The sequence below is a fragment of the Comamonas kerstersii genome (genome assembly GCF_002056725.1).
Taxonomy (GTDB): Bacteria; Pseudomonadota; Gammaproteobacteria; order Burkholderiales; family Burkholderiaceae_C; genus Comamonas; species Comamonas kerstersii.
In genome coordinates this window covers 2,810,673-2,865,470 of the sequence record NZ_CP020121.1, presented here as the reverse complement: position 1 = coordinate 2,865,470, position 54,798 = coordinate 2,810,673, and the positions used below count along the sequence as shown (strand labels likewise).

Here is a 54,798-nt window from a genome sequence, read left to right as displayed (position 1 = left end):
CCGGTGATCAGGCCCATTTCGTGGGCCTTGCGGGCCAGCTGCTCAAAGGCAATTGGCTTCATACCAGCGCCCCCCAAGCCATCTGGGCCAATGCGCAGATCAGCCAACTGCACATTGAAGCTGGACATGGCGCCACCGCCTGCCCCCTCGCTCCAGATCGCACGCGCTGCAGGCCACAAGGTGAACTCCAGCAAAAAGCGTGCTGCCTGGCGCGTGGCAAAGCCGATGTAATACACGCTCGACGACGAACTCATATCCGGCACGATGGATGGCACCCAGTAAGGATTGTTCTTGGAATACTCATCCTGCAGCTTCTGGTCAGCCCAGGCACTGGTCAGTGGCAGTTCCGGAAACTCCGTCACGCCAAACTCCACTTCGTCCGGCGCTTTGCCCAGCGCTTGCCACACCATGACCTGCTGTGCCGTCGTCGCGCCCGTGCCAATTTCCTGCACGCAATGGCGCATGCTCAGCTTGCCGTTGCTGTCAAACTCCAGCACCAGAATGCTGGGGTCACCGCTGGAACCATAGACTTGCTGCACCTGCGCAAAACCAACGCCATAGCGCTTGCCGGGGTTGGCCGCCTCAAAATCCGCCTTGGCTTTCTGGCGATTGACCCACAAAGGGTGCTTCGCTGCCAGATCCAGCATCTCCAGCAAGCGCGGATCACCCGCCTGCACGCCCCCTTGTGTGTTCTGCCAACCTTCACGCAAGGCATTGCGCCGGCGCAGCTCGATAGGGTCCAGCCCCAGTTCCCCAGCGATCTCGTCGACCATCACCTCGGTAACGCTCAACGACTGCAAGGAGCCAAAGCCCCGCATGGAGCCTGCCTCCACCGCGCGGGTGGCCAGCGCCACGGCGGTCAGATCAGATTTGGGAAAGTAGTAGATGGACTGCGCCCCACGCGCCGCCACGTGTGACACCGCCACCGACAGGTTTTCGCGGCCTCCGCCATTGCAAACGTAGGCACCTTTGAGCACCTCGAACTTACCGGTCTTGCGATCTGCGGTAATGGTCACGTCCATCTCGATGGAATGGCGCTTCATGCCCAGCTGGAACTGCTCGTAACGATTGTTGGCCATACGCACTGGCATACCGTCGCTATACAGGCAGGCCGCAATCGCGTAGTACGGAAACACCGAATAGTCTTTGGAGCCATAGCCAACGGTGGAACCCGTCAGCAAAATGATGCGCTCCACAGGCGCCTGGCTATTGTCTTTGACCATGGCTGCCGCAGCACTGGCCACACCTGCGGGTGACTGGGTCGCCGTCATGATGTACAGGCTGCGGTTTTTGGCGTCATACCAGGCCGTGCAGTTATCGGGCTCCATGGCACATGGGTCGATGGACTGTGAAAAACCACGGCGCGCCAGCACCAGCTTGTCTGGGTTGTTGCGTGCTTGCTCGATCTCATCCGCAATCAGCATGGCGGCATCCATGGCCTGCTCTGCCACGGTTGGATCCAGGCTGGATGCATGCAGGGAGTCCTCGAAGCCGCTGCCACGCTTGCGCTTGATGACCTCGGGCATGAAGAGTTCGCGGTCAGGCGTAAAAGGCGGCCATACCACCTCGTTGCCATCAAAAGCACCTTTGATGGAGCCGTTCTGGAAAGGCGCGAACAATGGTGCTTCGTAAGGCTGCGCCCCACCTATACGCACAAAGCGGCCTGCACCGTAATTTGCTGGAGGCTTGGGGCCTGTGAACTCTCCGTACTTGACCGCACTTTTCTCAAAAAGCAGTGCGCGCTTTGCGGCCTGGAAACGGTCAAAATCCTTGTAAAACAGAATGGCAACAGGGTGCCCCAAGAGCGGCGCTGTTTCACCAACCGGCAGCAGAATATGTTCGCCATAAAAGCCCTTGCCCATGCTGTCTGGTGCTTGCAGGCCTTTGTCTGCCAGGTCTTTTTGCAGCAGCAGCCGGTCTGGCTGCAAATCAGCGCCCAGCACGGATAGATCAATGCCTTCAAAGCGATGCTCCGCATCCGTGGCCTTGAGCATGAAGGCATAGCCCTGCTGTTCTGGCCAGCCCGGTAAGTCCTTGGCCCGGAAGTCAAAAGAGAAATTCTTCTCACCCGTCACTTTGCGGATGGCATCCCAGCGGAATTTGGGCTTGCCATTGCTGCCCATCCAGTCTGTGGGACTTGGGCCTGAGTTGACTTCCACCGCCTGCGCTGTTGGCAGGCGCCCCAGCAGCAAGGTGATACCGCCCACAGTACCTAGCTTGATAAAGTCCCGACGAGAAAATCCATTGGGGTGGGTACTTGCCACGTGCCTGCTCCTGAAATCGACTGAAATGATGTTGCGCTGCAGTGCTTAGAAACTATGGTCCAGGCCTGCAAACATTTGCTGTGCGGTGACGTTCTGGAAAGCAAAACCCGTTGCATAGGCTGCTATGACGTAGAACGAGGTGCGCTTGGAAAGGTTGTAGGTATATCCAGCGCTATAGATGTTCTGCTGGCGTTTGTCCAGGTTATAGGCGTTGTGAAAGCCGCTGCTTGCACGAGAGCCGCTCCAGCCCACCATCACGCTGGCAGCCGTACCGACAGGCACGGTGGCATTGAAAGTCAAACCCGTGGTTTTAAAGTCTGGCACATAGCCAGAGCCCCAGGTCGCAAAAGCTGGGTTGGACAGATAGGAACTCAGCGCCGACTGGCGGCCATTGATGTCCTGCCCCACCGCAGCCCCCAGCGACACCGATTTAAGCTCATAACCGGCCACCGCCACCCAGGAGTGGACATTTTTGGCCCATGCGCTGGAGTGCAGGCGGTCATAACCCAGGCTCAGTGTCAGCGGGCCTTTGCTATATCCAATAGCACTGGTAATCAGCTTGATTTTTTCATCATTGCTTGTGCCGGATGAGCCCTTGGTATCAAAGGAGTAGCCCACCGAGAAATCCACACCGCTGAATGTTGGAGATTTATAGACAATGGTGTTGTTGGCTTTATTGGAGCCGGCAGCGCTGAAGATATTTTCAATATCCGCAAAGTTTTCTTCGTCAGAGATACCGGCAATAAAACTGGCGTACTCTTGGATTGCGTTGCCCACGCGCCCCATGCGCACACGCCCCCACTCGTTGCTGGACAGGCCGACCCATGCCGTTTTGAAGTAATGGCTGCTGGAAGTGCTGCCATTGAGCACATTGAACCCGCTTTCCAGCTCAAAACTGGCCGTCAAGCCTTGACCCAGATCTTCCTTGCCCTTGATCCCCCAAGCGTTGCTATTCCAGATGCCGTTGAACAAGCCAGATTGGTGCACCTTCACCCCCTCTGATTTGTTTTTCCAGGTCTGAAACCCATAAGCGGCATCCACATAGCCAAACAAGGTGATCGAGCTTTGTGCAGATGCAGTGCCTGCCCAAAAACCTGTGATGCACGCCATGCCGAGCAATATTTTTTTCATGCATTCCTCTCTCTTTGGTGCTGAATCAATGCGGCAAAATTCAAACTGGGTATTGGCGATGGTCGCTCAGTTCTCACGGGAATCTGCCAAGATTCTTTGGCCAACTATAGGAGCATGCTATTTCGCTTCATGTAGTAAAAATTCGATTTCAAGGGGCTGCACCCATAACTTGTGACATATCAAGCACTTCAGCGGCACATTCACTTTGAAACTTCATTGCCTTGAAGCTTTACCCGCCTCAAGACCATGCCCCGCATGCCACCCAAGCATCGCCATGCTTCAGACAAAGCCTTGTTTCTGAAAACCGTTGTCTGTCTGGGCACAATAACGCCCTGCTCTTGAAGGCGAACCTGTACCGCATACCTGTGCCGTATACGCAGTTGCTCCATTCTGAACTCCAAAAAGACGGGGAATTTGGCGTTTTTTGGGGTGCTACAGACGGTGCTACAGACCGCCAAAAATGCCAATGAATTCCAAAGAAACCAATACAAATCAAGAACTTAAGCCTTATCCACGCATGAGCGTTGCGCCGATGCTGTGCTGTACTGACCACCACGGCTGTACAGGCCACCACCGCCAACAGATACACCGCTGAAGCTGGGGCCAGACTGCGACTCAAACGCGCGGCTGCTTTCATGGTCTGAGCTGTAGCTGCTGGTGGTGGCATCCAGATCCACCAGCTTGACGGTGACTGTCTTGCCCGCGTAGTTGACCGAGCCACGGCCTGACAGGCCGCCCTGCCCGTCATCGACCAGCTGGTGCTGCACCTGGTCTTGCGTCTTGCTCAGGCGCTGGCTGGTCGTGCTGTAGCCACCGTTGCTCTGGCTGATATAGCCATTGCCGTAGCTGGTGGCGTAGCTGCGCTCACTCTTGTTTGCGTTGCCACCGCTGGACTGCGCACCGCTGCTGGCAGAGACATTGCGCACGGTCATCCAGCGCAGCTCCAGGCTGCCGGGGGCGGGCACGCTGTCCAGCGCAATCGTGGCCCAGCCGCCCGCATCTGGGCTGGCAGATACCGACTGGGTCACTTTGGGCGCCCAGCGGTAGCTGATCTGGAACTCGCCACCCGCATCAATCCACGCCGTGGGGCGGATCAGGATCTGGCCGCTGGCGTGGTTGACCAGCCCTGTGCCGCCACTGCCCGCCAGCGCAGTGCCACCGCCTGCATCGCTGATGGTTTTGAGCACGCCGCCACTTTCCCAGCTGACTGCTACGCTGCCGGGCTGCAGGCACTGGTGCTGCAGCTGCAGGGCGTACTCTGGCTGGCGCACTTGGGCCGCGCTGCCGGTGCGGTTGGTAAAGCCCGTGGTTTCACCCCACTGGAACAGCACCATGCTGCCCACGTCCGGGAAGGCTGGCAGGCTCAGCGCCACGTTGCCGTTGCTGTAGTTGACGGTGCCCACGGCGTCGCCCTGCAGCTCGCCCTGGCCGTTGTCCTGGCAGGTGTACCACTTGCCCAGGGCGCGAAAGCTCACCACCACCGTGCCGGGGCTGGGGAATGGGCGCAAGATGGTGGTCCAGCTGTAGCCACGGTTTTCCTGCGTCACGGTAAAGCGCTGGGTGTGCGGGGCCACGGCCACGGTGACTTCACGCGGGCCAGTGGCCAGCGTGATGCTGCGCAGTGCAGCCGGGCGCTGGTCCAGGCTGATGGTCTCGCTGCGGCTGCTGGGCACCAGCTGGGTGTAGATGCTGGCCACCTTGATCTGGCGCGAAGGGTCGCCCAGCTCGTAAGCCGCCGTCAGCGTGCTGGCTCCGTAAAAGCGCATGGCATCAGCCACGGTGGTGTCGCGCAGCTTGGCAGCCCCGGCATCAGCAGTAAACATGCGGTTAGGCTCGCTGCCTTTGAACGCATGGCTCAGGCGCGGGGAGATGTCGCAGGTGGACACCAGCGCCTGGTAGTCCTTCACCTCAGCGCCCTGCATATAGGAGAAGGTGCGCTCCACGGTCTCCGTGCGGCGAATGCGCACGAACTGGGCGCGCTCCGTGGGCTGGCCTTCGTCTTGCACAATCACCAGCGTGGCCCCAATGTTGGGGGCCGCCGTGCCAACGCGGTGGAAGATCTGGATGTTGCCCTGATTGGCCACGTGATTGCCCAGCAAAATGCCGCTCCAGACCGTGCCCGCAATCTGGTAGTCCGCAATGGCCTTGGCAATCTGGGTGCGGGTGGCGAACATGTCACAGGCGGCCAGCGTTACGCTCACATTGGGGTCTGTGGGCATCTGGTCAATGATGATGTTGGCATCCAGCAGCGGGTCGGTGCTGCCCGTCTGCACGGCCGCATGCAGCTGGCGGATGCTCACCTGGCCGCCAGCGCGTGCCACTTCGGTCACATCGTCAAAAATCTGGTTGCTCTTGCCCCACTCCACCACTTGCCCGGTGGGGCCGCCACCGCCTTCGGGCACGTCGTCCATCACTTTGGACTTGAGCAGCTTGATGTCACCGTCTTGAATGGCCATTGCGTTCTCTCTCGCTTCAAACAGTCAACAGTCGCAGCGTGGCGACGTAAGGGTGGGTGCTGGCAGGCAGCTCAGGGCGGCTGATGGGCCGCGCAGAAATGGGCTCATCTGGCGCAAACTGCACAGTGAACTCACGGCCATCGGCCAGCTTCAGCAGGTACTGGCCTGCGGGGTCATCTGCCAGCGCCTGCACGGCCAGCAAAGTGGCACGGCGTATCCAGCCGTGGTTTTCTGTGGCCTCCAGCGTGATGGGGCGGCCAGCCAGCTTGGCGGCGGCATCAATCACCTGTGCGCCGGTGATGCTGCGCTCTACGCTTTTTTGCACGGCAGACCAGTCAAACTCATCCGTCCACAACATGCCGCGTGGCAGCTCAATGCCTGCCAGAAAATGCCCCGCCATCAGAACCGCCCCCCTGCCATTTGTGCGCCACGCTCCAGCTGCTCAAACAGCGCATTGAGTGCATCGCTGCTGGCGCTGTCTGCCACATGGATGCCCAGCACATCGCCCCCAGGCAGCGCAATTTCGTGCCGGATGATTTGCTGCACCTGCTGCGCGCCCCAGCCTTGCTGCTGCTCGGGCTGCGGCTGGCCAGTGGGCTGCTGGCGCATTTCTGCCAGCAGATCGCGGTTGCTGGGGCCTGTGTCTGCGCTGGCCAATTGCTCGCGCCGTGCCTGGTTCTGGCGCTCCAGCTCGTCACGCTCAGACTGGCGGCGCTGTTCATCCTCATCTTTGCGGATGCGCTCTTGCACCTTCTCCAGCTCGCGGTCATAGACCCACTTGCCCTGGCGCTGTGCTTTGCGCAGGCGCTCGGCTTCTTCTTCGGTGGCCCCCCGGGGCACCGCGGGGCTTTGCGATGTGCGCCCGGGTTTGTTGCCGGGTGCTGGTTTGGTGTCGCTGCCGGGCTGCTTGTCAGGTGCAGGCTTGTTCTCGGCGGCTTGCTGCTGATAGCGCAGGCGCTGCTGCTCGGCTTTGGCCCAGGCTTGCATTGAACGGTCTGCAGACTTTTCTGCCGCGTCTGCTGCTTTTTCAAACGCCAGGGCAATTTCACGCGGGGTGGCGGTGCCGCTGTCGCGAATGGCCTCATAGGCTTTGCGGGCAGTCTCTGCCGTACGCAGCAGCGATTCATCTGACACCACACCCAGCTGGCGCATGGCTTCCTGCACGCTCTGGATGCCGGGGGTGGAGTCTTCCAGCGCCGTCTTGAGCTCACGCGCCTTGGCGGCAGCCTGGTCCAGCAGGCCATCAGCCACCTCATCACCGAGTTTTGCACGCAGCTCTTCAATCTTCCCTTTGAGCGCCTCCACTGCCTGCTGGCTGTCTGCCGTGTTGATAGCTTTGCTCAAGCTGACCTGCAGGGCCCGGGCTGCGTCTACGCCCTGCGCTTGCAGGCGCTCCATGCTTGCTGCAATGGCGTCCACATCATTGATAGCGCTGCGGCTGGCCGCACCAATCTTGCCCTGCAGCACATCAAAATCCAGCCCCGTGCGCAGCACAGCCTGGTGCACCACGGCATCCATCACCTGCGCCAGGCGCTCAGCCTCACGCGCGCCGCCTTGCAGCGCTGTCTGGGCATTCACGGCAAATACGCCCAGGTCGATCTTTTCCAGCGCACCCTGCCATGCCTGGGCAAATTGCTCGGCAGTGATCTGGCCATCTGCCTGCAGCTTGTCCAGCACGGCAGCGGCGTTCTGGATGCCTGCTTTGCCAGACAGGTCAAAGCCCTCACCAATCTTGGCCAGCGCCTCATCCACCCGCTTGCCCTCGCGCACCATGCCCTGGAAGGTGGCAATCAGGCCCTGTCCCTCTTTGCTCAGGCCAAAGCTGGCATTGCGTGACTCCTCTAGTGCCTGAGAAATTCTCTTATTTGCTTGGGCAACTTCTTCAGCCACTTTCGCCTGGTAGCTAGAAACCTCAGCAGCTCGTCGCTGCTCCTCCTCAAACTCTTTTAACTGCCTACCTGCTGCAGTAAAAGACTTCCCCCACTCGACAACGCTGCGGATGCCGCTTTCAATCTCGCTGCGAAATAAAACAAGATTAGCGACGAGACCAACCCAGCCCCCTGCAAAACCCACCACAGCGCGTCCCACAGAGCCAAGCCCTTTGCCAAGCATGCCAGCGGCACCAGCACCTCCCTTCATGGCAGCTGTAGCTGCCTGCTGTGCCTTGGTGGCCTTCCCCCCAAAGATGGCCGCATTTTTGGCATTGCGCGCCAGCTCTGCCTGAATGAATGCCGATGTTTTGGCCGCAGCCGCCTGCGCACCCATGGCTGCTGCGCTTGCGCCCACGGCCGCAGCATTGGCCTTTTGCACAGCCGTGTTGGCAGCGGTGGCCACGGTGTTGGCTTCCATGGCCTGCGTGGCAGCCAGCGTTTTGGTGGCCCAGGCGCCAAAGTCGCTGGCCAGCTGGGCAATCTTCAGGGCTGCCCACAGCTTGCCTGCGGTCTGCAGCGCGTTGATCAGGGTGTCAATGTTCTCGGCCAGGTAGTTGATGGCCTTGGCTGCGTTCTCCGTGCTCAGCAAGCCAGCATCTGCGCTGCCCACGTACAGCATCCACTGGGTGCGCAGGTTTTCCAGCGCACGGCCCACGGTGGCAGGCAGCTTGCCAAACTCGTTGGCCACCACGTCAGCCTGACCCTGCAGGGCTTTGGTGACCACTTCTGTGGTCAGTGCCCCCTCACCCGCCAGCTTGCGCAGCTCACCCGTGGTCACACCCAGCCCATCTGCCATGGCCTTGGCCAGGCGTGGGGCCTGCTCCATGACACTGTTGAACTCTTCGCCACGCAGCACGCCAGACTGCAAGCCCTGGATGAGCTGGGTGATGGCTGCATCAGACGCCTGCGCGCTGGCACCTGACAGCTGCACGGCCTGGTTGATGGTCTCCGTGAGCGCCATGGCCTGCTGCGCAGCAGCTTGGGCACTCTGGCCTGCAGACTTGCCTGCATCGGTCAGCCGCGCAAACAGCGTGGCGGTGCTGCTGAGGCTGCTGTAAGTGGCTTGCGCCACGCGGGACACCTGCTCCCACGACTGGGCAAACAGCTGCCCCTCCCCCGTGGCCAGCTCTACGCGGGCGCGCAGGTTCTTGAATTCGTCCGCGACATCTGCAATCTCTTTGGCTTTGCCAATGGCCCAGCTGCCGCCCAGGGCCACCATGGCAATGGACTGGATGCGCTGGATCTGCGCGGCAATATCACCCAGCCCGTCTTTGAGTGTGCGCTGCGCGGCCAGCTGCTGGACAGCTGCACCAGAGGCCGCCGCAGCCGCCTGCTGGTAGGCTGGGGCCATGCGCTGCACTTCTTCACGCTTCTGAGCGATGGCGTTTTTCAGGTTGCGCTCATGAATGTTCAGATCCGTGGTGGCCACGCCCAGGCGCTGCATCTGGGCCGTGGCTTCAGCCAGTGCTACGCGTTTTTGCTGCAGTGCGGCCGACACATTGCGCACATTGCTGACCGCGCCTTTGTACTCTTGCTGCAGCGCAGCTTCTGCGCGTGCGGCCTTTTGCGCTTCACTACCCGCCTGCTGCAGCGCTGCCTTGCGCTGGGTCAGCTCGGTCTTGGCAGCGGCAATGGCGGCTTTCAGGCCTTCTTCTGCGCGCTTGTAGTCTTCGGTCTTTTTGCCTGCGGCGTCTGTCTCTTTGCGCAGGGTGCGCAGGGCATTGCGCTTGCTGTCCAAGCTGCGCTTGGCATCGGCCACGGCGGTCTGCGCCTGCTGCTCTGCCTCTGCAAAGGCCTTGGCTGCAGCGGCTTCGGTCTTGAGCTCAGTGCCCAGGCGCTTGGCATCGTCTTGTGCCTTGCGAAATTCAACGCTCAGATCACGGGTCTGCGTGCCCAGCTCTTTGAAAGACTCCAGCGCCCGCTGCTTGGCCCCCAGGGCGTCGAGTGCCTCTGCTGCCTCTTTGGCATGCTCAGACAGCTCATCATCCAGCACACCGCTGAGGGCGCGCAGGTCATTGGCCAGCTCATCAACATTGCGCTGGCCTTTGACTATTGCCTCAATGGCAATCTGGATGGGCTTGGGAGTGGACATGGGTGCAAGAAAGTCAACGGTTTGCGCTGCAGCTGATCAGCCGCACTGCAAACCGCCCCGGCACGGGGCCGGGATGGTTTGACGGGTTGAAGGGCTTCAGGAGACGACCACGGGGCGGCCATCGCAGTAGATGGCTTCGCCATTGGCGGGCTTGAGGGCTTCCAGGCCAAACTCCATGGCCACCACATCTGTGCCCTCAGCAATCAAGGGCAAGTCACCGTTAGGGGTCAGCGTGACCTTGGGCAGATACCAGTCGCGGTTGCCGCCTGCGGCGTTGTCAGACACCACGCGCAGCGCACCGGTCAGCTCTGCCTTGGCGCCAGACTTGACGGACTCAAACGCGCCCGCCACGGTCTTGTAGCCAAACTGCACCGTGGTTTCGGCCGTGATGGCACCGCCTTCAATGATCTGCACGCGGCCGGTGGCGGTGTCCACGTTGTAGTCCTTGCCTGCCACCAGCGCCTGGCCTTGCGCGCCGCCATCGTCCAAGTGCACGGTGATGTCCGTCACATTGCGCACGCCCAGGGGGTTTTCTGCGGTAGCGCCCAGCTGGTACTGGCGGCCGGGCAGCACCTTGCGCTTTTCGCCGGTGACGGTCTGCGCGGCCTGGGTCTTTTTCTCCACCGTACCGGCCAGCCACAGGGCTGCGTTCTGGGGAGAAAAGTTGTCGCACGACAGTGTGCCGGTGCGCGAGACTTCCACAATCCAGCTGCCGTCTTTCTCGCGCAGGCCAGACTGGCTGCTGTAGTGGTCGGTCTTTTCGGTGCTGATGGTCAGCGACACGCCGGGGCAGTTGCCCAGGTCAATTTCGCCCGTGAGCTGCTCGCTGGCGTTGTAGGGGTCAAAGTACACACGACCGCGTGGGATCAGGTACTGGTTGGTGGTGTGGTTAATAGGCATATCCAATCCCTATGTGTGATGGTCACTGCTGACCGTTGAAAACAGAGGTGGTGGTGAACGTCAGCTCAAAGCCAATGAGCGCTACATCCACAACATCCACTGGCAGCACGCGGACCAGCTTCAGCTCAGTCCATGCGCGGCTGGCAACCGGGCGCCAGTTATGCAGCGCGGCAATGACGGCCTCGATCACGCCATCCAGCACATCTGCCGCATCGCTGGAGCGTTTGCTCACCAGCACAACCTGCCATTCGGGCTGCAGCTGCACCGAGCGCTGGTTGCCACTGGGCACAGAGGCACCACCCATGCGCACATCGACTGCAGGCACCGGGCGGCGATCCGCATCGTCAGTCCCTGTGCGCACGGCCCAGCCAGTGAGCGCAGGCAGCTCCCGCAGACGCTGGGCCATCAGCTTTTCAAGCGCCAGCATCTGTGGCTCCTTCAAAAACGACGGGGAAAGTGGCCCAGCCCGAGGCGTCCGGGATCACGGCACCGCTCACCCGGACTGGCCGGCCATTGACGCACAGCCCTGTGCTGCCCTCTGCAATGCCTGGTGCATTGGCTACGCACATGGATACGGCGTAGCGGTCAGCAGTGACCACCTCGGGCATAAAGCCGGTGTCTGCCTCACGGTCCAGCATCACGCCGAAGGGCGCACCGCCGTTCCAGGTGGCCGTGGCATTGCTCAGCATCTGTGCAACGCCCTGATTGATCAGGGCTTCCACGTCAGCAAAAGGCGCAAGCTGCTGCGTCATGGCTGCGCCCAGGCTTAACCGCGCTTGGCACGCAGCAGCATGCCGGGACGGGTGCACATGAACAGCGGGTAGCTGTACACCTCGGGACGCACCCAGGCCTGGCGGTCCTTGTCCGGCACGATGAGGGCGTACACGTCCTGGCCGGGCGTGTTCACAAAGGGCAGGAACTCGGCAGGCGAGAAGCCAGCCTTGAAGGCCTCTGGCGCACCTACGGGGAAGAAGTGGCACTTGTCGCTGCCAATGGCCACCGTGCTCTTGTCATCAGTGCCACGGTAGTTGATGAACAGGATGTTGCCGTACTTGAAGGTGCTAAAGGCCTGGCCCACGTCGTTGCGCAGATCGCTGGCTTCCTGCTGGCCCAGGTAGGTGCTGCGCGTTTCGGGGTTGCCCACCAGGTCATCGAAGAAGTTGTCACCACACAGCGCTGCAGCGTAGGTTTGGCCGGGCAGCCAGGCACCATGGCTGGCACGCACCATGGCGCGCACCACTTCATTGCACTTCTTGCGAATCTCACCGCCATCCGCAGTGGCAGATGCCAGGTTGAAGTTGATTTCATCGGGCTGCTTGATGTCAAACCCGCTGTACCAGTTGAACAGCTCCGAGCCATCCGCATCCAGCACCTTGCCTTGCACAGCACCCAGGCGCATGTTTTCGTGCGTCAGCTCCATGGCTGCGCGCAGGCCTGTCTTGCCGTTCATGATGTCGGCCACTTCATCCTGCACGGCCTGCAGCTCACTGGTGGTGCCAAACGCACGAATATTCTGGATTTCGTGCGCATACAAGGTCTTGCCACGCGCCAGGCGCACGGTGCTGAAGTGCTTGACGCGGCGGCCTTCACCCTGGCCCTCTTCAATGGGTGCGCCACGCTGCGAGGATTTGATGAGCGAGAGCACACCGCCCTTTTCCTCCACCGTGATGGTGGTGGTGCGGGAGCGATCGGGCGTAAAAATGCCCATCTGGCCCAGCAGCTGGGGCACATAGGGCGCGCGCTGGATGGCAGCAGACAGCGAGGTCATGCTGAACTCATCACGATTAAAAATTGCAAGATCTGCCATGGTGTTTCACCTCTTTCTTTCCGGCGCGATCAGCGCGCCACAATGCCTGCCTGAGCCAGCTGGGCCAGCGCGGCGGTTTTTTGTTGCTCGGCAATGCCTGCTGGCCAGAGCAGCGCATGGGCGGCCACTTCGGCATCACGGGCGGTAATCACGCCGGGCTTTTCACCCAGGGTGGCGTCCACTTCCGCAAACAGCACGGCCGCAGCGGTCTGGCTGCCGTCAGGGGTCTCGTCCTCTCCACTGCCTTTTGTGGGGGCCAGGGGCACGTAGTGGCCGGTGGCAGTCACCTTGCCCAGCACGGTGCCTGGCAGGGCATGCACACCTTTGGCAATGGTCACCACGTCACGAGAACGGGTGCCATTGGCTTCGCTCACCAGGTAGCTGGCAGCGCTCGGGGTCTTTACAAACATGGTTTGCGCTCCTTTTTTGTCAGCAGTCGCTTACTTGCTGTTCACGCCAAATGCGCGATCCCAGCCCGCGGAAATAGCTGCAGGGCCTGCATTTGCCTGCGTGGCTACGGCTTCCACGCCAGACACATCAGGGTTGCCCATGGCCGCCATGGCTGCAGCAAACGGATTGGCAGGTGCAGCAGCGGCAGCAGGTGCGGCGTCCAGGAAGCCCTTGGCCTGCTCGGCACTCAGGCCTGTGGCAATGCACTGCTGGGTGATCAATGGGTTGGCCGCTGCATTGGCATGCCCCAGGATGGCGGTCACGCGGGCACGCTCTGCCTGCACGCCATCGGCATAGGTCTTGCCCTGTTCAGGAGCTGCCGACGCAGCTGCGGCCGCTTCAGCAGCAGGCGTAATGGCACCAGCGGATGCAGTCGTAGCTGCAGCCGCTGCATTCGCGGATGCTTGATTCATAGTGGTTCCTTCAGATTGGTGAGACATACCCACGCCCGTTGACACGGCATGAGTGCGCCGGGCCGCCAGCTCAGCCACCACCGCATCCACAGTGCCGATGCGGTCTGCCAAGCGCGTGGCAACAGCTGCCACGCCCCGGTACACGGCTGCGCGCGTGTTGCGCACCGCCTGCTCATCCAGCCCACGGTGCTTGGCCACGGCCTGGATAAACATCTGATAAAGCCCCTCAATGTCGGCCTGCAGCGTGGCGCGCACGCCCTCAGGCAGGGGCTGGTATGGGTTGCCGTCGATCTTGTGTTCACCGGCAAAGATGTGTGTGACGTTGATGCCGTCATTGGCAAGTGCGCGGCTGAAGTCCACATGGCGCATCACCACACCGATGGACCCCACATAAGAAGTCGGTGTGAGCACCACTTCATCCGCTGCACTGGCCGCCAGATAGGCAGCACTTGCAGCCATGCCATCTGCAATGGCCACAATGGGTTTGCTGCCACGGGCGGCAAAAATGCGCTCTGCCAGCTCAAAAGCGCCAGAGACTTCACCGCCGGGGCTGTCGAGCACCAAGGCAATGGCATGCACATCACTGCGGCCAAGGGCATCTTCCATGTCGGCTGCAATGTCGTTGTAGCCAATGAGCAGGCTGCTGTTGGCATCAATCCTGGTGCGGTGCACCAGAGCGCCCATGGCGGTGATGACGGCCACCCCATCCAACACACGGTAGCCGCGCTCGGTACGCTCACCACGGCGGGTGCTGAACATTTCAGCAGGCAGTGCAGCCTGGGCCGTCAGATCTGCGGCCTCAAAGCGCAAACCGTCTGCACCCAGCAGGCGGCCACCAAGGCCGGCCAAAATGGCGTCGAGCTTTTGGGGATGGACCAACAGCGGCGTGTTGAACACACGCGCTGCAAGATGGGGGTACATGCGGCTGCTCATGCGGATACCTCTTTGTCTTTTACGGGGTCGTCCTGCTCAGGCCCTTGCTTGCCGACCACCCACTGCGCCGCAGCAGGTGCCGCAACACCCAGCTCTGCACGGCGTTTTTGCTCCACGGCCTGCTGCACCAGAACTTCCTCCCAGTCCAGGCCCTGCTCTGCGCACTCCTGCTCCAGCGTGGAAACGCCGATTTCCAGCCGCAGCTTGGCGGCCGTGATTTCTTTGACGGGGTCCACCCAGCCACGGCCACCGAACACAAAGCGGCAGCGGCAGTAGGCGTAGCGGTTGGCGTAGAAGTCGGGCGCTTCAATCACACCGGCATTCACGGCCTCTTCCAGCCACAGCTCGTAGATGGGCTTGAGCCAGTGCGTCATGAGCCAGCGGCGGCGGCCCTGGAAGTAGCGCCAGGCCTCCAGCAGCACGGCACGGGCGCTGGAATAGTTCAGGCGGCTGAAATCTTTGGCGAACAGCTCATAGGGCAGGTTCATGCCTGCGGCGATGCGCCGTTCCACCGCCTGCATGAAAGCCTCAAACGCCACATTGGGGCGGCTGGGAGCAAAACTCTGCAGGCGTGCGCCAGCAGGCAACGGGATGACAGCTGCGCCCTGCAGCTTGCCAATGCTTTGCGCCTGCTTGACGGACTTGCCCCAGGCCTCGCGGGGATCGTCGCCAAACAGGGCTGCTGCAGATTCCTGGTCCAGGTTGGATTCCAGGAAGGCGGCCACCAGCGAGTTGGCCAAGCTGGCCTGCAGCTCGTTCTGCGCATACTTGCCCGCCATGTGGAATTCGCGCATCACGGCGCTCACAATGGGCTTGCCGCGCGATTGGCCTGTGCGCTCTTTGGCATGCAAGTGCACCACCCGGCGACGCCCCCAAGGCGTGAAGGCAGGCACACGCTCCCAGCGGTACAGATCGTGCACTTCATGCCCGCTCAGGTATGGCGCATCGCCAGGGTGTGCTGCGCGGAAGTGATAGGCCACAGGGGCACCGTTGGTGTCGTACTCAATGCCACGGCGAATACGGGCCATGCCCTCCAGGTGTGGAGGCGTCTCCAGCCGGTCAGACTCAATCAGGCACAGGCGGGTAGCCCATGGGCTGTCTGGGCGGGGCAGCCATTTGGGAATAGCCACTGCATCACCATTGAGCATTTCGCCGCTCAGGGCCAGCACTGTCATGCCCAGCAGGTCCAGCGTGCGGGCGGCATCGCAATCCGTGGTCTCTGCCCAGCTGCGGAAATGGGCCTCCACCTTGTTGCCCCACTCCCGCGCCTGCTCTACGGACCAGCCCAGCAGGCGGTAGTCCGGCATGGCAGAAAGGCGCAGCACCGCACCCACAATGTTGTCACGGTGGGTCTGCAGGCCACCGGCCATGAGGCCGTCATTGCGTGCCAGGTCACGGCTGCGGCTGGTGAGTGCGCCCAGTTCAGGCAGCAGATCAGCATCTGGGCTGCCCAGGCCGGGCTGCCAGTCACGCAGTGCCAGGTCGGTGTGAGACGCGCCCTGGTACGCAGACATGCTGGCACCCGCTGCCACAGAGGCAGCTGCGCGAGTACGGCGGGAGAGAGATTGCTTGCGCCCCATCACTACACCAGATAGATGGGGCCACGACGCTTGCCAGTGCGGCTGTCAAGCTCTTCATGGATGGCTTGAATTTGCCGCTCAATCTGGGTCGTGTCCTGATTGAACTGAACGGAGCGGCCGCCCCCGCTGGCTGTGGTGGGCAAGGTCAAGCGCGCCTCCAGCGCCTGCATCAGCTTGTCGCGCTTGGCCTGGAGTTGCTCAACAGAAAGATGGCGGTAGATACCCATGCGCCGAATGGTCGGCGAGGTGCTGCGAACAAACCAGACGAACTAGTTCGCTAAATTTTGTCGCAGGCGGCTAGGGCTTATGCAGCAAAGAAGTCAACAATCAATTTAATAGCATTTTTGTGGAAACCGGGCACTCAATGACCATTGCGCATTCCCCAAACAGGCAGAGCCATGTCTGAATGGATCTCCATTGTTATCCGCCTATTTTTGGGTGCCGCAACAGCGTGCATCACGGTCAGACCTGCATGCCATCGTGAAGCAACATACAAAAAAAAGATGCCATTGCATCCATTTAAAACAATCAATGCTGCAGAAAATAAAAAAAGATGCAAAAGCATCTATTGATTGCCGTGCATAGCCATATGTGGTAAAAATAGATGAAAAGGCATCTTTTAACACCATGAAACACAGCATCCACACCGTCGCAGACCTCGGCCTGATTTTGCGTGCAGTACGTAAAAGCCAAGGCTTGCGCCTGGACGATTTGGCAGGCAGCGCAGGCGTTGGCCATGTGTTTGCCCGTGAGGTGGAGCACGGCAAAGCAACCGTGCAGATGGGCCGCGTACTCAAGCTGCTTCAAGAAGCAGGCCTTCAGCTTACCGTAGACATCCCATCCAGCGCGCTGGAGCAATTTGAAGCGCTGCAATCCACGGGCCTCAAACCTCTGAAGCCACGTACACGCAGCAGCAACGCAAAGGCCAAGGCATGAGCACGGCACGCCAGCTTCTTGTGCGCATCAATGACGCCACAGTGGGCACCCTCAGCACCCAAGACGACATCTGGCGCTTTGCCTACGCCCCTGAATGGATAGCAAGCCCCAAAGCATTTGCGCTGGCTCCAGGACTGCCGCTTTCAGAAGCCGAATATGTAGACGGAGCCAGCCAACGCCCCGTGCAGTGGTACTTTGACAACCTGCTGCCCGAAGAACAACTGCGCAGCGTGTTGGCCAAAGAAGCCCAAATTGATGAGGCAGACGCTTTTGGCCTGCTGGGCTACTTTGGCGCAGAGTCAGCAGGCTCACTGGTGCTGGCTGCACCCGATGCAACCGCTGCAGCAACGGGGCTGCAACCTCTGCCTCTGCCAGAGCTGAATGTCCGCATTCGCAACCTGCCCCGCGCCACGCTCACGCAAAAATCGCCCAAGCGCATGTCACTGGCGGGTGCGCAGCACAAAATGGTGGTGGTCTACCGCGATGAGCAACTGTTTGAGCCACTGCCCGGCACGCCCTCCACCCACATCCTCAAGCCGGACAGCCAGTCTGCCGACTACCCGCACTCCGTCATCAACGAATACTTCAGCATGCGCCTGGCCGCAGCAGTGGGCTTGAACGTACCCGCCGTACACCGCCTTTATGCCCCAGAGCCTGCATACATTGTTGAGCGCTTTGACCGCCGCACAGGCCCGGATGGCAGCACCCAACGCCTGCACATCATTGATACCTGCCAGTTGCTGGCCAAGTCACGCGCCTTCAAATACGAGCAGGCAACCTTGGGCACACTGGTTCAGGCTGTAGAGCAATGCACCGCCAAAGCCGCCACACGCCTGCAGCTGTACCGTTGGCTGGTGTTTAACTACCTGCTGGGCAACGGTGACAACCACCTCAAAAACATCTCTTTCCTCATCAGCCACGCAGGCATACAACTCGCCCCCGCTTACGACTTGCTGTGCACCGCGGTGTATGACACCCGATCGTTCAGCGAAAGCCCCGTCTGGCCTAAAACCCAACTGGCGCTGAGCTTGGGCCAAGCCACCCAGTTTGAACACGTCAACCGCGCAGTCATGCTGCAGGCGGGGGCAGATTTAGGCTTGTCCAAAGGCACCGCAACACGCGAACTGGACAAAATGCTCAAAACACTGCCAGAGCATGCCGACCGACTGATCGCAGCAATTGAAGCCAGCTACCCTGCTCAGGCCACCAACTACCAGGCGGGTGAACTACGGCTGCTGCGCGCCATACGCCATGTGATCGTGCAAGACACACTCCAGCGCTTGCAATAAAGACCACCCAAAAACACAAAGCCCCTGCCAGCCAACGCCAGCAGGGGCTTTCTTCAAGCAAAATCAGCCGCTAACGCTTACCCAGCAAGCGCTAGCAGCTATCAAATTTGAAAACCCTCACCCAAGCACAGAGCGAGATGTGTCAGAAAGCCTTGGCTTGCGGTCGCGCTCGAGGCGGGGGGATACGGGCGCGGCCACGGCGGTGGAGGTGGTTGCAGCGGCGGCGGCTTTGTTGGCCGCGCGCAGCTCGCGTATCTGGGCGCGTTCGGAGAGTTGGTGGGCACAGGCGGTGACCAGTGCGGCCAGCTGCGCGTCGGAGGGGATGACGTCGTGCTTGGCGATGTGCTGGGTGAGCGCGTTCAGTGAGGTAACCATCTGGTCATCACCCACCACATGTGTCTGGGGAATGGTGGGCTGGCCATCACGGTCGTAGCCAAAGCTGAGCAGGTAGCGCACGCGACGCCAGTCACTGTTGCGGCCGGAGGCAATGGCCTCAAACACAGTCTGCGTCACTTGCGCGGCGGCCTGGGCGGCCAGGCTGTGGGCCAGCTCAATGCGGGCGGGGTCGTAGGCGGGCTTTTGCAGCTCGGCCTCCATGCGGTTGAAGGCGGCGATGTAAGCCAGCTTCCAGCGCAGTGCCTCTTTGCCGGTAAAGCCCATGGCAAGGAGCATGAAGCCTTCGCGGTTCATGCGGTAGGCTGGATCTTTCCGAGTTGCACCTTTGATGTTTGCAGCCCCTTCGATCTTTGTTTCTACAGAGGTCTGCGCAAAATTGCGCGCATCTGCTTCAGGCAGTTCTTGAATCAGATTCTTGATTGCACGCATGACGTCGCGATGGCGTTTGCCAAAGAACTGTGCGACTTGCACGCTGGTGGTGGTGACTGTGCCGTTGTGAATAGAAAGCTCAGGACGAGCGCAAACAGCGGATGCAGAAGAACCGGGAGTGATGTCAGCCATAACAGGCTCCTTGACGACAGGTTTTGAACCCATCCTCTCCCCGACCAAAAGGAGGTGATGGACCGTGCAGGGTTGGTCGACCGGGTCAAGGAACCGGCACACCCTTGCGGGTGTCCCCACACGGCCCACCGTAAAGCGAAACCATGTGCACGCAGACATGCTTAGAAAGCAAAAAGCCGCAACCAACTTTTTTGTGGCGCGGCTGCTGCGCCTTGACTACCGAGCGACCAAGCCCAGATCACGCTTACGGGCGTGATGTGCAGATTCTATGCGCTTTTCTTTACGCCTCCAACCGTCCGGACATCTCACAGACTTCTAAATATTTATTTAATTTAATAAATATTTCGTTTTCCTGCCCACTTCTTAAATTAAAAGATTGCATTACATAACCAGCAAGCCTTAACTCATCAAAATCAACCCTACTCCTACCATTCTTGGAAATAATTGAAATAATTGCAAAAGATTTCAAAAAATCTCCCCAAGTCCTTATGATAGTGCTATACGAAGAGCCATTTTTCAAAAAAATATGCTTACTCAATTTATCAAAACCATTACCTATTTGATTAAAATTTTCAATAAAATTTCTACTTATTAGCTTCTCAAGCTTTATTAAACACAACAATAAAAATATTATCTCTTCATGTGGCAATATTGAATCACCTTTCTTAAGAAGTTCTAAACATATACGGAGCCTAGAAAACAAAGATTTTATCACTCTAAGATCAAAATTATAATTCAGACAAACAAACTCATAAAATCTCAATGCATCCCCATTAAAACTTATTGAATCACTCAGGAGAGAAGATTTCGAATCCATAATACTCCTAAAATCGTCCAAAGAATATATATATTCTTTTATTGTTGGAGATGGTAACTTTAATCTATGATTAAAAAATCTATCCAAGTATCTATCTGCTTCGAAATTAGCACCATAAATTGTCCTAATTGACTCTTTTAATTGAAATATATTCACAGAAGATATAAAACATATACCTTTTGAATTAAAAATGTGTTTTACCACTTCCAGAAGGCGCACAGCATAATCCGGCCGACATCTGTCTAATTCATCAATAAAAATGAACACTGGGCCTATAGATGATTTTTTTCCACGCACCAAATCTTCTGCGACCCTAGACAATTCAGCTTTAAATTTCTCGATAAGCTGTATATTTTTATTGTGCGCTTTTAATTTTGTGTGGAGCGAGAAAGATGCAATTTCATTTTGTTCATCTTTCTCACTATCAAGAACCTCTTTAGTACTATCAGCAATTGATTTAGCTACTTCTTTAGCGACCTCGTCCGTAACCAGATAGCCAAGTGCTTTAACTCCTGCACCTTTCACTAGTTCTTGAGCAATAGGCAGCAGCCGCTTTTGAGATTTTTTAATACTTTCGCTAGCTAATTTGACGCACCCCCTCTTATCCCAACGCTCCAGATCAGCGTAAATATGACTGAGAAAGCCAATCAACGGCTCATCAACAATGTCGTTCTTCCACGCATCGAACCGACTGACGAGATGGCCCTTAGCTTCCAAATCACGCATCCAGCAATTGATAAAAAAGCTTTTTCCACTACCCCAATCTCCATCAATTGCAAAGATTAATGCATTGTCTTCAGCTTCGCTTGTTTCCGCGAATTCAATCACTTGGTACAGAAAGTCTGCATAGCCTTTTCTATTTAACTTATCATTAGCCCAAATATTATTTATTTCTATTTCTTTATCTTGCAAAAGCATACATACCTTTAAATAAAAAAGCCACTTCATTTACAGGAAGCAGCTTGAAACATAAATGTTATTTTTTACTTGATTTTGCTAATCTTCTTTTCCATTCGAGAGGATCACATTCTTCGCAAATATTAAATGCATCATGCCCATGTGTTGCTTGGAAAAATTTCCGCATTAATTCAAAAAGATCTTTCTGATAACTATTAACGCTTTCCGCAGAAAATGCAGCAGCGTGATCACGAACAAACATCATCATGCTTGGAAAGTCTGGCAGATAGACTTCATAGATATGATCACCTCGCAAACAAACATGCGCTAGAAATTCTCCTCTGTTCTCAGACTCATAAATCTGAATATGCGACAAATCTTCTCCACCGAATTCCATTGGTAAAGTTTTGAAATTTATCCTTATAAGATAATCATCAAAATCTTCACCATCTTCCCAATCCAATAAATGACAATCGTTAAACCATTCACCACGCTTGTATGTATACCGCATATCCAGCCTCCTCCTTTTAATTAAATAGAACGTAACTTGTATTTCTTTATCTCTGTCGCACTGACAGGATCACGAAATACGGTAACGCTTACAGGCAGATTTACGCTTTGCCCCAGGCGCATTGCGGACACCACATCGGCTTGAGCTTTTGGCTTGAATTTAATATTTATTTTTTCACCAGATGCCGTAAGCAATTGGATACGGCCTGATGCTGAAAGCAAACTAACAGCACCTGCTATTTCAGCATCTTTAGGCTCAGGGTCTTTAGTACTTTTTAAAAGTGTTCTGATGTGAATGACTTCTGAATAAGAAATCATTTTGCTTTTGGCTGCACCATTGGCATGCCATTTCACTTCCACAGAGCATTCCTCTTTTTCAATGGCATACAGCACGTCGTGCAGTGCATCAGCAGCCATTTCCCCCAAACCATCAATGGAGGCATAGAACTCTGCCGCATCCCTGCCGCTATTAAGTGTGTCAAATAAGTGTTCAACACCTTCAACTAGCGCTGTGGTGCCAGTCATGTCTGGCATGGTGTTGCCAACAATAAATAAGCGGGCAGAGCCTTCTGCAAGGCCGGCGAGCTTGAGGTTCATTTCATTGGAGAAACTTTCGCCAGTGCCGTTTTCAGGCTCCTCATGGTTTCGGGCGAAATAGGCTGCGCGCAGCAATAGCTTGTTAAGGGGGTCTGACAGACGCGCCAAAAGCCCCATTGGCACTGCGCCGCCTTCTGTGCTTTGACCAATCAAGCGCCATTCAAGCGCTTGAGCCGCAAGTAAACCTTTTGCCTCTTCAAGCTGAATTTCGGCTTTTCTAGCAGCACCTAGTTGGTTTTTTGCTGCGATTTTAAGAAGCGGGTTTGCAGGGTCTTGTGCTGACCGCTGTGCCGTGATGGTGGCGAATTCACGCAGTTTTTCTGCGTGCTGCTGGAGAAAGGCGAGATTCATATCAAAACCTCCGCAATACCTTTGGCGGTCACTCGGTCGTGGCAGTACCCAAACATGCCCTTCCAGTAGGCCTCTTCGTGAATGACCCGCTCTGGTGCGGGCATTGCAAGGTATACATCAAGCCCGTAAACAGCTTTGCAGGTTGGGTTATCAAAAAGCAATTCGGCCTGTGTTTGTTGGTCATCATTGAAAGGCGCTTGAATCATGGGGGACCACATAATTAAGTCGATGTCATTGGGCGTTTCTTTTTCTGTAAGAAAAGAGCCGTCAAGCCACACGCAACCTGATAAGCCCAGTTGCTTGAGCTGCTGGCGCCAAGCCAAGAACCGACCAAAGAGGTCTGCTCGCTTTGTGCTGCCAGGGAAAGCTTCGACGGTTAAAACTTTGATCTCCTCAAGCGTCAGCCGGTGTAGCCCGGGCTGCAACAATGGCTTGGCATCTACCTTCATTTCGCTTCATGCGGACACCTAGTCGCACATGCCTCCTTGTTATTAGTGATGGCATGTTACACAACCGAATATCAGGCACTCAACTCTCCCCCAACAACCTCTGCACCCACCGCACACTCACCCCGTACTCCCGCGCCAGGGCGCGGGTGTTGCGGCCGTTGAACTTGGCGCGCACCTCTGTGGCGATGCGTTCACGCTCCATGACCCGGGGGTTGCGCACGTAAACGGTGGAGCCACCCAGTCGGTCTACATAACGGCTAACCAACGCCTCGGTCAAATCTTCCACCCGCTCCACGCCATGGCACACGGCGGCGGCTGTCAGCTCTTCACGCAGCACGGCGATGGGGTCCAGCTTGTTTGCTGCTGTGGTCTTTTTGCTCATGGTTTTGATAGCTGGTTGCGCTTGATTCATGGTCATTGCAGGCTAATTGGGGCAAATATGTCTTCGTCGGCTGTACTGGTGGCAGGCTGCGCCACGGCAAGCGGTACGGGGGCGGCCGGTGTTGAGGGCTGTGCGCCCTGCTCTTGCGCGGGTGGTGTGCTGAACAGGTCTGGCGGGGGCTGCACGGTTTGCTCCAGTTGCAGCCATTTAGACTCTGGCCATTTGTGGAGGCCGTTGGCCATGGCGGCATGCAGCGAATAGTTTCGGCAGTTGCCCGCGATGAAGGTTTTGCCGCCACGGCGCACGATCAAGGTGCCATTGGGAACTGTTGCGCAATAGACACGCCCTGCGTAGTGCACGGTTTGGCCGATGTAGCCACGTTTGCCATTGCCACCGCCGTCTAGATAGGCACGCGAGGAAAGCCGTTCATAGACGTGGTATTGCAGTTTGGGGGTGGTGGGTGATTGATGCCCGCTGATGACAGGCCGGTGTTTGGGCTGCACCACCCGCATAGTGGCCGCGTTACCAGTTTTGATGAACAGCTCCTGCATGTCATCAGCCAGCAACCGCGATGTGGTTGCATAAGCCCGGTTTGGCCGGTGGTGCGCTTTGCGCTGCTGCGCCCAACCATCGCCTGCAATAGCGGCGTTCAGGAAGGCTGCGATTACGCTGGGCTTGGCATCTTTGATCCATTGCGGCACGCGGCGCTCATGCTGGAGTGCACCAAGCGGCGCCACGAGGTCGTAGACCTGTTTGCAGGTGAAGATGTATCTGTCATGGGTGACATGGAACTTCCAAGGCAGACGAGCGAGCAGTGCTTCAATTTCAAGACGTCGATGGGGCTTGGTTTGATGGATGGTGACGCGCCTGCGCACATTGCCTTGTGTTTTGCTGCGCACCTCTTGCACGGAGCCTTCTGACACCCACCAGCCAAAGAAAGCGGCCATGTCATGCGCATCTACCGCGACTTCTGGGAACAAAAGGCGGTTTTGCGCTGATATGGAGGCGGGGATGACATAGGCGTCTGCCTGGTTGCCTTGCCAGGTGGCCGCAATTTTGAGGGCATGGTGAACGGTGAGGTCTTTCGCCAAGGTAATGGCCGGTGACACATCCAAGTTCCATTTGCGCACGCCGGGGGCAATGGTCTGATGCGCTTTCTTCAAGGTCACCATGCGGTGCCCAGGCGTTACCAGCACATCAATGGACTTGCCTTTGAGTTGCACCATGTCGCCGCTGTAGGGTTTGTCAATGAGTAGCGATGGCTGCTGGTACTCCATCAGGTCGGTGGACAGGTTGACCGTGGCCAGAAGGTCTTCATAGCAGACATCGCCCCAGCGCTTCCAGCCTGTATGGGTGAGCACTTCAGTTTCTGCGTCAAAGCAGTCCAACACTTCATTGCGTGGGCGGCGTTTGACCCACTTGTAAACGTCCCGGCCTTGCACCTTGGCCAGGATGCGCTGCTCGGCAGTGAGCTGCTCATACCATTCGCGGGGGAGCTCCTGGCTGGTGTGCACATAGCCGGGGCCTGGCTCTGTAATGGCGAGCTGGCCCAGCAGCAGGTCTTTGGCGTTGTCTACGCCTACGAGCCACAGCTTGATGCCTTTGGCGATCTTGCGGCCGCGGTGGTTGACCTCCTGCATGCTGCTGGGGCCCACGATGTTGCGGTTGTCGTTGGTGTCACCCTTGATGGCACGGAGGTTGGCAATCCTGGTCTGGGTATTGCGCACCCAGTTGTAGACGGCCTGGGTCTGGTCTGAGGAGTCAATGCTGACTGCAGACAAGCCCAGGGTGCCACCGTGGAGCGCCTGGGGGAAGCGCTGGAGCAGGAACTGCTCTACGGGCTCCCAATCTGCGTCATTGGCTGGGTTGCCGTAGATGACGTGGTGCATCACTGTCCAGCTCTCCAGGCCCCTGCCCCACCCCCAGATGGCGATTTCCCAGCGGTCACGCTGCACGTCAACCCCGGCTGTCAGGTACAGCGCGCCCACAGGTACGCGGCCGAGCGGAAAGTCCTCTGCCCGCTGCTGCAGCACGTGCTCGTCGCTGCTTTCGCCCTTCACCTCCCAGGTCTCGCCCAGCGTTTCGTTGGTGAAGCTGGTCATGGGGCCCACGTCGCCAGCTTGCATGGCGCGGTAGGCTTTTTCGTGCTCGTCCACGATGCTGGCCCATGTGCGCTGGGGGCTGTAGGCCGCCCAGATGTGCACACCCAGGGTGCGCGGTGGGCGGCAGGGCTCGCCCTTGGCGTTGCGCCACTGGCCATCTGCGTCGTAGCGGATGCCGGTTTTCTTGCAGACCCATGCGCCGCTCAGGGGCCAGCCGCCGGGCAGGTAGTCTGCCTGGGTGATGCTTTCGCGGCAGTGGGGGCAGACGTGGCGCACGGTTTCGGGCTTGCCTTTTTCCCACTTGAAGCCATAGGGCAGGTCTTTGCTGCCCCAGATGAGCGGATGCTCACCACCGCAGTGCGGGCACTCTATGTGGTACTGCACATAGGCTTCAGACTCTTCACAGGCACGCTCTACGTGGCACAGGCCTTTGATGCGGGGCGTGCTGCCGCCCACAAACTTGGGGTACGGCGCACCCTCCAGACGGCCCTTGGCCAGGCTGCCTGGGTCGCCGGACTTCTCAATGGTCTGATCGAATGCGGACCATTCATCCAGAATGGACACGGCCACCGTAATACGCCGGTAAGCGCGTGCCGCCTTGCCACCCAGCAGGTGCAGCACCGAGTCACGGAAGGGCTTGTACTTGATGGTGTCCACCACGCCCTTGCCCTGCTTGCGTGCAGCGCGCACGGCGGGCACACCGTCCAGCACGGGCTCAATCTCGCTTTTGACGTAGCTGTCCCGGTCATCATCCGTGGGCTGCCATAGCGCCTGCTTGCGGCGGCGGTGGGCGATGTTGTAGGCCACAAAGGCCGTGATCATCTTGGTATAGCCCACGCGCTTGGACTTTTTGACGGCCAGCTCCTCGATGCGGTCATCGCTCATGAAGTCCAGAATGCCGCGCTGGAAGGGCCACCCTACCCAGCCGCCCTTCTGGTGGCTGGACTCGCCCGCCAGAATGAAGTGCTGGGCCGCCCACTCGCTCAGCGTCTGCGGCTCATCGGCGCGCAGGCTCTCCAGCCCCAGCCGCACAGCGGCCTTGATGGCGTGCAGGGCTTCTTTACTCAGGGGCGCGGTCATCGTCGGCGTCCTCCTGGTCTTCAGTCATGCCATCCACTTGATCGGATACCAGCTTGGCTGTGCTGCGAATCCACTCATTGCGCGCATTGGCCAGCGTGCGCAACACCACCACCCGTGCGTCCTCTGGCAGGTCGGGGCAGGCCTTGCGCAAGTCGCCCTCCACCTGGTCCATGCGGTCCACCACGGCAGATGCCGCCTGGCCCAGCACGTCAGCCAGCAGGCCGATGGGGGCGAACTCGCCACGGGCCACGGCGTTTTTCAGCTCCTGCGCCTCGCGCTGCGACCGTGCCAGCGCAGCGCGCTCCTGCACCAGATCCAGCCCACCGACTGAGGCACGGCCTGCCGCCATGTCACGCAGGCGCTCGCAATACCCCAGCAGCCAGCCGTGGGCGTTGTCGCCCTTGGTCAACACTCCCTCACTGATCAGCGTGCTCACTCTGGCCTCACTGATGCCAACAATCTGCGCGAACTCCGCTTGAGAAATAGGAGCAGCCAAATAAGGCAGTATCTTCACTTAACCCCCTTAGGAGCACCACAAAACACTGAGACAGCGCGGCGCGAATTACCCGCGTCCGAGGCTGCCGGGAAGGACCCGCGCACCCCAGCCACCATGACAGCCGCCGCCCTCATACGCCTGCCGCCTCACGAATGCGGAAGCGCACACGCTTGGCCAGGTAGTTCTCGGCGTCTGCACGCTTGGCCACCTTGTCCATGTCCAGCCGTTGTGTGTAGATACCCTGCTGCACGAACAGCAGCACAGCACGCACTTCCATCCCTTCATGCCCCATGACTGCCCAGATACCAGGGCGCAGATGTTGCCCTCTCCCCCCCTTAGAACCGTGGCTGACAAAAAAGCGCTGGCCACGCACATGCTTGGTCCACCCTTTTTGCCCCATGGGAATGTCATCTTTGCGGCTGTTCTTGTGGATGCGCTTATAGCCCTTCTCGGACATGTTCACCTTTGCACCACCGCCTTGAAATGACTGCAAGTAGCTGAGAAGCTTCTTGAGAAAATCCCCCCTCAGGTTGCCCTTACCATCGTCGCTCCCAGGGAATGGACCACCGTATTTTTCGTCAGGGATAACAGTTTGGTAGCCATTGGGCAGGATGCGCGCGCGGCGCAATGCCACCTCGCTGCGCTTGTCACGGCGCCGACCACCCCACGCCTGGGCATTCAAAATCTTCTGCGGGTCAACACCATCTCCACCCTTTCCCTTGGCTCGGCCCATGTAGGCAGGCTCGATGGTCACGCTCAGGCGCTCTGGCGTGGCCCGCTTGAACCGTGGGCTGCGCAGGATGTAATCCGTCGGGTCTTTGAACACCACACGCATTTCATCCTGCATCGCCCTGCGCACCTCAAAGCCCACGTCATTGAGCGCCTTGGCAGCAGCCACGGCCATCTGCCTGCCGCTTAAACCGTGCAGCACACGCAGCGCCTCAGCTTGCCCAATCACCTTGGCACCCAACCTAATGTGCATTCAGACCTCCAAACTGATTCCGATAGGCCTGCATCACACGGGCCTCATAGACACTGAACAGCCTGTCCTTGCTTTCATCCCACACGCCCAAGCCAAGCTGCTGCCCCATCAGCTCAATGCCAGAACGGGTCTCGTGCCACTGACCTGCGACACCTGTAACGCCTGTCACGCTACCTGTAACGCCACCTGTAACGGGTGCTGGAACGGCCTGCGACGCATCCAGCCAGCGCGACTCTTTCAGCCAGCGCAACACACTGGGACAGGCCTTGCCGTCATCCCGGCACAGCGCCGCGGACTGGGCAGCCGCAGCCGTCAGCAACTGCTGCTCTGTGACCGCACCACCCTCCACAAGGCGCGTAACCATGCGGGCTACCTCGATGACGCGAGTGCGCCGGTGTTCAGGGAAAAAGCCCATCAGCTTGCTCACCGTGGCCGCAGGGTTCTCCAGCTTCAAGCCCTTGCTGGTTGCCAGTTCTGCGCCCTCCTGCTCACCGGATTGCTCAGCAGACTGTTCGGCAGACTCAACTGCTTCACCCGTCACAGCCCCCCCTGCAGGGGGGTTGGGGGGTAAGTTTTGGTTATGGGTATTGGTTAATGGGGAATGGTTAGCCGTGACAGGTGCGTGACAGGTCCGTGACAGGTCAACCCCTTTGCAATGCTCATTGAAAGCAGCACGCACCTCAGCAATCGGCGCATTCCACAACAAATGCACACCCACCTTGCGCAGCGCCTCAAACATGGCTGCACGCTGCTGCCTGTGCACCTGCTGGCGGCGGTTCACCGAATCCTTCACAGCGCCATTCGCCGCCACCTTCTCGCGGTACTCCTGCAGCTCACGCTCGCACCGTGGCTGCACGTACCGCTCAGCGTCGATATCGAGATCGAAGAACTCATCCAGCACATACTTCAGCGCCTGCTTCTCTTCCTCAGACTGGCAGCACAGCCTGCGCGCCAGCCGGTCAAAGTCCGTAGCATCCAGCGCCTCCTCAGTCACGTAGTAAAACTCGATCGCATCGCGATATATCGAGCGCTCCAGCCGCGTCAAATGCCGCGTGGCCGTGTTGAAGTCGCCAATATGGTGGGGATAGTGATTCATCGTTTTCTGCCTCCGCCCCACACTCACACCAGCGCCTGCTGCTGCGGCACCGCCCGAATAGGCGTGATATCGTGGCCCGTCACGCTGCACTTGCGCAGCACCTGCAGGCGCTCCACCCGCCGCGCCTTCACCAGGCCATTGACCGTGCTGGAAATGCTCGACATATCCACCCACGCACCCGTCGCATTGAAATACGCCGTGCGCAGCTCCTTGGCAGACATATTCACCACCCCCTGGCGGTGCTGCTCAATCAACACCGCCAGCAAACGGCCCTGAAACTGGGCCATCAGCTTGGGGCTCAGCCCCCAGTACGCCTGTGCCTTGGCATCCAGCGAAGTGACAAACGCCACCCCACCGCCACCAGCAGCGGCAGCAGCTGCCACAGGCATAGCAGCCATCGACTCAGCTTGCATAGTTCACCTCCGATATCGAAGTGCAGGAATAAAAAGCCCCGACCACTGCACTGCAGCGTGTTGACGCTGCCGGAGACATGAGCAGCCACCCGCAGCACAGCATGGGAAAAGTCAGGGGGGAAAAACTTTGAGATATCGCGCGCATGGCTACACCTCGCGCTTGGCAGCCCTTGCAGCCACCGTGTTCACCAGCGCCGTAATACCGGCCATCAGCTCATTGGCCTCATGCTCCACACGGCGCAGCGCATTGGCACTCACCGCCCCGCGCTCAGGGCGCAAGGCATCTGCAGCTGCAGCGGTGAAGTCCCCCATGGCCTGCTGCACAAAGCGAAAAGCCTCCCAGGCATCGCCCTCTGCCATATCAGGGCGGCTGCGCAGGCAGGTATGGTCCAGCTGGGCCGCCATGGCATGCAGCACATAAGGCAGGCCAGACACCACCTGCAAGGCCACAGCCTCCTTCAACGTCAGGTGGTGCGTGCTGTTATTGGGGTTCAGCTTGTGCTGCAGCGTGTTAGGTGACACACCCATGCGCTGCGCCAGAGCACCAACACCACCAGGCGTCTCTTGCGCAATCAGAAAGGCGGCATCCAGCACATCCATGCCACGGGCAATGTCGGCCTTGGGCGCGTTTTCGCCATAGACCGGCACCGCAGCCGCCATGAAACTAAAGCCTGTCATCAGCCCCCCCTTTCGGAGACACCATGGCAACAGCACCCACACCAACCGCAGCACCAAGCGCAGAAGAATTTGCAGCCCTGCAACTACGCGTCACAGCGCTGGAAGAATTTCTGGCCCAGCTGGCCACAGTCCTGGAATGCGAGCCACGCGGCTTCACCGCAGAACGGATGAACCACTGGCTGAACATCTGCACAGCCAAAATGATCACCACCGGCAGCGCCAAGCCCGAAGAAGTCGCCGCACTGCGCCGCTTGCAAGGCATCGTTGTGGGGTAAGCGCCATGCTGCACAGCCGCAACACCCGATATGGCGCCTGCACACCCCGTGGCTACGATGGAGGCTCCTACACCAACCACCGAACCACGGAGAGCGGACACAACCATGGGCATCCTAGACTCACAGCGCATCGACATCCCCTGCCCGAACTGCGGACACAAGCGCAGCGAGACGATCGCAAAGCTTCGCCTCAATCCAAAGCTCACCTGCAACGGATGTGGCACAACGCTGAACATCGACACCAGAAGTCTGGACACCGCTGCCAAAAAAATCGACAAGAGCATTGCGGACCTTCACCGAACGCTCCGCCGCATTGGCAAGTAATTGCAGGTCTGCAACCATGGCATCCAGGCCATCAAGGTGCACGCTTATGTGCTCAGTCGTCATATCACGCACTCCTACAACAAAACCTCGGCCGCGCAGCGGGCAGCGCTCAGCGCCTCCAGCTGCAGCAGTGGGCCGAGGGGATCAGATTGGAAAGTGACGGCCTTGACGCTCAGCGCACGCGCCTGCCAGTACAGACGAACCGCGCGCGCCTGAACCAGCGTATCTGGGGTGCATGCGTCAACGGCTGGCCCCAATTCAGACAGCAGGCCGCTGAGGATTCGCTCACGCTGCGCATCAAGCATTGGAGCTCCCGTTCTGTACCTGTTCAGGAACGATCGTTGGCTTCACGCCATCCGGTGCTTCAACACCGTATCCCTCTCCGATAGCGAGGATTGCAGTGCCGAGGGAGTACCGTGGCTCACGGGTCTTACCTGAAGCCAGATCAGAAATAGTGGTTTGCCCACAGCCGACTAGATTCGCCAGACGGCTTTGAGAAACCCCCTTTTCAAAGATTTCGGCGATGTAGTCTTTCCATTGCATGGAATGAACTATATCGGTTTGCCGATTTTTACACAAGCGGTTTACCGCTATCGGAATTCCGTATGCTTTGCACTATGAATACAGAGTTCGGCCAACGCCTTAAAACAGCACGCAAAGCGGCAAAAATGACCCAAGCTGATCTGGCCAAAAAGGTCGGTATCGGCCAGTCAACCATTGCTGAGCTTGAAAAGTCCGGCAACGGCTCCAGCCATGTCCCCGTCATGGCGGCCGTACTCGGCTGCTCCGCGTTGTGGTTAGCTACTGGCGAAGGTCAAATGAATACCCCTGTTGGGGCTGGATCAAATGTTGAACCAGGTCCAGACATAAGAGGCAAGGTACCCCTGGTTTCTTGGGTCCAGGCGGGTGCTTGGTGTGAGGCGTGCAATCCTGTGGACATATCAGAAGTAGAGCGCTGGCTTGCTTGCCCAGTGCCACATAGCAAAAGCACATTCGTACTGCGCGTGCGCGGAGACAGCATGACAGCCCCGTCCGGCAATGCACGCACCTACCCGGAAGGCTGCTTTATTTTTGTGGACCCTGAGCGGCGCTCCCCCGTGAACGGGGACCGCATCGTGGCCTGCCTGGCCGGCAGCAATGAGGTGACATTCAAAGTCTTCAAAGACGAAGACGGCCGCCGCTGGCTGCAGCCCCTGAACCCCAGCCACGAGCCCATCCGCGAGCCCTTCAAGGTGCTGGGCACAGTGATTGGGAAATGGGAGGATGGGTAGGAACCCTCTGCACATCTAGGACAACACCAACAACTCATGGCTTTGCAACTGAAAAATAGTTACACTGCTAGGCCAACCTAACACTCACGGCATGTCAAAGCACGACAAAACGATCGCGAAACTTACAGCGAAGCCTGTGCCAACAGATTTGAAATGGGATGACCTTGTTGGACTGCTCTCGCACCTAGGCTATGAACAACTCAACAACAACGGGTCAAGGCGTAAATTTGTGAACAAAACTAGCGGTCACATGTTGTCTTTGCATGAACCTCACCCTCAAAACGTTATCAAACAATACGTCGTTCGGATGGTCTGCGAAGAGCTCATCAACCAGGGATTGATTGCTGAAAAATGAATTCACTCTAAGAGGTACCGCAATGGATAAACTTCTCAATTACAAGGGTTATCACGGGTCGGTAGAATTTGATCTTAATGAAAAACATTTATTTGGAAAAATTCTCCATATTAATGATTTAGTAACTTACGAAGCCGAAACCGTTAGCGAACTTACTAATGAATTTAAAGCAGCTGTTGATGATTATTTGGAAACCTGCAAGCAATTAGATAAATCACCTGACAAAGCATTCAGCGGTTCTTTCAATATTCGCACAACTGCTGAGGTTCATAAAAAATTAAGCATTATCGCCAGCGCCAAAGGTGAAAACCTTAATACTATTGCAAATTTAGCGTTAAAGAATTTTATTGACAGTAACGATGATAAATTAAAGCCTTCTACAACTATTATTGTGCAGGTGCAACAACAAAAAAGCCTCAGCACTGCGACTGGCACAGGCCAAACCATATCTTGGAATAGCACAAGCATGACTGACGGAATGGCATTTAGAAATTTATCGACGGTGCAATAAAATGGCTGAAAAAAAAGATCCAACAATCAAATTCTCAATGACTGAAATTGGGAAATTATTGATTAGAGAAGCAAAATTTACAGAAGGCCGATATGAAGTAGCTGTAGGCTTTAAAGTAGGAGTTGGTGTGGTTGGACCGACAGAAAACGAAGCCCTTCCAGGTGCTATAATAGGCGTTCAAGATATTGGCCTTTCCCGTGTAGCAGACGATGCTTCAGGACCAATGATTTTGGATGCCGCTGTAATATCTGCACAAAAAACTTCAAGAAAATCAAAAAAATCTTCGTAGCATAAGCCCGCCGCAAGCGGGCTTTTTTACGCCCTCACCCCCGCCGCTCCAACCACCTGGATCCTCATACCAGGCACAGACCAGCAGCAATCCCACAGCCAGCATCACAAACACTGAAGTGGCCGTCCGCAGCCACTCCAGCACGGGACATGGCGCACAAAGCCCAAAGCTGTGTTCACCAGCATCCAAACGGCACAGCCATCCAACCTACAGCCCACCACCCGGTGGGCTTTTTTACGTATTCAAAACGCCAGCCCTGTAGCACGAATCCGACATTCCAGACGAACGGCATCGGTGCACCTATAAATTTATCGGGAAACCGCTTGCAATGAATAATCGGTTTGCCGATACTATGCCCAACGCAGCAATGCGCTGGGCACCACGGCATCGACCGGGCCAGCCCCGGTCTTTAACAAGAGAGTGGATAGGGAAGGGTTAGCCCGACATGACCTCTTGAATCATGCGCAGCGGCACAAACGCCGCCACAAAGGCAAACACCACCACCATGAATGCGCAGGTAAGGCACCACATCGTCAACAGCGAAAACTGAAGCAAGGTGACACGTGTGACCGGCTCTGACTGCGCGCTTGCATAAACCAGCCAACCCACAGAAAGGAGCCACATGAGCGCAAACCCCCATACCCGCGACTTGAACCACCTCCACCTTTGGATGATTGGATTGTCTGCCGCCTCTTGCGCCGCCTTGGCCGCACTGATCTGGGCACGCTGGTGCTTGGCAGAGTTGACGCAGGCCCAAGCCGTCAAGATTAGCGATGCAATCTGGATGCTGATTTCAATCCATTCCTTGGTAGTCATTGTGATTGCCACACTCCTGCAAAGCAGACGCACGTAGCACCTGCATGACGGAGTCCCTCCTGTAAGAAGTTTGAATGTTGGATCCTCAAATGTATTGCAGAGAGCGGACTCCACCCTTACCGGCAACCTACCCGCCCTTTTCTATCCACTCTCGAAACTGTTGGATAAAAGCACCAAAGCCAGCCGCTGCCGATAGCGCCTGCGACTGCGGAGCCTGCCCCGTACGCACTGGCAGCAACCAAAAAGTGCAAACCGCCCTCTCCCCACCGCGAGGCCATGCCAAGTGCACCGTGCATGCCCTGTGACCGGTATAGAGGACGACTCCCAGGCCAACCCCGCTGCCCATATGCCAAGCAGCCGCGCTGGCCAGGACGCCCACCAGCCGTGGCGCGGTAACGGCTGGCCATGGTGCCCACGCTGCCGGGCTGGCGGCGGGGCACCGCAAACCCAAGCGTCTTGGCATCAGGACGTTTGGGTTTGAAAAAATGCTTCAAGTGAAGGAGACTGCCGTGCAGGACCAATTGACGCACTATCACGCCATGGATAGACAGGAACTTATACGTCTTGCTGGTGAGCAAGCCCTGCTGCGCCGAGAAGTAGAAGAACTTAGCGCACAAAAAAATCGAGATATGCAGGCACTACGCAACCTGCCTGCTCAAATCGGTTTTTCCAACAACTGGCATAGCGATGGAATAGCAATTCTTGATCGGCTGAAAGATGCTGAATCCAAGCTAGCGAATGGCTATGCACGCTTGCATGAGCTGTCAAAACTCACGGGCATCAAATAACGCCTGACTGCCCTCCCCCAGCCCACCACCCGGTGGGCTTTTTTTCGCCCCTGCACAGGCTGCAGGGCCATGCAGCGAGTCTTTTTGCCACCTTGCGGGTGTCAGCCGCGCCAGCTTCCCTCTTGGCTGGCGTGGTGGTGAAAAGGCTCACCCCATGGCTAGCGCCCCAGTTTTCAAGCCGGGTTGTGGGCCCAACTCCTCCCACCTTCTCTCACTTCCCACGACACGCCAAGGCTGCAGGCTTTGCTTGGCACCGGCTTTCTTATTCCATGCGTCACGGAGAAAGACCATGCAAACCACCACCACCGAAGCTGCGCACCAGCGCATACGCGCCAACGCGCCTGAGTACTTTGGGTTCAGCGATGTGGAAGACCCCACCATGTGGCTAGCCTTCTACCTAAACAACCTGGCAGACCAGGTAGCACTGAAACACCTGTACCAGACGCAAGACTTTGACGAAAGCACCACACACGCCCTGCACTTTGCCAGCGTGCTGGTCACCGACAAGGTGCGCGAAACAGCCAAAGAGTGCCAACGCTGCGGCCTGCTGCCATTTGCCTGGCATGGCACGCAGTACTTTCGCCGCCACAGCGCAATGCTGGGGCCCGTACAGGCCGCCCACTGAGGTGGCTTTTTTACACCCCACAGGAGACCAGCCATGCACCACCTCCCCGGCCGCCTGACTTTGCCCCGTGTGTCCGTGTTAAGCCCTGCGTTTCGCTACACCAGCGCCGCCGCCACCAACGTGGCCGAAACCATCGAGCGCGAGCGCCGCCTGCAGGCCCAAGAGCAAGCCCGGCAACGCAGTGGCAGCCACGCCGCCCAGCACACGCTGCCCGGCATACCCAGCCAGAACCGCCCCACGCGCCTGGTCGCAGGGCTGGGCCACAAAGTCATTGAACTGCCCTCTTTGTGATTGGAGAGCACATGCAACCCCGCGCCTACCATGTTCAAGTTGTCACACCCCAGGGCCGCAGCGCATACATCACCCTGGCAAACGGCGGCTGCACCGCAGTTGCCCACGCCATGCAGCACTTCCCAAGCGCCCGCCGCATCAGCGCCAAGCCCGTGCGAACCAGCTCCGCTGGATGAACTGCTGCACCAGCTGCGCGCCCACGACCTGCGGCGCAAGCAGATTCTGAACGCTATCGAAACCAAAGCAGCCAGCGCACGACCTGCCTTTGCATCACTTCAAAACTATTTTGAAAGCGAGCAACGGCGTGCGCTAGGCGCTCTGAAATTTGCACACCGCAAGCTGCACCTATGACCACCACCAAACCCCACGGCTACTGGCAGCGCAATGCCCAGCTGCTGCGCGACCAGGCCAAAACCATGACCTGCAAAGAGCTGGCCACAGCGCACCACGCCACGCCCAAACAGATCCGGCACCAGCTGCACCTGCTCAAAACCACCTGCAAAAGCGCCAAGCTGGCGCGCTATGAGCACCTGAGCGAGCTGTGCAAAAAGCAGCTGTCTGTGCGGCAGATTGCAGAGCTTGAGGGCAAGACCACATCTGCCATCTACCAGGAGCTCAAGCTGCACGGCCTGAGCACCATCAACACCCAGCTGCGCTGGACAGAAGCCGCCATTGCAGAGCTGACCGAGCAGGCCAAGACACGCACCGCCGCAGAGCTGGCTGCCCTGCGCCAGTTTGAGCTGAAGTACATGTACAAGCTGCTGCGCCGCTTTGGCATCAAAACGCGCCCACACCGCACCGTGGTGCCGCGCTCCCCAAAGCCCAAGGCGGCACCCAAGCAGCGCACCGCTGCCGCATACACGCCCGTGCTGCGCAAGCCAGCGCAGCCGGCCTATGCACTGCCACAGCCCAAGCCCCAGCCAGAAATCATCTGGCCCACCCATGTGCAAGTGCAGCGCATTGCCACCTGCATACCTGCCAACGCCCCGCTATGCACCAGCACCAGCCGCAAACCACTGGTACTGGGCAAAAACTTCTGCAACGGCCCACGGGCCATCTAACGCACACACACCATGCACCAGACACACAAGCTCACCCCCGTCCTGCTGGGCATTACCGGCCTGGCCAACGCAGGCAAAGACACACTGGCCCAGCTGCTGGCCACCCACTGCGGCGCCCGCACCATGGCCTTTAGTGACGGCATTTATGCCGAAGTAGCAGAAGCCTTTGACTGCACCATCACCGACCTTGCCCTGCGCAACACCAAGGAACAGCCCCAGCCCTGGCTGGCACTGGTGCACTGCCGTGACGTGGCCTTTGTGCAGCGCATACAGGATCACTGTGCCGCCCAAGGACACGCGCTGGACCTGATGGCAGCACGCAGCCCCCGCACCATTTTGGAATGGTGGGGCACTGAATACCGCCGCCACCAGAACCCCGCCTACTGGGTCAACACCGTGCGCCAGCGCATCCAGCGCCTGCGCAGCGTGGGCTGCAAGATGCCCATAGTGATCAGCGACGTGCGCAAGCCAGACGAAGCCGCCATGCTGCGCGAGCTGGGCGGCCACCTGTGGCGCATCACCCGCCCCGGCAGCGAAGTGCAGACCGGCCACGCCACATCCACCACCGGCCAGGAATTTGCACCAGACCTCACCCTCATCAACTGCCACGACATTGCGCACCTGCAGGGGCTGGCGCTGGTGCATTGGGGGGAGTTGGTGCAAAAAGCCCACACAAACAAACCAAGACATAGAGTCGTTGAAGCAGCTTCATCCGATAGCATCGGAGAACAGCTTCACTAATCAGGACAACACAAACAAGTGAGCAAATGGCGTTAACCGCCGCCACCGCTGGGAGAAACATACAAATGACCACCGTCAGCCGCATTGAATGGACAGAGCGAACATGGAACCCTACTGTCGGGTGCACCAAAATCTCGCCCGGCTGCAAGCACTGCTATGCAGAAGCAATGTCATACCGTCTGAAGGCCATGGGCACCCCAGGCTATGAAAACGGCTTCGCCCTCACCCTGCTGCCAAGCCGCTTACAAGACCCCATTGAGCGCAAAAAGCCCACCGTCTACTTCGTCAACTCCATGTCGGATCTGTTTCACGACAAGGTGCCAGACGAATATATAGAGCGCGTCTTTCAAGTCATTGAGCAAACACCGCAGCACACCTACCAAATCCTCACCAAACGCGCTGCCCGCATGGCCCGCTTCTTCAAAAAGCGCAGTGTGCCTAGTAACGCATGGATGGGTGTCTCGGTAGAAGACAAAAAATACGGTGTTCCGCGCATCAAGCACCTGCGCAAAGTGCCCGCCAGCATCCGCTTTCTGTCGGTTGAGCCATTGCTGGAAGACGTAGGCCAGCTTGACTTGGCAGACATCCATTGGGTCATCGTTGGTGGTGAATCAGGCCCCAAAGCCCGCCCCATGGAAAAAGCTTGGGCACTCTCCGTTCAGCAACAGTGCGAGGACCAAAACGTTGCCTTCTTCTTCAAGCAATGGGGCGGCTGGGGAGTTGACGGTAAAAAGCGCGCTAAGGCGGCCAATGGCCGCGAACTGAACGGCCGCACATGGGACGAAATGCCCGATGGCGTAGCAAATCGCATTAGCCCTGTCTAGCTGTTTGATCGTACAGCTTGATACTTCTGGCACTGTCATGCAGAGTAATAAGCCCCCGGCTTAAATCTGGCAGCAATTGCTGCCACGCACTGCATGACAAAAAAGCACTACGAATGGGTATTGGGAGGCACTCCACCACAAATTTTGCGCCACAGCCAGGTCAAACACGACCTGCTGCGCGACTATCTTGTGGATTATTTTTTAACCCTGGTCACAGCACCCGGGCAAGAGCGCGTACAGCTAACCATTGTTGACGGCTTCTGCGGCGGTGGACTTTACCGCGACGTAGCAGGCCGTGAAGTACCCGGCTCACCCATCGTTATTCTGCAGGCGATTAAAGAGGCACAAGCCCGCGTCATGCTGGAAATGCAAAGGCATAAGCCTATCGACTTTGACGTCAAACTGATCTGCATCGACATCGATGAATCCGCCATAGCCCATCTGCGCTATGTGCTTGACGGTCATGGTTATGGCGACAAGCTGCGCTCAGGCGCCATCGAAACCCTCACGGGTGACTTTTACGAGCTCAGCGAACCTGTGATCAATGAAGTAGCACGCCGCTCACCCCGTGCAGGGCGCGCCATATTCATTCTGGATCAATACGGTTATGACAAGGTACCACTGGCCACCATCAACACTATTTTCAAAAAGTTCAAAGGAGCCGAAGTTATTCTCAACTTCAACGTCGACTCTCTCATTAACTTCTTGAACCCCAAGAATTTGAGTGACTTTGAACGCAAGACAGGCATCACAGATGCTGTGCCTGCTGATCTGCTGGATAAAGAAACACGCCTGCCTGGCTACCGCCGTACTGTTCAAAGCAATTTGCACCAGCGCATCATTCAAGGTTCAGGGGCCAAATATTTCACACCGTTTTTTATCCGCCCTGAACGCGGTCATGGGGATTACTGGTTGCTGCACCTGTCACAACACGCTAAAGCACGCGATGTGATGGCAACTACACATTGGAAATACAACAATCATTTTTCACACCATGGAGGTGCAGGATTTGATATGTTCAGCACTGGCTATGCTGCAAAAATTGATGATCAAGACAAAATTCAAAGAGGATTTTTGTTCGATGACCTAGCCGAAAAAATAAGCATCGAAACCATGCTGGAGCAAATTCCACGCTATCTGGCTGAAGCCAAAGAAGGCATCAGCTTTGAAGCCTTCTTTGCACAGAGAATCAACTCAACACCAGCAACCAAAGCCATGGTTGAAAAAACAGTACTTCAATTGGCTCATGCAAATGAAATTGTGATTACTGATGAAAATGGAAAAATACGCAGCCCAAGAGTCGCAATTAAATCCACTGATTTAATAAAGCCATATCCTCAAAAATTATTTTCATTTTAAAACAATCATTCCTCTTCCATTCCATACCAGCTTGTCGTATCAACCACGAGTGAATAAGGCTTCATTTCTATTTTATTTGGCGCTTCAAAAGAAGCTGTAAAGATACAGGAAACTGGATATGAACAACTGATAGTACAAGGATCATCTCTTGACCCATAATATTGATCCACTGAAACTGAACCAGTAGCATGGTACTCAATATAGAGTGGCAGGAATTTCACTTCGACCTCACCACCATAGAAACCATCTATTGAATGAGACTGAGCAATTTCATCCAGTGAAGCTTGTGTTTCATTTGCAAACATGGACATAATTTCATCATGCGCTTTAGCCTCAACTGATTGAGAGAGCTCATTTTTTATATCGTATGCAGAACTTATAACATTTAATAAACTCTGCATAGATCCAAGGACTAAGCTTCTATATTTATCATCAGGAACATCAATAGTTCCTTCGGATAAATGAACATATTTGCTCAAATCACCAAATTTCTTATTCAAATCTTTTGCAATATCATCTACATCAATTTCAAATTTATCAGAAAAATATGCAGAATCAAACCCTCCATGCAAAAAATATCTTATTCTTTGCAATCTAGTTATGCCGTTCTTCGAAGTTTCATCTGCAACAAACCAACTGCACGCTCTCAAATCATCATCAGCAGCGCTTAAATGAAAAAATTTAGTCAGTATTTCTCTAAATACAAGCGTAAAATAAGCTGCTCTTAATAATCCATCTTTTTCATTTGCAAGTCTCTCAGATTCATCTAGCAAACGGCAAAGCAGCTCATTATCTAAAAGCTCTTTAATTCTATTTACTGTCGCTCTTACGCTCTCTTCAAAGCTGATAGCACTCATAGTTTTATCTCCAAAATTTCAGAGCGTACTGTAACAAAACAACACAAGTCGCATAAAGCGACTAGATGCCTTACACTACACCCCGTCACGCCCGTAAAGCGTGATCAGGGTTGGAAGCCTGTAATACCGCTTGCGGCGACAAAGCCGCACCTCGCTACCGCAGTTGTGCGGCTTTGTCGTCTGTGGCCCCAGTTTTATGGTGGCTCGGAGGGGGAGCCGCAAGGCTCGCCGGTTCGCGCAAGCGGTCCCGGTCTTCCAACCCCTTCGAGTCACCGCCATTCGGTTGGAAGCGAAGGCGGTGGTTGTAGCAAATATGACCGCAAGGAGGCCGCCATGGCTGAAATCACGCCCTTCAACTTTGGTTCCAACATCGTCCGAGTTATTTCTCGTAATAACGACCCTTGGTTCGTTGCTAATGACGTCTGCAAAGCACTCGGCTACAGCAATACCAGCAAGGCCATAGCTGATCATCTTGATGATGACGAACGCTATAACGAATCGTTAGACCGTGGCGGCAGCCTGCTTCTGATCAGCGAATCCGGCCTCTACGCCCTCATCCTTCGCAGCCGCAAACCCGAGGCACGCAAGTTCGCCAAATGGGTCACCAGCGAGGTGCTGCCCACCATCCGCAAAACCGGCAGCTACCAAAGCGACACCCAGAGCCAGCGCACCGCACTGGCCCACCAGCTGGCCAGCCAGGCCACCGCGCAGGTGTTTGACACCGTGTTCCGCGCTGTGATGGATGGCAGCTTCAACCCATCGCTGGACCGTCTGCTGCTCAGCTTTACCCCCGGCGGCCCCAATGGCGAACACACCCCGCAGGCCACCACCCTGCCGCACAACGCCATAGTGACCACCGTGCCACACTTCATACGCGCCGTGGCGAGTGATCTGGCCATTACCACCCCAGACCTCACCAGCCTCGCCCTCGCCTGCACCCAACGCCTTGCCAGCCGCACCTGCCGCCAGCAAGGCGTTTTTTCATGAGTGATAGCACCCAGCGCTTGCTCCACAAGCGTTAGAGGCTAATTTCCTTCACATCAACCAGCCCACCACCCGGTGGGCTTTTTGTTTTTCTGGATGAAGCGCGGCGTGATAATTGAAGGCAGTGAGGTGTGATAAGTCTTATCCAACGCTGTTTCAATAGGTGCAACGAAATTGCATATTTGAGCATCTCACTCGATTTCGTCTGCCTCGCGCCACAAGGGTTCAATGATCAAGCCTAAATTACCCATCAGACGACCATCATCTGGATAGATGAACCCTAGGGCATTGCTCGCACTCTGTAGCTTGGTCTGGATATCAGCTAGAGGTATGGTTCTTTCTTGGCCTAAGTGCTGCAATAGTTTTCTAGAACCATCAATTTTCTTAACGCGGTATGAGTACCTGGCCCAGGTGTGATCTTGCTCAACAGCATGAATCTCGTTCACAGCGACCCGCAATTCATCAGGTACCGCCCCCAACTGCAAGACTGTGACCATAGTCTCGACGTCAGATAGAAGTTCTGGAAGACCGTGTCCGCTCTCTGCTCGATCAGTGAGGCCCTTGCTGAGGAAATTAGGATTAGGTTTGCCCAACTTCTCACGATATTTCTGAATTTCGATTCCTAGCTGTAGTGGGGCTTTGAGCAGTAACTCGGCTGCGTGACGTTGAAGAAAGAAGATAGGCAGGCTATGGTGATCCAAAGTCTCCTCATGCAAGGACACCTTTAACAAGGTGCTAGCCGCATGCAAATAGGCCTGTGCATAGTTTGGAGTACGAAATCCCCCGATTCGAGCGATCCCCACAGACAAGTCTGCTTTCGCTAGCTCTGGAGATTTCCCCCAAATCAATACGTTGGAAGGTTCTGAATCCTTAGGTAAATACAGCGGTTCTTGCAATTGCGACATAGGTGCTCCTCAAAACAGACCTGCAGGCTCAGCTTCTCTGTCCCAACTATAGATGACCAGTTCGCCGCGCTCGACGCGGTTGGCGGCGCCGCCTACGGTGTAGTCCAGCTTCAGGGCTTCCATCTCAAAGTCTTTGAAGCATTCACGGATGGCTGGGTGGTCGTTGATGCTGACCACGGCCTTACCCTTGATGGCCTTGAGCTTCTTGGCCATCAGCTCGTACTGCTCCCAGGGGAACGGCACGCCGTAGCCTTCGGTTTGCCAGTAAGGCGGGTCTAGATAGAAGAGCGTGTGGGCGCGGTCGTAGCGGTCGATGCAGGTGGCCCAGTCCAGTTGCTCTATATAAGTACCGGCTGCCATTCTGAGGTGGGCGGCCGAGAGGTTCTCTTCAATACGCAGCAAGTTGATGGCCGGGGCCGTGGTGGCAGTGCCGAAGGTCTGGCCTGCCACCTTGCCCCCGAAAGACTGCTGCTGCAGGTAGAAGAACCGGGCAGCGCGCTGGATGTCGGTCAGGGTTTCGGGGCGGGTGTCCTGCAGCCATTTGAAGACCTGGCGGCTGGTCAGCGCCCATTTGAACTGGCGCACGAACTCTTCCAGATGGTGCGTCACTACTCTATATAGATTGACGAGGTCGCCATTGACGTCGTTGAGCACCTCGACGTCGGCCGGATGGCGGGCAAAGTAGACGGCCGCGCCGCCTGCAAACACTTCGACGTAGCAGTCATGCGCTGGAAAGCGCTTGAGCAGCATGTCCACCAGACGGCGCTTGCCGCCGATCCAAGGAATGATGGGGTTGGTCATTGATCTCAGCTTTCGGCACTCGGTGGTGCTCTTTTGGGGCGCTCTGGGCGCTCAGCTGATTGAATGCCCCACAGCGGGGGCACTTGATGGTCAGGCGGATGTACTCGCCTTCGGCCAGTTTGCGGCGGCAGTTGCCGCAGCGTATTTCAGTCATTGCAAGCCCGTTTCAACTATTGAAAGGTGATAGGCTCACCGCACTCTGATCAGGGTGGCGGGTCTTGCCTGGCTTGCAGGTCTACTCTGCAGGTTGGGGGCTTGGCCAGGTGTTCGTAGCACCTGACCAGGTCGCCCGTCTTTTTTTATGCCCGGCTCACCTCCCATGCCACGGCCTGGTGGCTGTATTTCCCCCCTTGTTCGCAGTCCAGCACGATGCGCAGGCTGGTGAAGGGGCCGCCGTCGGCGGTCTCGTCGGCCGTGCTGTAGGTTTTACTGGTTCCGGTCAGGCCGCTGTAGGTGCGGCGCAAGGTGGCTCCGGTGTAGATGCGCAGGCGGTAGGTCAGGCCGGCGCCGGTGCCCACGCTGGCGGCGTTGGCGTCGATCAGCTCGTCGCTTTGGATGATGCGGTCGCGGTGCGCCCAGCTGACGGTCAGCTCCCCAGTGATGGTGGCTGGCCAAGCCTGGCCATTGATGCGCAGCTGGCCCGGTGGGTATGGCTTGGCAGCGCGGCCTTGCACGGCGGTGGTGTCAAACGGGGCGATGGCCATGTCCAGAATGCCGCTGCCCGTGCGGGTCAACACCTTGGTTTGCACCTGCACGCCCTGGGTGTATTCCACCTCGGCGGCCGCGCTGAAGTCGTCATAAAACCAGATGCGAGTGCCTTCGGCATGGGCCACGGGCACCGTGTCTACGCAGCCTCGGCCGAAAGTGCACAGGCCCGTGAGCGGGTTGATGGCATCCACCCGCACAATTTCTTCGCCCAGCAGTGCGGCGGTGCCCACGCGCACTTCCCCGAGACCGTTGCCACCGACCAGTTGCACGGCCGTGGTGCCAGGCGCGATGCCCGTGGCCAGCAAGGCGCTGGGGCAGTAAGCCCCGTCGATGGCGGTGGTGGAAAACTCAGCCGGTGCCACGCGGGTGGCCACCTCATAGGCCATGGCCATGGCGGTCGGTGCCACGGCCGCCACCATCAGCATGCCCGCTGTCGGGTCTTGGGCTTGTACCTCGGCAGCGCCCAGCTGCTGCACCAGTTCCCGGTACGGTGCCTCAAACACGCGGCGCAGTGTGGTGGCCACGGGTTCGGTCGACGGCGCGGTGTAGCCCGGTGGCTCGGGCTGGACGTAGGCTGTGCCGTGCAGGCCAAATATGTCCTGCACGGCGGTGATGGTGACCGTGCCCTCGGTCAAGGTGCCGTATTCGCAGCGGCCGGCGCGCAGCACCATGCGGGCAATGCCGCGCTTGGCATCGCTGATGGCAAAGACGCTGCCGGGCATGATGTCGGCCCCTCTGCGGTCAAAGCGCAGCTTGAACTTGCGCACAAAGCCACTGCCAGCGCGGCGCTCACGCTCGGCCACGCGCTGGGCCAGATCCACGGTGGGGATGCCGAAAAAGTCTTTGGTGCTGGTGTTGGTGACACCGCCTGCGGCGTGGATGGCCCCCAAGTTCTTGGCGCGCACCTGCCGGTCTTGCTTGGTGACAGGGTCGCGGAATTTGACGATGACTTCGTTGACGCCACCGGTCTGGCTGGCGGATTCGTCCTCATCCACGCCCAGCAGGCCGTTGTCGTAGGTGAAGTGGGGCAATTCGGCCACGTTGTAGTCATCGCGGATGGGCTTGAGCACAACCAGCCCCGTGCGGCGGCTGGTGTAGAAGGTGGCGCCCGCGTGGTCGAGCACGCTTTGGGCGAACTTATCAATATCGTCCTGGCGCGACCATTTCAGGCACAGGCCCATGCCTTCGCCGTGGAACACATCGGCGGCGGCACGCCAGCTGGCGTCGTCCAGCCGGGCGCTGGCCAAGCCCCGCCCCATGCGGGGGTCGGTGAAGGCCTGGTACAGGATGTGCGCCGGGTTCATGGCGTGAACAGCACCGCCGCCCAGCACAACACGCGCTTTATCGGCATACCAGGCGGCGCCGCCATGCCAGCCCTGCAGGGTGCGGCGCACGCGGAAGGCCCAAGGCTTGGGGTATGGACTCATGGCACAGATCAGCCCGTCGTAGAAAACCGTGACCACGCCCCGGAAAGCGGGCACCAGGCCGCCGAGCATGCGGGCCAGCCTGGCATGTACCGGCTGGGTGGGGCCGCCCATCAGCACGGCCAGCGTGCCTTGGATGCCGCCTTCCTTTTCTTCACCACCGAACAGGTTGGGCTTGTTGATATAGACCTCGGTGTTGCCCGTGATGCTGCCTTGGAAGGCCGTTTTGTCGCCCACGCGGATTGCCACGATTTCATCGTAGGGGCCACGGCCCAAGGCCATGTGCACGCCCATGAAGTAGCGGTGGCCAATGGTGGATTTCTTCTTTTTACCCCCCATGGTTGCTCTCCTGTTGGGCCGCAGCGGCGGCTTCGGCGGCCGCCACCGCGTGGGCGTGCTCGACCAGGCGCAGGGCCAAGGCATCGCCCGTGGCGATCAATACGGACGCATCCAGCCCGTGGGCCACAAAGTCTGCCCAGTTCAGGCCATGGGCCGCAAACCATTGGCGGCTGCCCTTGGCGCAGTAGCCGGTGCTGCCCTTGTAGTCGGGCACGCTGTAGAGGTGTTGGGTGGTGATCAGCATGGCGCTCTTTCCGGGCATTTAGCGGCGGATGGGTGTGGTGCGGTAGTTGCCAACGCCCACCACCGTCCAGTCTTCAATCCACACATCGCCAAAAATGAAGCACTGGGGGGTGCCTTCTTTGGCCTGGGGAAAGTCAAAGTCTTCAAACGCGGCAGGCCGTGGGGCTTGCGTTTTGGGGCGCGTGGCGTAGCTGATGATGGCGCTGACCACAAAGATGGCGAGTTGTACCCACATGGCGCTTCCTTAAAAAACGGGATCACCGTCAAACGGTGATTTGCCGGGCATGTGCCGAAAGCCGCCATAGTTGTCCATATTGGCAAACCGCCCGTGGCACATGGCGCTGGTGCCGTTGCAGCCTGGGTACAGCGTGACATTGCCGCCCACTGCCAGCCCGGCCGTGCCGCCCAGCAAAGAGAGCTTTTGCCCGACCTCGGTATCAATGCCACGGCGCTCGGTGCGGCCGCTGAGCTGCCACTCGATAAAACCGCCCGCATAAGTACCCGCTCCGGCCGCGTTGTGCACGATGGCCGCACCGTCCAGGCTGGTGATGGTGGCCGTTTTGGCATGCAGCACGCGACTGACCTTGCACTGCGCGTCGTACACGGTGTGTGGACAACTGCGCTGGTAGGTCAGCTTCAGCCCTGGGCGGCGCATGCTGGCGGACAGGGTTTCACAGCTCAGCTCGCAGCGGTCATCCTGGGGCCAGCGCACACCCGAGATAGAGCCCACCCAGACCACTTCGCTGTCGGCCGCCGTGCTGCCCAGGCCGTGGTGGGTGTCGCGGATGGTCACAAACACTTCGTCCGAGGGAGGCACAGTACGCCATGGCACGGCCACGGCCAAATCCGCTGCTGCGGTGATGCGCAGCGTGTCGGCGCTGGCCTCGCCCGTCATGCGGATGCCATCGTCGCTGATGGCCGCAGGCTGGTAGGTGATGCCCAGCAATTGGACGGCACGGTCTGCCGTGCAGTAGGCCCAGCGCTGGTTGCCGCCCAGCTCGAACAGGTACAGACGCACGGGTGCGCCGTCTGCAATGCTTTTTTCACGTGCTGCAAAGCTCATGCCACCTCCAGGTCATCACGTACACCGCGCAGGGTGATGGCACAGCGCGCCACACCGTCTTGGTCAGTCAAATGTTCCAGCTCGATGTCGTCGCTGGCTAGACGGCACAGCGCCATATAGCTGATGCGTGCCACTTGGCCAGGCTGGATGACACCGGGGAAGTCGGCATCCACCACCAGCTCTTCGATGGGGCCGCGCGCCACGGCCGCTGTGATGCGCCGCATGAGCACACTGCCGTCGGCCAACTCGATGCGGATGTCTTGGCGGCCCAACTGGCCCACCCCAAACCGGGCATAGCCCACACGCTGCACCTTGAGCAATGACCCAGAAAGCGGCTCTACGGGCACCAAGTCCTGCGCATGCGTGGGCAGCCAGATGGATTTGGCACGGCCTTGGAGTGCGTAGAGCAAGCTGCGCCAGGCGCTGTGCTCAGCCCGCCCTGCCAAGCACCAGCGGTGTTGCTGCAGCACAAAGCCCTTGCCAGCGGTATCGGTGACGGCGGTATTGCCTGTCGTGTTGTCCAGCAAGAGCGTTAGGCGCTCATAGCTGTGTGACAGGTCGGTGGACTCGTCGGGCCGCTGGGCAAAGACCGGGCGCCCCCGGTACAGGGTGCTGGGCAGCGCAGCGGGCCAGTTAGCAGACTCGGTCAGCTCAAAGCTGCAATCGACCTGCAGCAGTGCATCGGTGCGGCGGGTGGTTTGTGGCATTTCTGTCAGGCGGGCACTGCGCAGCGGGTACAGCTTGGTGCCAGCGGGCCAGGTGGACTGCGTAACCCGCTTGAGCGTGAGGCCGGCTGCGGTCATGTCCAGAATTTCCACGGCCTCGGTGTCAAAGGCGGTCTCGCCGCGCAGCAAGGCCAGGCCACCCACGCGGAAGTCACGGCCCGTGGTGTCGCAGGCAATGGCGCTGCTGCCTGCAGGCAGCGCGGCATCCAGCTGCAGCACATCCACCCACACTGGCAGGGCCCAGACGCGGCGGCCCCAGCCCGCCATGGACAGGTCAAACAAGGCCCGCTCGGCGCCTTCGGCCGTAAAGCTGGCCTGCCAGCCCTTGCGTGGCGCGGCACGCAGGCTGCGGCGTTGCTCGGCCCCCCGGTTGTTGGCCAGGATGTTGGTCAGCCATGAAAGCGTCTCCAGCAGCGGAGACGACCAGTTGGGCGCAAAGCCCCAGGGCACAATGCGGTTGCCCGTCAAATGCAAAGGCCGGGTCGATGCGCCGTCAAACAGCCACCCTACATAGGCATCCAGCACGGCCGGCCCGTCTGGCGTCACCGCAACCAGCCAATTCGTCTCCTGCATTGCGGAGAGCACCATGGGCAAAGCTGCAGGCGGGGTGATCTCAATGCCTTCGTCGACGCCGTCCAGCCCGATGACCGTCTTGGGTGACAGATACGCGTTCCAGACGCGCACGGTGGACACCTGCGTGCTCACGACATTACCCAGTGCCAACGCAATCGGAGTGATGTAGATCCGGTTGTAATAGTCGGCGCTGTAACTCCCCCCCACTTCCCCTTGCACTGGGCGAGCATTCGCGCAGACAGGCCAGGCCGTGACTACGGGACGCGGCAGAAACAATGGTAGGGACGATGCGTGCGGTGGCCACGAGATCGCCCCCTCCCCATCAAACGCAGTCAACTCCCCTGCGAGATAGGGATTGGAGGCACCGCCCGTCCCGCTGATGGATAGAAATCCGGTAACGACAGCCATACTTGTCAACCCGGCAGATAGCGTATGGCCCAACCGAATGTACCGGTGTGATCTATGTAGCTCCCTCCATTGCGAACACTGGCATTCTTGCGATACGCGGGGAATACCATCCACTGGTCACTGCCCAGCGTGATCACCTGACCAGGCACGTAGTTGTCAATGCGTACATAGCGCGCATGCCGCACGCTCAGCACCAGGCTCCAGAAATTCTCCGGCCGTCGTTGATACACGTGGATGGGCACCAGAACGGATTCCTGATTCCACGCGCTCGGCGATCTCTGGATCAGCGGAGCAGCGCCATAGAGTGCGCTAATTGCTCCCACGTTGGTGCCGACGCTAGCGCCAGCCCAATCTCCATCTATGCCGCTATAGACGGCCTGACATCGGTAGAGAAAATTACCACCGTTGGTGCCACTAGATTCCCAGAAAATGAGCCCGGAATGATTCCCTGGGTAGCTATAGCCCCCTCCAGCACCTTCAGTGATAACTATCTTCGGATATGACAAGTTGTAGTACCCACCATATGAACTGGCAGACACCCAAGGGCCTTGCTGCCGTGCCGATGATCCAAACGCCAGCCAGTAGTGGCGGTCCACGTTGAACTGCAGCACCATGAAAACCTCATCCGGTTCACTGCACACGAACAAGTGGTAGATAGCCGGCCACGTCACAGCCTCCAGTCCGGCATTGGCTCTGCCCAGCCTGGGTATGCATCCACTGCCACCGGTGATTGCAGCGCCACTGCTTCCCGTACCAACCTCCAACAGCAGTCCCATTCCAGTGTTCGCAGTCTCCGTGGTACTGACATAGGGGCGCACGAATGCCAGGCCTTTGCTCAGGATGGAGTCTGACCAGGACCAGCCGTTGTCGACGCAGCCATTGACCAGCGCGGTGTGCAGATCCTCGAAACTCGATACGCTGCCCGTGTAATAGTTCGCCATCAGTCATCCATCCTTACCGCGTAGTAATCAATGTGGCCAGTGCGCGCCACGTCCTGCATCACAACGTGGGTAACGCCGTCGATCTCCACCGTGTTCTCCACAGCGTTGTTGAACCCGCTGATGTGATAGACGCCATCCAACTCGCCAAAAATTCCGCTGGCGGCGTCGCTCAGCACAACAGGAGTGAGCGGATAGACCCCATCCGTATCCCGCGCCTTGTTGGTTGATCCGCACAGCTGGGCGTTGCACCACGGGTATGCCTCTGGGGTTTTCCACGTGCCGTCGTTAAAACGCATACGCATGTTGTTCCATGTACCGCTACCCACCGCACGGCCTGATCCACCCTTGACCCAACAGCTGTGCGCCGTATCACTGAACCGCGTGGTGGCCTCGCCATTGAGCATCCCCCCCACCACCATCGGGTAGGGATACTGGCTGGGCCTGGCATAGGGAAACATCTTGCCGATGTACATCGACTCATAGACCGGGGTGCCCACCTTCATGGCCAGCACCAGCCGCTGGCCGTTGAGGGTGAGCCAGTAGTCAATCCGCTGGTTATGGGCCGGGACACCGCTCAAGATGACGCCAGGCTGGGCAGTGAAAGCCGCGCCGGGGACATGGCCGGTGAAGCCCGCAGCAGTCAGGTTGTAAAAGTCGGAATTGGCGTTGTCATAGGTACGCATCCCCACAAAAATCTCTTCGGTGCCCGACAGGCCTGGCGCTTTGAGCAGCAGTTCGTGCTGGGCCTGCGTGGTGTCAAAGCGCAGCACTGTCCAGCCGTGTGCGGCCGCGAACGTGGCCACCACTTCCAGCATCTTCTGGTGGGCCAGCTTGCCGCCGCCCGCCTCTACAAATCCAATTTGATGGGGCATGTTTAATTTCCTATGCCCAGGAGCTGGCGGAACTTGGCCGGATTGCGGCTGAGCATGACGGTGAATGCCTCTTGGCCCTGGCGGCTGCCAAAGGCCATGGAGGCAATGCGGTCGGGGTCGTCAATGAGGTTGAGCTGCAGGCGGTTGTCGACCGTGCTGCCGCCCACATTGACGGTGGCGGGCTGAAAATTGGCGCTAGTGGGCACGCCGGAGTGCGCACCAGGCACCACCAGGCCACCGTCGGCGTAGCCTTGCCAGCCTTTAAGGGCGGCCATGCCTACGCGGTTGAACTCCGACAAAAAGGCCAGTGCACCGGGCTGGCGTACCACCTCTTGGCGGTTGACGAACTCACCCGCATGCACCACGCCTGCTGGCTGGTATTTGCCGCCGGGGCCGGTGTAGCCCCCCGAAGCAAAGCCGGGGATGGCTGCGGCCGCGCCGCTTGCGGCACCGGCGCCAGCCCCAAACATGCCCATGATGGAGCTGGCCGCACGCATGGCCAGCTGCTGGGCGGCCCACTGTGCCATAGCGCTGGCCAGGTCAGCCACAAAGCCGCGCACGGCGTCACCCAGGGTGGCGGTGCCGTCGGCCAGTGACTCCAGTGCATTCGCAAAGCTGTTGCCCAGCGCGTCGCTGAAAGCGTTTTTCAGCTCATTGGCCTGGGTGCGCAGGCCCTGCACGCGCAGCTCCATGTCGGCAAGGCCTGCGGCCAGGCTGGGGTCGCCCGTGATGGCGGCCAGCTCTTGCATGCGTGGCAGCAGTGCGGACACCTGGTCGGCGGTGCGCGTGTTCAGATCCAGAATCTGGCGCTTTGCCTGCAGCTCGCTCGTCAGACCGGCCGTGACGTTGAGCTGCAGGCTTTGCTCGGTGCGGCTGTGGTTGCTAAAGACTTGCTCCACCTCGCGCTGCAGCTGCTGCAACTGGGCACGGGCGGTTTCGATGTCGATCAGCCGGTCGAGCTTGATCAGGTCTTCGGTCTTGCCCTCGGCCTGCAGGTCTTCGCGCAGTTTGCGGTAGCGCTCCTTGATGCGCCCGATTTCCGCATCGACGGCGCGGCCCGTGGCCTGTGCCAGTGCGGCGTCCACACTGGCCATGCCCTGGGTGATGCGCTCGGCACGGGCGCGGGCGTCCTGCAGGGCCTTGGTGGCGGCCACGGCGGCGTCGGTTTGCTGGGCCAGGCTGCGCAGCTGGGCGATGCGCGTGGCGTCCAGCTTGAGGGCGTGCTGGTTGGTGGACAGCCATGCCTGCAGCTTGACCGTGGCCTGCGCCGCGCTGCTGGCCACATTGGCCTGGGCGTTGGCCAGGGCCTGCTCGGCGGCCGCACGGGCCTGTGTGAGCTGCTGCAGCTGCGCCTGGAAGGCGCTGTCGACGGGGTTGACCTTGGTGGCTGTTTGGGGTGTCAGCTTGTCACGGACAGCCGCAATCTGGGCGTCAATCTCTGCCTGCGTCTTGCCCAGCAGCGCGCCTTGTTCCTTGATTTTCTTGGTCTCGTCGGCCAGCTGCTCGCGCCAGGTGCGCAGTGACTTGGCGCGGGCGTCCCAGCTATCGGAGGCCTCCATGCGGGCGCTGCTGTCACTGGCACGCTGGGCCGCAGTGGCCGCTTTGCGCTCTTCAGCGGTGATCTGCTTTTGAATCCGTACCACCTCGGCAAGTGCTTCCTGGCGGGCTTGCTTGGTGGTATCGACCCCTTGAATACCAAAGAAGCCCGCAATCTTGGAGCTGTTGTTGGCGGCGGTCACCAAGGTGGCGTACTCTTTTTGCGCTTCGGCCAATTGGTCAGCCAGCGGGCGGACTCGGCCGATGTTTTTCATGGCGTTCCACATGCCACCAGCTTGCTCACCCACCCAGTTAAATGCGCGCCCCAGCGCGTTCAGCTGGGCTTTGACCTCTGCCACCCGGTCGGTCATGGCCTGCGCATAGGTGCGCTGCGCCAGCGCGGCCGCATCTTCCTTGCGGCCTCGCTCTTCCAAGGCCTTGATCTGCTCATAGACCGATGCTGTGAGGTAGTTGTACTGCTCATTGAGTTTGCGGCTGGCTTCTACTGGGCTTTTGCCCAGCTCGGCAAACTTGGCCGTCATGTCACCTACAGCAGCTGCGCCCACTTGGGCCATGCCTACCGTAGCCTGCGCAGCCAAAGACAGCTGTGCATTGGCTACACGGCCTGTGGCGGCCAACTCGCGGGTGGCCTCAATGGCCAGGCTGTAAGAGCCGGTGACGCGGCCCACCGCCTGTGACGTGCTGGTGAGCTGGCTGGTGGTGGTGCCTGCGGCATTGCCATTCATGAGGATGGCGGCCGTGAATGCCTCGCTTTCTTTGGCCCCTTGGTACCACGCCGTGCCCAGTGCAGCGACTGCGCCAAGCGCCACCGTGGTGGGGTTGACCAGGGCCAGCGTGGCTTTGGTGACGGCAGCGATGGCTGGCGCCACGCCGCCGTACATATCTTTGAGCTGGCCGCCCTGCTGCAGCGCCACCATGAGCGGGCTTTGGCCCGTGGCCAGGCCTACGGTGATGTCCGTCATCTGCGCGGGCAGCATGCGATCGGCCTGCTTGCGCATGTTGGCCTGCTTCCGGGCCTCCTTGGCGGCGGCCTCGGCGGCCTTGTTGGCTTCTGCGAGGGCCTTTTTCTCGGCCTCTGCCTGCGCGCGCAGGGCAGCCGCTGTTTCCTTGGCCGCCGCCGCCCGCTGCTTGGAGGTGGCGGTAGCGGCCTTGTCTGCCTGGGCCGTGGCCTGGCTGGCCTTGGCCGTGGCCTTGGTCGTGGTGGCAAGCTGCTCCACGGCTTTGCTGGCCGTATTGACCCGTGAGCCGGCGTTGCGCATGCCGTCCAGCTCGGCGCGCATGGCCTTGACCTGCTGCAGGGCTTCGGCAAGGTCTGCCTGCACGCGCAGCGCCACTTCCATTTGTTTGCCAGCGGTTGCCATGGGTTAGCTTTCGAGGTCGGTGTCTTTCGTCAGGTCACGCAATCGGTCGGTGGCCGCTTTGCCGCCGGCCATGCCGGCGTTGACGTCCACCAGCCGGGCGGCGCTGCGGCGGCGTTCCAGGCGCTGCGCCTCCCGGTAGTACAGCTTCAGCTGTCGGTCGGTGTAGTGGCCGAGGTCGCAGGCCCTGTGGCCGTGGGCGATGAGGGTGGCGTAGATTTCTCCCCAGCCAATGGTTTCCGCGCCGCCATTGCCTCCTGGTACTGCGCCATAGCGCGGTTTTTGGCGCGGTTGACGAAAAAATGCCCGTTCACCCCCCACCAGTGCATGAGCAGCGCTTCCAGGTCGTTGCTGTTGAGCGTCTCCACCCAGTCCACGTCACGGTCGACGGACTGGACGACCAGGGGCAGCAGTCCATCGGTGTGGTGGGCAATGACGGCCAGCACGTCTTCGTAGCTGGGCGGTGCGCCTGCGGACAGCATGGCGGTGATGTTGGCCACCAGCGGCTCAGCCTGCGGCAGCAGGCGCAGCCATTCCACGTTGCCGTATTCGCGCACGGTGACGGTATCCACGGAGAGCTTCACCTCGCGCTCTGGGTGCAGCACCTCCAAGTCGGAGGGCTGCTGTTGCGCGGCTTTTTGCTTGGCGCTGCGCGGCTGTTTGGGGGTGACTTGAGCCATGTCGCTGCCCGCTTACGGTGTGATGGGGTTGATCTGCACGAAGCGGCCAAAGCGCCCTAGGGGGCCATTGGCGGGGCGCGATGCGTCTGCCAAGCACTCGGCCTGGTAGTTCATGCCTGCCAGCTCGGTACCGCTGGTAATCAAGGCCAGCTCTTGCAAGGGGGCCGTGCTGACTTTGTAGAACTCGGCAATCACCGGGGCATTACCTTCTGCCAGGTTGATGCCTTCGTAGCGCAGCTGCATTTGCTTGGGCGGTGCGTTGAAGAACGCCACCTGGCGGGCACCGGCGTGCTTGTAGGCAGCCTTCAACGGCTGGGTGAGCGCACCGGGTGCGCTGGGCAGGCTGAGCAGTTCAATGCTGCCGTGCTCCAGGAATGCGTCGTAGTGTTCCGGTGCCAGTGTGACGGGCGATCCGGCGCTGTCAGTGATGACCAAGTCACTGACGTTGTAGGGGAAGTCCAGCTTGATGGTGTCGCCCACGGCTACAGTCTGGGGAAAAGTCTCTGCCGTCACAGTGCCCGGTGAAATCACGGTCACGGTGCCACGCAGCAGCTCGGCCAGAATGTTGGTGTCCATCTGGTGGATCACGCCATTGAGGGTGCGGTCACCGCCAATGGAAAACTTGCGCACGGCGGATTTTTGGCCGCTGTAGCTTTCCTTGTGGGTGGCCTGCTCATCGGTGCCGCCAAAGGTCAGGCTGGACATGTCGCCAATCCAGCGCCAGCCGCCATTGCCCACGCTGCCCACCGGGCGCACAAAAATGCGGCCCTGGCCATAGAAATACTGCTCAATTGTCTTGTTGCTCATAGTGCTGCGCTCCTGTGCGTTGTGCAGGTTCAGG

The 54,798-nt window shown here is 58.6% G+C and carries 61 protein-coding genes (2 of these 61 running past the window's edge); 17 read left to right on the top strand and 44 right to left on the bottom strand.

The features are described 5' to 3' along the window. The 13 genes from B5M06_RS13560 to B5M06_RS13495 all read right to left on the bottom strand — a co-directional run. Positions 1-2,264 carry the 5' portion of a xanthine dehydrogenase family protein molybdopterin-binding subunit gene (locus tag B5M06_RS13560; protein ID WP_205245336.1) on the bottom strand. 730 nt of this gene lie to the left of the window's left edge, so 2,264 of the gene's 2,994 nt are visible here — the first part of the coding sequence; the start codon lies at positions 2,262-2,264; its stop codon lies off the left edge, out of view. A gap of 45 nt (positions 2,265-2,309) precedes the next feature. Continuing rightward, the gene (locus B5M06_RS13555; RefSeq protein WP_054065278.1) at positions 2,310-3,395 is read right to left on the bottom strand and encodes a porin; all 1,086 of its coding nucleotides are present in this window, start codon (positions 3,393-3,395) and stop codon (positions 2,310-2,312) included. A gap of 500 nt (positions 3,396-3,895) precedes the next feature. Then, positions 3,896-5,851, bottom strand: coding sequence for a hypothetical protein (locus tag B5M06_RS13545; RefSeq protein ID WP_054065276.1), 1,956 nt, complete (start codon positions 5,849-5,851; stop codon positions 3,896-3,898). A gap of 16 nt (positions 5,852-5,867) precedes the next feature. Beyond that, a complete protein-coding gene (locus tag B5M06_RS13540; RefSeq protein ID WP_240183932.1) occupies positions 5,868-6,251 on the bottom strand; it encodes a hypothetical protein in 384 nt (127 codons plus the stop codon). After that, positions 6,251-9,874 (bottom strand): tape measure protein, encoded by a 3,624-nt coding sequence (locus B5M06_RS13535; protein WP_054065275.1) that lies wholly within the window; start codon positions 9,872-9,874, stop codon positions 6,251-6,253. The genes B5M06_RS13540 and B5M06_RS13535 overlap by 1 nt, the downstream gene beginning before the upstream one ends. 96 nt (positions 9,875-9,970) lie before the next feature. Beyond that, positions 9,971-10,774, bottom strand: a complete 804-nt coding sequence (locus B5M06_RS13530; protein WP_054065287.1) for a phage tail tube protein — start codon at positions 10,772-10,774, stop codon at positions 9,971-9,973. A 22-nt stretch (positions 10,775-10,796) separates the two neighbouring features. After that, a complete protein-coding gene (locus B5M06_RS13525; protein ID WP_054065274.1) occupies positions 10,797-11,201 on the bottom strand; it encodes a phage tail terminator protein in 405 nt (134 codons plus the stop codon). Further along, positions 11,188-11,526, bottom strand: coding sequence for a hypothetical protein (locus B5M06_RS13520; protein ID WP_054065273.1), 339 nt, complete (start codon positions 11,524-11,526; stop codon positions 11,188-11,190). Before B5M06_RS13520 ends, B5M06_RS13525 begins: the two co-directional genes overlap by 14 nt. Before the next feature lie 14 nt (positions 11,527-11,540). Continuing rightward, a complete protein-coding gene (locus tag B5M06_RS13515) occupies positions 11,541-12,581 on the bottom strand; it encodes a major capsid protein (protein ID WP_054065272.1) in 1,041 nt (346 codons plus the stop codon). 29 nt (positions 12,582-12,610) lie between these two features. Further along, positions 12,611-12,991: a head decoration protein gene (locus B5M06_RS13510; RefSeq protein WP_054065271.1), complete on the bottom strand. Its 381-nt coding sequence runs from the start codon at positions 12,989-12,991 to the stop codon at positions 12,611-12,613. A gap of 30 nt (positions 12,992-13,021) precedes the next feature. After that, positions 13,022-14,377: a S49 family peptidase gene (locus B5M06_RS13505; protein WP_054065270.1), complete on the bottom strand. Its 1,356-nt coding sequence runs from the start codon at positions 14,375-14,377 to the stop codon at positions 13,022-13,024. Next, on the bottom strand, positions 14,374-15,891 hold the full coding sequence (locus B5M06_RS13500; RefSeq protein ID WP_240183931.1) for a phage portal protein: 1,518 nt from the start codon (positions 15,889-15,891) through the stop codon (positions 14,374-14,376). Before B5M06_RS13500 ends, B5M06_RS13505 begins: the two co-directional genes overlap by 4 nt. A 68-nt stretch (positions 15,892-15,959) precedes the next feature. After that, positions 15,960-16,184, bottom strand: coding sequence for a hypothetical protein (locus B5M06_RS13495; protein ID WP_054065269.1), 225 nt, complete (start codon positions 16,182-16,184; stop codon positions 15,960-15,962). Between the two features lie 171 nt (positions 16,185-16,355). Between B5M06_RS13495 and B5M06_RS17090 the strand changes: the two genes are divergently transcribed. From B5M06_RS17090 to B5M06_RS13485, 3 genes are read left to right on the top strand one after another with little or no spacing between them, the layout of a single operon-like run. Beyond that, complete coding sequence (locus B5M06_RS17090; RefSeq protein ID WP_162777363.1) at positions 16,356-16,529, top strand: hypothetical protein; 174 nt, start codon at positions 16,356-16,358, stop codon at positions 16,527-16,529. 55 nt (positions 16,530-16,584) lie between these two features. Beyond that, positions 16,585-16,893 (top strand): helix-turn-helix domain-containing protein, encoded by a 309-nt coding sequence (locus B5M06_RS13490; protein WP_054065268.1) that lies wholly within the window; start codon positions 16,585-16,587, stop codon positions 16,891-16,893. Continuing rightward, positions 16,890-18,182, top strand: a complete 1,293-nt coding sequence (locus tag B5M06_RS13485; RefSeq protein WP_054065267.1) for a HipA domain-containing protein — start codon at positions 16,890-16,892, stop codon at positions 18,180-18,182. Before B5M06_RS13490 ends, B5M06_RS13485 begins: the two co-directional genes overlap by 4 nt. Positions 18,183-18,299: 117 nt before the next feature. Here the strand turns inward: B5M06_RS13485 and B5M06_RS13480 are convergent, their stop codons facing one another. The 12 genes from B5M06_RS13480 to B5M06_RS13430 form a co-directional block, all read right to left on the bottom strand. Beyond that, positions 18,300-19,139, bottom strand: coding sequence for a Rha family transcriptional regulator (locus B5M06_RS13480; protein WP_114070876.1), 840 nt, complete (start codon positions 19,137-19,139; stop codon positions 18,300-18,302). Between the two features lie 280 nt (positions 19,140-19,419). After that, positions 19,420-20,874: a KAP family P-loop NTPase fold protein gene (locus B5M06_RS13475; RefSeq protein WP_054065265.1), complete on the bottom strand. Its 1,455-nt coding sequence runs from the start codon at positions 20,872-20,874 to the stop codon at positions 19,420-19,422. A 58-nt stretch (positions 20,875-20,932) separates the two neighbouring features. Beyond that, positions 20,933-21,364: a hypothetical protein gene (locus B5M06_RS17085; protein WP_162777362.1), complete on the bottom strand. Its 432-nt coding sequence runs from the start codon at positions 21,362-21,364 to the stop codon at positions 20,933-20,935. Positions 21,365-21,384: 20 nt separating this feature from the next. Further along, the gene (locus B5M06_RS13470) at positions 21,385-22,311 is read right to left on the bottom strand and encodes a hypothetical protein (RefSeq protein ID WP_054065264.1); all 927 of its coding nucleotides are present in this window, start codon (positions 22,309-22,311) and stop codon (positions 21,385-21,387) included. Then, on the bottom strand, positions 22,308-22,760 hold the full coding sequence (locus B5M06_RS13465) for a DUF6932 family protein (protein ID WP_054065263.1): 453 nt from the start codon (positions 22,758-22,760) through the stop codon (positions 22,308-22,310). The genes B5M06_RS13470 and B5M06_RS13465 overlap by 4 nt, the downstream gene beginning before the upstream one ends. Positions 22,761-22,839: 79 nt before the next feature. Beyond that, positions 22,840-23,142: a Mor transcription activator family protein gene (locus B5M06_RS13460; protein WP_240183930.1), complete on the bottom strand. Its 303-nt coding sequence runs from the start codon at positions 23,140-23,142 to the stop codon at positions 22,840-22,842. A 32-nt stretch (positions 23,143-23,174) separates the two neighbouring features. Next, positions 23,175-26,324 carry a terminase gpA endonuclease subunit gene (locus tag B5M06_RS17080; protein ID WP_080025254.1) on the bottom strand — a complete coding sequence of 1,050 codons (3,150 nt, stop codon included), beginning with the start codon at positions 26,322-26,324 and terminating at the stop codon, positions 23,175-23,177. Further along, the gene (locus B5M06_RS13450) at positions 26,305-26,760 is read right to left on the bottom strand and encodes a hypothetical protein (RefSeq protein ID WP_240183929.1); all 456 of its coding nucleotides are present in this window, start codon (positions 26,758-26,760) and stop codon (positions 26,305-26,307) included. The genes B5M06_RS17080 and B5M06_RS13450 overlap by 20 nt, the downstream gene beginning before the upstream one ends. Positions 26,761-26,950: 190 nt before the next feature. After that, positions 26,951-27,802: a hypothetical protein gene (locus B5M06_RS13445; protein WP_054065262.1), complete on the bottom strand. Its 852-nt coding sequence runs from the start codon at positions 27,800-27,802 to the stop codon at positions 26,951-26,953. Next, positions 27,792-28,898 (bottom strand): YdaU family protein, encoded by a 1,107-nt coding sequence (locus tag B5M06_RS16875; RefSeq protein WP_054065261.1) that lies wholly within the window; start codon positions 28,896-28,898, stop codon positions 27,792-27,794. Before B5M06_RS16875 ends, B5M06_RS13445 begins: the two co-directional genes overlap by 11 nt. A 23-nt stretch (positions 28,899-28,921) precedes the next feature. Next, positions 28,922-29,311: a hypothetical protein gene (locus tag B5M06_RS13435; RefSeq protein WP_054065260.1), complete on the bottom strand. Its 390-nt coding sequence runs from the start codon at positions 29,309-29,311 to the stop codon at positions 28,922-28,924. Positions 29,312-29,458: 147 nt separating this feature from the next. Further along, positions 29,459-29,989, bottom strand: a complete 531-nt coding sequence (locus B5M06_RS13430) for a phage regulatory CII family protein (protein ID WP_054065259.1) — start codon at positions 29,987-29,989, stop codon at positions 29,459-29,461. 23 nt (positions 29,990-30,012) lie between these two features. On the opposite strand from B5M06_RS13430, the gene B5M06_RS13425 reads away from it, so the two are divergent. Continuing rightward, on the top strand, positions 30,013-30,264 hold the full coding sequence (locus tag B5M06_RS13425) for a hypothetical protein (RefSeq protein WP_054065258.1): 252 nt from the start codon (positions 30,013-30,015) through the stop codon (positions 30,262-30,264). Between the two features lie 120 nt (positions 30,265-30,384). Here the strand turns inward: B5M06_RS13425 and B5M06_RS13420 are convergent, their stop codons facing one another. From B5M06_RS13420 to B5M06_RS13410, 3 genes are read right to left on the bottom strand one after another with little or no spacing between them, the layout of a single operon-like run. After that, positions 30,385-30,651 carry a hypothetical protein gene (locus B5M06_RS13420; RefSeq protein ID WP_054065257.1) on the bottom strand — a complete coding sequence of 89 codons (267 nt, stop codon included), beginning with the start codon at positions 30,649-30,651 and terminating at the stop codon, positions 30,385-30,387. Positions 30,652-30,662: 11 nt separating this feature from the next. Then, positions 30,663-30,893, bottom strand: coding sequence for a hypothetical protein (locus tag B5M06_RS13415; protein ID WP_054065256.1), 231 nt, complete (start codon positions 30,891-30,893; stop codon positions 30,663-30,665). Then, on the bottom strand, positions 30,886-31,131 hold the full coding sequence (locus B5M06_RS13410; protein ID WP_054065255.1) for a helix-turn-helix domain-containing protein: 246 nt from the start codon (positions 31,129-31,131) through the stop codon (positions 30,886-30,888). The genes B5M06_RS13415 and B5M06_RS13410 overlap by 8 nt, the downstream gene beginning before the upstream one ends. 62 nt (positions 31,132-31,193) lie before the next feature. On the opposite strand from B5M06_RS13410, the gene B5M06_RS13405 reads away from it, so the two are divergent. From B5M06_RS13405 to B5M06_RS17075, 4 genes are all read left to right on the top strand, one after another. Then, on the top strand, positions 31,194-31,859 hold the full coding sequence (locus B5M06_RS13405; protein ID WP_114070875.1) for a S24 family peptidase: 666 nt from the start codon (positions 31,194-31,196) through the stop codon (positions 31,857-31,859). A gap of 91 nt (positions 31,860-31,950) precedes the next feature. After that, positions 31,951-32,214 (top strand): type II toxin-antitoxin system HicA family toxin, encoded by a 264-nt coding sequence (locus B5M06_RS13400; RefSeq protein ID WP_054065254.1) that lies wholly within the window; start codon positions 31,951-31,953, stop codon positions 32,212-32,214. Positions 32,215-32,236: 22 nt separating this feature from the next. Beyond that, a complete protein-coding gene (locus B5M06_RS13395) occupies positions 32,237-32,725 on the top strand; it encodes a type II toxin-antitoxin system HicB family antitoxin (protein WP_080025252.1) in 489 nt (162 codons plus the stop codon). A 1-nt stretch (position 32,726) separates the two neighbouring features. Continuing rightward, positions 32,727-33,014 carry a hypothetical protein gene (locus B5M06_RS17075; RefSeq protein ID WP_162777361.1) on the top strand — a complete coding sequence of 96 codons (288 nt, stop codon included), beginning with the start codon at positions 32,727-32,729 and terminating at the stop codon, positions 33,012-33,014. A 435-nt stretch (positions 33,015-33,449) separates the two neighbouring features. On the opposite strand, the gene B5M06_RS13390 is transcribed toward B5M06_RS17075, so the two are convergent. Then, positions 33,450-33,830, bottom strand: a complete 381-nt coding sequence (locus B5M06_RS13390) for a hypothetical protein (RefSeq protein WP_054065253.1) — start codon at positions 33,828-33,830, stop codon at positions 33,450-33,452. Between the two features lie 509 nt (positions 33,831-34,339). On the opposite strand from B5M06_RS13390, the gene B5M06_RS13385 reads away from it, so the two are divergent. The 8 genes from B5M06_RS13385 (at position 34,340) to B5M06_RS13350 (ending at position 39,519) form a co-directional block, all read left to right on the top strand. Beyond that, positions 34,340-34,618 (top strand): hypothetical protein, encoded by a 279-nt coding sequence (locus B5M06_RS13385; protein ID WP_162777359.1) that lies wholly within the window; start codon positions 34,340-34,342, stop codon positions 34,616-34,618. A gap of 289 nt (positions 34,619-34,907) precedes the next feature. Next, positions 34,908-35,243, top strand: a complete 336-nt coding sequence (locus tag B5M06_RS13380) for a hypothetical protein (protein WP_054065251.1) — start codon at positions 34,908-34,910, stop codon at positions 35,241-35,243. Positions 35,244-35,276: 33 nt separating this feature from the next. Further along, the gene (locus tag B5M06_RS13375) at positions 35,277-35,534 is read left to right on the top strand and encodes a hypothetical protein (RefSeq protein ID WP_054065250.1); all 258 of its coding nucleotides are present in this window, start codon (positions 35,277-35,279) and stop codon (positions 35,532-35,534) included. 11 nt (positions 35,535-35,545) lie between these two features. Further along, entirely contained in the window at positions 35,546-35,710 is a 165-nt protein-coding gene (locus B5M06_RS17070) for a hypothetical protein (RefSeq protein ID WP_162777358.1), read from the top strand. Positions 35,711-35,881: 171 nt separating this feature from the next. After that, complete coding sequence (locus B5M06_RS13365; RefSeq protein ID WP_054065248.1) at positions 35,882-36,595, top strand: hypothetical protein; 714 nt, start codon at positions 35,882-35,884, stop codon at positions 36,593-36,595. A 12-nt stretch (positions 36,596-36,607) separates the two neighbouring features. Continuing rightward, complete coding sequence (locus B5M06_RS13360; protein WP_054065247.1) at positions 36,608-37,336, top strand: nucleoside/nucleotide kinase family protein; 729 nt, start codon at positions 36,608-36,610, stop codon at positions 37,334-37,336. 26 nt (positions 37,337-37,362) lie between these two features. Next, entirely contained in the window at positions 37,363-38,160 is a 798-nt protein-coding gene (locus B5M06_RS13355; protein WP_240183928.1) for a DUF5131 family protein, read from the top strand. Positions 38,161-38,253: 93 nt separating this feature from the next. After that, entirely contained in the window at positions 38,254-39,519 is a 1,266-nt protein-coding gene (locus tag B5M06_RS13350; RefSeq protein ID WP_054065245.1) for a three-Cys-motif partner protein TcmP, read from the top strand. 5 nt (positions 39,520-39,524) lie between these two features. Here the strand turns inward: B5M06_RS13350 and B5M06_RS17065 are convergent, their stop codons facing one another. Further along, on the bottom strand, positions 39,525-40,376 hold the full coding sequence (locus B5M06_RS17065) for a pPIWI-associating nuclease domain-containing protein (RefSeq protein WP_162777357.1): 852 nt from the start codon (positions 40,374-40,376) through the stop codon (positions 39,525-39,527). Between the two features lie 333 nt (positions 40,377-40,709). Between B5M06_RS17065 and B5M06_RS13345 the strand changes: the two genes are divergently transcribed. Beyond that, positions 40,710-41,363: a BRO-N domain-containing protein gene (locus B5M06_RS13345; RefSeq protein ID WP_080025251.1), complete on the top strand. Its 654-nt coding sequence runs from the start codon at positions 40,710-40,712 to the stop codon at positions 41,361-41,363. A 188-nt stretch (positions 41,364-41,551) separates the two neighbouring features. On the opposite strand, the gene B5M06_RS13340 is transcribed toward B5M06_RS13345, so the two are convergent. The 14 genes from B5M06_RS13340 to B5M06_RS13275 form a co-directional block, all read right to left on the bottom strand. Then, a complete protein-coding gene (locus tag B5M06_RS13340; RefSeq protein ID WP_080025250.1) occupies positions 41,552-42,265 on the bottom strand; it encodes a hypothetical protein in 714 nt (237 codons plus the stop codon). A gap of 9 nt (positions 42,266-42,274) precedes the next feature. Then, entirely contained in the window at positions 42,275-43,066 is a 792-nt protein-coding gene (locus B5M06_RS13335) for a DNA adenine methylase (RefSeq protein WP_054065243.1), read from the bottom strand. Next, positions 42,987-43,220 (bottom strand): Com family DNA-binding transcriptional regulator, encoded by a 234-nt coding sequence (locus B5M06_RS17500; protein WP_080025249.1) that lies wholly within the window; start codon positions 43,218-43,220, stop codon positions 42,987-42,989. Before B5M06_RS17500 ends, B5M06_RS13335 begins: the two co-directional genes overlap by 80 nt. Positions 43,221-43,365: 145 nt before the next feature. Continuing rightward, positions 43,366-45,537: a phage tail protein gene (locus tag B5M06_RS13325; RefSeq protein WP_054065242.1), complete on the bottom strand. Its 2,172-nt coding sequence runs from the start codon at positions 45,535-45,537 to the stop codon at positions 43,366-43,368. Beyond that, positions 45,527-45,781 (bottom strand): hypothetical protein, encoded by a 255-nt coding sequence (locus tag B5M06_RS13320; RefSeq protein ID WP_054065283.1) that lies wholly within the window; start codon positions 45,779-45,781, stop codon positions 45,527-45,529. Before B5M06_RS13320 ends, B5M06_RS13325 begins: the two co-directional genes overlap by 11 nt. Positions 45,782-45,799: 18 nt before the next feature. After that, positions 45,800-46,015, bottom strand: a complete 216-nt coding sequence (locus B5M06_RS13315; RefSeq protein ID WP_054065241.1) for a hypothetical protein — start codon at positions 46,013-46,015, stop codon at positions 45,800-45,802. A gap of 9 nt (positions 46,016-46,024) precedes the next feature. Further along, a complete protein-coding gene (locus B5M06_RS13310) occupies positions 46,025-46,843 on the bottom strand; it encodes a phage BR0599 family protein (protein ID WP_054065240.1) in 819 nt (272 codons plus the stop codon). Continuing rightward, the gene (locus tag B5M06_RS13305) at positions 46,840-48,348 is read right to left on the bottom strand and encodes a hypothetical protein (RefSeq protein WP_162777356.1); all 1,509 of its coding nucleotides are present in this window, start codon (positions 48,346-48,348) and stop codon (positions 46,840-46,842) included. Before B5M06_RS13305 ends, B5M06_RS13310 begins: the two co-directional genes overlap by 4 nt. Before the next feature lie 206 nt (positions 48,349-48,554). Continuing rightward, a complete protein-coding gene (locus B5M06_RS13300) occupies positions 48,555-49,490 on the bottom strand; it encodes a hypothetical protein (RefSeq protein WP_054065238.1) in 936 nt (311 codons plus the stop codon). Next, complete coding sequence (locus B5M06_RS13295; protein WP_054065237.1) at positions 49,490-50,362, bottom strand: hypothetical protein; 873 nt, start codon at positions 50,360-50,362, stop codon at positions 49,490-49,492. The genes B5M06_RS13300 and B5M06_RS13295 overlap by 1 nt, the downstream gene beginning before the upstream one ends. Before the next feature lie 2 nt (positions 50,363-50,364). After that, positions 50,365-53,280 (bottom strand): phage tail length tape measure family protein, encoded by a 2,916-nt coding sequence (locus tag B5M06_RS13290; protein WP_114070874.1) that lies wholly within the window; start codon positions 53,278-53,280, stop codon positions 50,365-50,367. Positions 53,281-53,426: 146 nt separating this feature from the next. Further along, positions 53,427-53,957 carry a DUF6631 family protein gene (locus tag B5M06_RS13285; RefSeq protein WP_054065235.1) on the bottom strand — a complete coding sequence of 177 codons (531 nt, stop codon included), beginning with the start codon at positions 53,955-53,957 and terminating at the stop codon, positions 53,427-53,429. 12 nt (positions 53,958-53,969) lie between these two features. After that, a complete protein-coding gene (locus B5M06_RS13280; RefSeq protein ID WP_054065234.1) occupies positions 53,970-54,764 on the bottom strand; it encodes a phage tail tube protein in 795 nt (264 codons plus the stop codon). Positions 54,765-54,793: 29 nt separating this feature from the next. Continuing rightward, positions 54,794-54,798: the final stretch of a DUF7210 family protein gene (locus tag B5M06_RS13275; RefSeq protein ID WP_054065233.1), read on the bottom strand. The gene runs 202 nt beyond the window's last position; the window shows 5 of its 207 coding nt (coding positions 203-207); its start codon lies off the right edge, out of view; it ends in the stop codon at positions 54,794-54,796.

What these genes read in the sequence shown, in the direction of transcription:
- B5M06_RS13285 (WP_054065235.1), bottom strand. Translation starts at nt 53,957, where the DNA reads ATGGCTCAAGTCACCCCCAAACAGCCGCGCAGCGCCAAGCAAAAAGCC.
- B5M06_RS13475 (WP_054065265.1), bottom strand. Translation starts at nt 20,874, where the DNA reads ATGCTTTTGCAAGATAAAGAAATAGAAATAAATAATATTTGGGCTAAT.
- B5M06_RS17080 (WP_080025254.1), bottom strand. Translation starts at nt 26,324, where the DNA reads ATGACCGCGCCCCTGAGTAAAGAAGCCCTGCACGCCATCAAGGCCGCT.
- B5M06_RS13295 (WP_054065237.1), bottom strand. Translation starts at nt 50,362, where the DNA reads ATGCCCCATCAAATTGGATTTGTAGAGGCGGGCGGCGGCAAGCTGGCC.
- B5M06_RS13380 (WP_054065251.1), top strand. Translation starts at nt 34,908, where the DNA reads ATGCAAACCACCACCACCGAAGCTGCGCACCAGCGCATACGCGCCAAC.
- B5M06_RS13495 (WP_054065269.1), bottom strand. Translation starts at nt 16,184, where the DNA reads ATGGGTATCTACCGCCATCTTTCTGTTGAGCAACTCCAGGCCAAGCGC.
- B5M06_RS13445 (WP_054065262.1), bottom strand. Translation starts at nt 27,802, where the DNA reads ATGCACATTAGGTTGGGTGCCAAGGTGATTGGGCAAGCTGAGGCGCTG.
- B5M06_RS13400 (WP_054065254.1), top strand. Translation starts at nt 31,951, where the DNA reads ATGTCAAAGCACGACAAAACGATCGCGAAACTTACAGCGAAGCCTGTG.
- B5M06_RS17075 (WP_162777361.1), top strand. Translation starts at nt 32,727, where the DNA reads ATGGCTGAAAAAAAAGATCCAACAATCAAATTCTCAATGACTGAAATT.
- B5M06_RS13335 (WP_054065243.1), bottom strand. Translation starts at nt 43,066, where the DNA reads ATGACCAACCCCATCATTCCTTGGATCGGCGGCAAGCGCCGTCTGGTG.
- B5M06_RS13390 (WP_054065253.1), bottom strand. Translation starts at nt 33,830, where the DNA reads ATGACTACCAAGGAATGGATTGAAATCAGCATCCAGATTGCATCGCTA.
- B5M06_RS13505 (WP_054065270.1), bottom strand. Translation starts at nt 14,377, where the DNA reads ATGAGCAGCCGCATGTACCCCCATCTTGCAGCGCGTGTGTTCAACACG.
- B5M06_RS17070 (WP_162777358.1), top strand. Translation starts at nt 35,546, where the DNA reads ATGCAACCCCGCGCCTACCATGTTCAAGTTGTCACACCCCAGGGCCGC.
- B5M06_RS13395 (WP_080025252.1), top strand. Translation starts at nt 32,237, where the DNA reads ATGGATAAACTTCTCAATTACAAGGGTTATCACGGGTCGGTAGAATTT.
- B5M06_RS13320 (WP_054065283.1), bottom strand. Translation starts at nt 45,781, where the DNA reads ATGCTGATCACCACCCAACACCTCTACAGCGTGCCCGACTACAAGGGC.
- B5M06_RS13425 (WP_054065258.1), top strand. Translation starts at nt 30,013, where the DNA reads ATGGCAACAGCACCCACACCAACCGCAGCACCAAGCGCAGAAGAATTT.
- B5M06_RS13520 (WP_054065273.1), bottom strand. Translation starts at nt 11,526, where the DNA reads ATGACGCAGCAGCTTGCGCCTTTTGCTGACGTGGAAGCCCTGATCAAT.
- B5M06_RS13280 (WP_054065234.1), bottom strand. Translation starts at nt 54,764, where the DNA reads ATGAGCAACAAGACAATTGAGCAGTATTTCTATGGCCAGGGCCGCATT.
- B5M06_RS13315 (WP_054065241.1), bottom strand. Translation starts at nt 46,015, where the DNA reads ATGTGGGTACAACTCGCCATCTTTGTGGTCAGCGCCATCATCAGCTAC.
- B5M06_RS13325 (WP_054065242.1), bottom strand. Translation starts at nt 45,537, where the DNA reads ATGGGGGGTAAAAAGAAGAAATCCACCATTGGCCACCGCTACTTCATG.
- B5M06_RS13355 (WP_240183928.1), top strand. Translation starts at nt 37,363, where the DNA reads ATGGCGTTAACCGCCGCCACCGCTGGGAGAAACATACAAATGACCACC.
- B5M06_RS13525 (WP_054065274.1), bottom strand. Translation starts at nt 11,201, where the DNA reads ATGCTGGCGCTTGAAAAGCTGATGGCCCAGCGTCTGCGGGAGCTGCCT.
- B5M06_RS17065 (WP_162777357.1), bottom strand. Translation starts at nt 40,376, where the DNA reads ATGAGTGCTATCAGCTTTGAAGAGAGCGTAAGAGCGACAGTAAATAGA.
- B5M06_RS13500 (WP_240183931.1), bottom strand. Translation starts at nt 15,891, where the DNA reads ATGTCTGCGTACCAGGGCGCGTCTCACACCGACCTGGCACTGCGTGAC.
- B5M06_RS17085 (WP_162777362.1), bottom strand. Translation starts at nt 21,364, where the DNA reads ATGCGGTATACATACAAGCGTGGTGAATGGTTTAACGATTGTCATTTA.
- B5M06_RS13375 (WP_054065250.1), top strand. Translation starts at nt 35,277, where the DNA reads ATGCACCACCTCCCCGGCCGCCTGACTTTGCCCCGTGTGTCCGTGTTA.
- B5M06_RS13340 (WP_080025250.1), bottom strand. Translation starts at nt 42,265, where the DNA reads ATGTCGCAATTGCAAGAACCGCTGTATTTACCTAAGGATTCAGAACCT.
- B5M06_RS13405 (WP_114070875.1), top strand. Translation starts at nt 31,194, where the DNA reads ATGCTTTGCACTATGAATACAGAGTTCGGCCAACGCCTTAAAACAGCA.
- B5M06_RS13460 (WP_240183930.1), bottom strand. Translation starts at nt 23,142, where the DNA reads ATGAGCAAAAAGACCACAGCAGCAAACAAGCTGGACCCCATCGCCGTG.
- B5M06_RS13365 (WP_054065248.1), top strand. Translation starts at nt 35,882, where the DNA reads ATGACCACCACCAAACCCCACGGCTACTGGCAGCGCAATGCCCAGCTG.
- B5M06_RS13310 (WP_054065240.1), bottom strand. Translation starts at nt 46,843, where the DNA reads ATGAGCTTTGCAGCACGTGAAAAAAGCATTGCAGACGGCGCACCCGTG.
- B5M06_RS13345 (WP_080025251.1), top strand. Translation starts at nt 40,710, where the DNA reads ATGGCTGAAATCACGCCCTTCAACTTTGGTTCCAACATCGTCCGAGTT.
- B5M06_RS13420 (WP_054065257.1), bottom strand. Translation starts at nt 30,651, where the DNA reads ATGACGACTGAGCACATAAGCGTGCACCTTGATGGCCTGGATGCCATG.
- B5M06_RS13510 (WP_054065271.1), bottom strand. Translation starts at nt 12,991, where the DNA reads ATGTTTGTAAAGACCCCGAGCGCTGCCAGCTACCTGGTGAGCGAAGCC.
- B5M06_RS13540 (WP_240183932.1), bottom strand. Translation starts at nt 6,251, where the DNA reads ATGGCGGGGCATTTTCTGGCAGGCATTGAGCTGCCACGCGGCATGTTG.
- B5M06_RS13350 (WP_054065245.1), top strand. Translation starts at nt 38,254, where the DNA reads ATGACAAAAAAGCACTACGAATGGGTATTGGGAGGCACTCCACCACAA.
- B5M06_RS13465 (WP_054065263.1), bottom strand. Translation starts at nt 22,760, where the DNA reads ATGAAGGTAGATGCCAAGCCATTGTTGCAGCCCGGGCTACACCGGCTG.
- B5M06_RS13435 (WP_054065260.1), bottom strand. Translation starts at nt 29,311, where the DNA reads ATGCAAGCTGAGTCGATGGCTGCTATGCCTGTGGCAGCTGCTGCCGCT.
- B5M06_RS16875 (WP_054065261.1), bottom strand. Translation starts at nt 28,898, where the DNA reads ATGAATCACTATCCCCACCATATTGGCGACTTCAACACGGCCACGCGG.
- B5M06_RS13415 (WP_054065256.1), bottom strand. Translation starts at nt 30,893, where the DNA reads ATGCTTGATGCGCAGCGTGAGCGAATCCTCAGCGGCCTGCTGTCTGAA.
- B5M06_RS13485 (WP_054065267.1), top strand. Translation starts at nt 16,890, where the DNA reads ATGAGCACGGCACGCCAGCTTCTTGTGCGCATCAATGACGCCACAGTG.
- B5M06_RS13515 (WP_054065272.1), bottom strand. Translation starts at nt 12,581, where the DNA reads ATGGCAGATCTTGCAATTTTTAATCGTGATGAGTTCAGCATGACCTCG.
- B5M06_RS17090 (WP_162777363.1), top strand. Translation starts at nt 16,356, where the DNA reads ATGTCTGAATGGATCTCCATTGTTATCCGCCTATTTTTGGGTGCCGCA.
- B5M06_RS13490 (WP_054065268.1), top strand. Translation starts at nt 16,585, where the DNA reads ATGAAACACAGCATCCACACCGTCGCAGACCTCGGCCTGATTTTGCGT.
- B5M06_RS17500 (WP_080025249.1), bottom strand. Translation starts at nt 43,220, where the DNA reads ATGACTGAAATACGCTGCGGCAACTGCCGCCGCAAACTGGCCGAAGGC.
- B5M06_RS13535 (WP_054065275.1), bottom strand. Translation starts at nt 9,874, where the DNA reads ATGTCCACTCCCAAGCCCATCCAGATTGCCATTGAGGCAATAGTCAAA.
- B5M06_RS13290 (WP_114070874.1), bottom strand. Translation starts at nt 53,280, where the DNA reads ATGGCAACCGCTGGCAAACAAATGGAAGTGGCGCTGCGCGTGCAGGCA.
- B5M06_RS13545 (WP_054065276.1), bottom strand. Translation starts at nt 5,851, where the DNA reads ATGGCCATTCAAGACGGTGACATCAAGCTGCTCAAGTCCAAAGTGATG.
- B5M06_RS13410 (WP_054065255.1), bottom strand. Translation starts at nt 31,131, where the DNA reads ATGCAATGGAAAGACTACATCGCCGAAATCTTTGAAAAGGGGGTTTCT.
- B5M06_RS13300 (WP_054065238.1), bottom strand. Translation starts at nt 49,490, where the DNA reads ATGGCGAACTATTACACGGGCAGCGTATCGAGTTTCGAGGATCTGCAC.
- B5M06_RS13555 (WP_054065278.1), bottom strand. Translation starts at nt 3,395, where the DNA reads ATGAAAAAAATATTGCTCGGCATGGCGTGCATCACAGGTTTTTGGGCA.
- B5M06_RS13480 (WP_114070876.1), bottom strand. Translation starts at nt 19,139, where the DNA reads ATGGCTGACATCACTCCCGGTTCTTCTGCATCCGCTGTTTGCGCTCGT.
- B5M06_RS13430 (WP_054065259.1), bottom strand. Translation starts at nt 29,989, where the DNA reads ATGACAGGCTTTAGTTTCATGGCGGCTGCGGTGCCGGTCTATGGCGAA.
- B5M06_RS13530 (WP_054065287.1), bottom strand. Translation starts at nt 10,774, where the DNA reads ATGCCTATTAACCACACCACCAACCAGTACCTGATCCCACGCGGTCGT.
- B5M06_RS13360 (WP_054065247.1), top strand. Translation starts at nt 36,608, where the DNA reads ATGCACCAGACACACAAGCTCACCCCCGTCCTGCTGGGCATTACCGGC.
- B5M06_RS13470 (WP_054065264.1), bottom strand. Translation starts at nt 22,311, where the DNA reads ATGAATCTCGCCTTTCTCCAGCAGCACGCAGAAAAACTGCGTGAATTC.